General features: G+C 69.2%; 42 protein-coding genes and 4 pseudogenes. 20 read left to right on the top strand and 26 right to left on the bottom strand.

Annotated features, from left to right (window positions below; all coding sequences use genetic code 11):
- Positions 1 to 552, bottom strand: a 552-nt coding sequence (locus A4R44_RS10185) for a hypothetical protein (RefSeq protein WP_067578788.1), incomplete at its 3' end; no start/stop codon positions are given.
- 97 nt (positions 553 to 649) lie between these two features.
- On the opposite strand from A4R44_RS10185, the gene A4R44_RS10180 reads away from it, so the two are divergent.
- The 4 genes and pseudogenes from A4R44_RS10180 to A4R44_RS10165 all read left to right on the top strand — a co-directional run bounded on the left by A4R44_RS10180 (position 650) and on the right by A4R44_RS10165 (position 3910).
- Positions 650 to 1639, top strand: a complete 990-nt coding sequence (locus A4R44_RS10180) for a septum formation family protein (protein WP_067578584.1) — start codon at positions 650 to 652, stop codon at positions 1637 to 1639.
- A gap of 3 nt (positions 1640 to 1642) precedes the next feature.
- Positions 1643 to 2000 (top strand): annotated as a pseudogene (locus A4R44_RS10175) (metallopeptidase family protein).
- Between the two features lie 153 nt (positions 2001 to 2153).
- The gene (locus A4R44_RS10170) at positions 2154 to 3395 is read left to right on the top strand and encodes an MFS transporter (protein WP_198545235.1); all 1242 of its coding nucleotides are present in this window, start codon (positions 2154 to 2156) and stop codon (positions 3393 to 3395) included.
- Positions 3396 to 3451: 56 nt separating this feature from the next.
- Positions 3452 to 3910, top strand: coding sequence for a hypothetical protein (locus tag A4R44_RS10165; RefSeq protein WP_067578580.1), 459 nt, complete (start codon positions 3452 to 3454; stop codon positions 3908 to 3910).
- Between the two features lie 21 nt (positions 3911 to 3931).
- Here the strand turns inward: A4R44_RS10165 and A4R44_RS10160 are convergent, their stop codons facing one another.
- From A4R44_RS10160 to pheA, 3 genes are all read right to left on the bottom strand, one after another.
- On the bottom strand, positions 3932 to 4597 hold the full coding sequence (locus tag A4R44_RS10160) for a DUF4232 domain-containing protein (RefSeq protein ID WP_067578578.1): 666 nt from the start codon (positions 4595 to 4597) through the stop codon (positions 3932 to 3934).
- A gap of 150 nt (positions 4598 to 4747) precedes the next feature.
- Complete coding sequence (locus A4R44_RS10155; RefSeq protein ID WP_067578576.1) at positions 4748 to 5365, bottom strand: histidine phosphatase family protein; 618 nt, start codon at positions 5363 to 5365, stop codon at positions 4748 to 4750.
- Between the two features lie 82 nt (positions 5366 to 5447).
- Positions 5448 to 6353 (bottom strand): prephenate dehydratase, encoded by a 906-nt coding sequence (gene pheA / locus A4R44_RS10150; protein ID WP_067578785.1) that lies wholly within the window; start codon positions 6351 to 6353, stop codon positions 5448 to 5450.
- A gap of 98 nt (positions 6354 to 6451) precedes the next feature.
- Here pheA and A4R44_RS10145 point away from each other — a divergent pair, with 98 nt between their 5' ends.
- The 4 genes from A4R44_RS10145 (at position 6452) to A4R44_RS10135 (ending at position 10045) form a co-directional block, all read left to right on the top strand.
- Complete coding sequence (locus tag A4R44_RS10145; RefSeq protein ID WP_067578574.1) at positions 6452 to 7075, top strand: macro domain-containing protein; 624 nt, start codon at positions 6452 to 6454, stop codon at positions 7073 to 7075.
- A gap of 133 nt (positions 7076 to 7208) precedes the next feature.
- A complete protein-coding gene (gene coaA, locus A4R44_RS10140; RefSeq protein ID WP_067578572.1) occupies positions 7209 to 8144 on the top strand; it encodes a type I pantothenate kinase in 936 nt (311 codons plus the stop codon).
- Positions 8145 to 8307: 163 nt separating this feature from the next.
- On the top strand, positions 8308 to 8457 hold the full coding sequence (locus A4R44_RS48905) for a hypothetical protein (protein ID WP_009085794.1): 150 nt from the start codon (positions 8308 to 8310) through the stop codon (positions 8455 to 8457).
- A gap of 34 nt (positions 8458 to 8491) precedes the next feature.
- A complete protein-coding gene (locus tag A4R44_RS10135; protein ID WP_067578570.1) occupies positions 8492 to 10045 on the top strand; it encodes a hypothetical protein in 1554 nt (517 codons plus the stop codon).
- Here the strand turns inward: A4R44_RS10135 and A4R44_RS10130 are convergent.
- The gene (locus A4R44_RS10130) at positions 10042 to 10863 is read right to left on the bottom strand and encodes a hypothetical protein (protein WP_232791559.1); all 822 of its coding nucleotides are present in this window, start codon (positions 10861 to 10863) and stop codon (positions 10042 to 10044) included. The genes A4R44_RS10135 and A4R44_RS10130 overlap by 4 nt on opposite strands.
- A 106-nt stretch (positions 10864 to 10969) precedes the next feature.
- On the opposite strand from A4R44_RS10130, the gene A4R44_RS10125 reads away from it, so the two are divergent.
- Positions 10970 to 11290, top strand: a complete 321-nt coding sequence (locus A4R44_RS10125; RefSeq protein WP_067578566.1) for a nucleotide pyrophosphohydrolase — start codon at positions 10970 to 10972, stop codon at positions 11288 to 11290.
- Here the strand turns inward: A4R44_RS10125 and A4R44_RS10120 are convergent.
- Positions 11279 to 12691: a 3'-5' exonuclease gene (locus A4R44_RS10120; protein WP_232791558.1), complete on the bottom strand. Its 1413-nt coding sequence runs from the start codon at positions 12689 to 12691 to the stop codon at positions 11279 to 11281. The genes A4R44_RS10125 and A4R44_RS10120 overlap by 12 nt on opposite strands.
- A gap of 203 nt (positions 12692 to 12894) precedes the next feature.
- Here A4R44_RS10120 and A4R44_RS10115 point away from each other — a divergent pair, with 203 nt between their 5' ends.
- Entirely contained in the window at positions 12895 to 13710 is an 816-nt protein-coding gene (locus A4R44_RS10115; RefSeq protein WP_067578564.1) for an excalibur calcium-binding domain-containing protein, read from the top strand.
- Positions 13711 to 13771: 61 nt separating this feature from the next.
- Positions 13772 to 14398 carry a response regulator transcription factor gene (locus A4R44_RS10110; RefSeq protein WP_009085782.1) on the top strand — a complete coding sequence of 209 codons (627 nt, stop codon included), beginning with the start codon at positions 13772 to 13774 and terminating at the stop codon, positions 14396 to 14398.
- A gap of 1 nt (position 14399) precedes the next feature.
- On the opposite strand, the gene A4R44_RS10105 is transcribed toward A4R44_RS10110, so the two are convergent.
- Entirely contained in the window at positions 14400 to 15356 is a 957-nt protein-coding gene (locus A4R44_RS10105) for a YafY family protein (RefSeq protein WP_067578561.1), read from the bottom strand.
- Positions 15357 to 15415: 59 nt separating this feature from the next.
- Between A4R44_RS10105 and A4R44_RS10100 the strand changes: the two genes are divergently transcribed.
- Complete coding sequence (locus tag A4R44_RS10100) at positions 15416 to 16555, top strand: epoxide hydrolase family protein (protein ID WP_067578559.1); 1140 nt, start codon at positions 15416 to 15418, stop codon at positions 16553 to 16555.
- Positions 16556 to 17999: 1444 nt separating this feature from the next.
- Here the strand turns inward: A4R44_RS10100 and A4R44_RS10095 are convergent.
- From A4R44_RS10095 to cutA, 6 genes and pseudogenes are all read right to left on the bottom strand, one after another.
- Positions 18000 to 19181 (bottom strand): GAF domain-containing sensor histidine kinase, encoded by a 1182-nt coding sequence (locus A4R44_RS10095; protein ID WP_095213262.1) that lies wholly within the window; start codon positions 19179 to 19181, stop codon positions 18000 to 18002.
- 70 nt (positions 19182 to 19251) lie between these two features.
- A complete protein-coding gene (cydD, locus tag A4R44_RS10090) occupies positions 19252 to 22767 on the bottom strand; it encodes a thiol reductant ABC exporter subunit CydD (RefSeq protein ID WP_067578777.1) in 3516 nt (1171 codons plus the stop codon).
- A gap of 44 nt (positions 22768 to 22811) precedes the next feature.
- Positions 22812 to 23827: pseudogene (gene cydB, locus A4R44_RS10085) on the bottom strand (cytochrome d ubiquinol oxidase subunit II).
- Entirely contained in the window at positions 23824 to 24459 is a 636-nt protein-coding gene (locus A4R44_RS10080) for a hypothetical protein (RefSeq protein ID WP_157904845.1), read from the bottom strand. The pseudogene cydB and the gene A4R44_RS10080 overlap by 4 nt, the downstream one beginning before the upstream one ends.
- 118 nt (positions 24460 to 24577) lie before the next feature.
- Positions 24578 to 26080, bottom strand: a complete 1503-nt coding sequence (locus A4R44_RS10075) for a cytochrome ubiquinol oxidase subunit I (RefSeq protein WP_067578555.1) — start codon at positions 26078 to 26080, stop codon at positions 24578 to 24580.
- Between the two features lie 132 nt (positions 26081 to 26212).
- A complete protein-coding gene (cutA, locus tag A4R44_RS10070) occupies positions 26213 to 26533 on the bottom strand; it encodes a divalent-cation tolerance protein CutA (protein ID WP_037718964.1) in 321 nt (106 codons plus the stop codon).
- Between the two features lie 173 nt (positions 26534 to 26706).
- Here cutA and A4R44_RS10065 point away from each other — a divergent pair.
- Positions 26707 to 27316 (top strand): annotated as a pseudogene (locus A4R44_RS10065) (TMEM165/GDT1 family protein).
- 107 nt (positions 27317 to 27423) lie between these two features.
- Entirely contained in the window at positions 27424 to 28092 is a 669-nt protein-coding gene (locus A4R44_RS10060; RefSeq protein ID WP_067578553.1) for a DUF998 domain-containing protein, read from the top strand.
- Here the strand turns inward: A4R44_RS10060 and A4R44_RS10055 are convergent.
- Entirely contained in the window at positions 28089 to 28724 is a 636-nt protein-coding gene (locus A4R44_RS10055; protein ID WP_067578551.1) for a helix-turn-helix domain-containing protein, read from the bottom strand. The two genes, A4R44_RS10060 and A4R44_RS10055, sit on opposite strands and share 4 nt — an antisense overlap.
- A complete protein-coding gene (locus tag A4R44_RS10050) occupies positions 28721 to 29575 on the bottom strand; it encodes a hypothetical protein (RefSeq protein WP_280142717.1) in 855 nt (284 codons plus the stop codon). The genes A4R44_RS10055 and A4R44_RS10050 overlap by 4 nt, the downstream gene beginning before the upstream one ends.
- Positions 29576 to 29816: 241 nt before the next feature.
- Here A4R44_RS10050 and A4R44_RS10045 point away from each other — a divergent pair, with 241 nt between their 5' ends.
- Positions 29817 to 30617, top strand: coding sequence for a DUF2470 domain-containing protein (locus tag A4R44_RS10045; protein ID WP_067578549.1), 801 nt, complete (start codon positions 29817 to 29819; stop codon positions 30615 to 30617).
- A 16-nt stretch (positions 30618 to 30633) separates the two neighbouring features.
- Here A4R44_RS10045 and A4R44_RS10040 read toward each other — a convergent pair whose 3' ends face one another.
- On the bottom strand, positions 30634 to 31101 hold the full coding sequence (locus tag A4R44_RS10040; protein WP_067578547.1) for a PPOX class F420-dependent oxidoreductase: 468 nt from the start codon (positions 31099 to 31101) through the stop codon (positions 30634 to 30636).
- A 22-nt stretch (positions 31102 to 31123) separates the two neighbouring features.
- Between A4R44_RS10040 and A4R44_RS10035 the strand changes: the two genes are divergently transcribed.
- The 3 genes from A4R44_RS10035 to A4R44_RS10025 all read left to right on the top strand — a co-directional run bounded on the left by A4R44_RS10035 (position 31124) and on the right by A4R44_RS10025 (position 34080).
- On the top strand, positions 31124 to 31957 hold the full coding sequence (locus tag A4R44_RS10035; protein WP_067578545.1) for a CPBP family intramembrane glutamic endopeptidase: 834 nt from the start codon (positions 31124 to 31126) through the stop codon (positions 31955 to 31957).
- 61 nt (positions 31958 to 32018) lie between these two features.
- Positions 32019 to 33215 carry an arginine deiminase gene (locus tag A4R44_RS10030; RefSeq protein ID WP_198545240.1) on the top strand — a complete coding sequence of 399 codons (1197 nt, stop codon included), beginning with the start codon at positions 32019 to 32021 and terminating at the stop codon, positions 33213 to 33215.
- Between the two features lie 313 nt (positions 33216 to 33528).
- Complete coding sequence (locus tag A4R44_RS10025) at positions 33529 to 34080, top strand: ferritin (RefSeq protein ID WP_067578772.1); 552 nt, start codon at positions 33529 to 33531, stop codon at positions 34078 to 34080.
- A 69-nt stretch (positions 34081 to 34149) separates the two neighbouring features.
- Here the strand turns inward: A4R44_RS10025 and A4R44_RS10020 are convergent, their stop codons facing one another.
- The 5 genes from A4R44_RS10020 to A4R44_RS10000 all read right to left on the bottom strand — a co-directional run bounded on the left by A4R44_RS10020 (position 34150) and on the right by A4R44_RS10000 (position 37626).
- Positions 34150 to 34734 carry a dihydrofolate reductase family protein gene (locus tag A4R44_RS10020; protein ID WP_067578541.1) on the bottom strand — a complete coding sequence of 195 codons (585 nt, stop codon included), beginning with the start codon at positions 34732 to 34734 and terminating at the stop codon, positions 34150 to 34152.
- A 95-nt stretch (positions 34735 to 34829) separates the two neighbouring features.
- Positions 34830 to 35657: a hypothetical protein gene (locus tag A4R44_RS10015; RefSeq protein ID WP_067578539.1), complete on the bottom strand. Its 828-nt coding sequence runs from the start codon at positions 35655 to 35657 to the stop codon at positions 34830 to 34832.
- On the bottom strand, positions 35654 to 36217 hold the full coding sequence (locus A4R44_RS10010) for a SigE family RNA polymerase sigma factor (RefSeq protein ID WP_232791557.1): 564 nt from the start codon (positions 36215 to 36217) through the stop codon (positions 35654 to 35656). Before A4R44_RS10010 ends, A4R44_RS10015 begins: the two co-directional genes overlap by 4 nt.
- A gap of 124 nt (positions 36218 to 36341) precedes the next feature.
- Positions 36342 to 36695 carry a DUF952 domain-containing protein gene (locus A4R44_RS10005; protein ID WP_067578536.1) on the bottom strand — a complete coding sequence of 118 codons (354 nt, stop codon included), beginning with the start codon at positions 36693 to 36695 and terminating at the stop codon, positions 36342 to 36344.
- A gap of 55 nt (positions 36696 to 36750) precedes the next feature.
- Positions 36751 to 37626, bottom strand: a complete 876-nt coding sequence (locus tag A4R44_RS10000; protein ID WP_067578534.1) for a DUF5926 family protein — start codon at positions 37624 to 37626, stop codon at positions 36751 to 36753.
- A gap of 77 nt (positions 37627 to 37703) precedes the next feature.
- On the opposite strand from A4R44_RS10000, the gene A4R44_RS09995 reads away from it, so the two are divergent.
- The gene (locus tag A4R44_RS09995; protein ID WP_067578532.1) at positions 37704 to 38858 is read left to right on the top strand and encodes a cytochrome P450; all 1155 of its coding nucleotides are present in this window, start codon (positions 37704 to 37706) and stop codon (positions 38856 to 38858) included.
- A gap of 601 nt (positions 38859 to 39459) precedes the next feature.
- Here the strand turns inward: A4R44_RS09995 and mca are convergent.
- Both mca and A4R44_RS09985 read right to left on the bottom strand, forming a co-directional pair.
- The gene (gene mca, locus A4R44_RS09990) at positions 39460 to 40275 is read right to left on the bottom strand and encodes a mycothiol conjugate amidase Mca (protein ID WP_067578530.1); all 816 of its coding nucleotides are present in this window, start codon (positions 40273 to 40275) and stop codon (positions 39460 to 39462) included.
- Positions 40272 to 41621 carry a DHA2 family efflux MFS transporter permease subunit gene (locus A4R44_RS09985; RefSeq protein WP_067578528.1) on the bottom strand — a complete coding sequence of 450 codons (1350 nt, stop codon included), beginning with the start codon at positions 41619 to 41621 and terminating at the stop codon, positions 40272 to 40274. The genes mca and A4R44_RS09985 overlap by 4 nt, the downstream gene beginning before the upstream one ends.
- Positions 41622 to 41717: 96 nt before the next feature.
- Between A4R44_RS09985 and A4R44_RS09980 the strand changes: the two genes are divergently transcribed.
- Positions 41718 to 42320 (top strand): TetR/AcrR family transcriptional regulator, encoded by a 603-nt coding sequence (locus tag A4R44_RS09980; protein ID WP_067578526.1) that lies wholly within the window; start codon positions 41718 to 41720, stop codon positions 42318 to 42320.
- Here the strand turns inward: A4R44_RS09980 and A4R44_RS09975 are convergent.
- The 3 genes and pseudogenes from A4R44_RS09975 to A4R44_RS50145 all read right to left on the bottom strand — a co-directional run.
- Complete coding sequence (locus A4R44_RS09975) at positions 42317 to 43405, bottom strand: DUF4328 domain-containing protein (protein ID WP_067578524.1); 1089 nt, start codon at positions 43403 to 43405, stop codon at positions 42317 to 42319. The genes A4R44_RS09980 and A4R44_RS09975 overlap by 4 nt on opposite strands.
- 291 nt (positions 43406 to 43696) lie before the next feature.
- Complete coding sequence (locus A4R44_RS09970) at positions 43697 to 44053, bottom strand: rhodanese-like domain-containing protein (RefSeq protein ID WP_037806963.1); 357 nt, start codon at positions 44051 to 44053, stop codon at positions 43697 to 43699.
- A 44-nt stretch (positions 44054 to 44097) separates the two neighbouring features.
- A pseudogene (locus A4R44_RS50145) lies at positions 44098 to 44300 on the bottom strand (cation acetate symporter); the annotation flags it as partial.

Here is a 44300-nt window from a genome sequence, read left to right as displayed (position 1 = left end):
CCCGCCGCGCTGGACGCTGGTGCCCGACTTGGTCGAAACGTTGGTGTTGCCCGACGGCGCGGTGTAACTGCCGCCGGAGACGCGCTGCCCGAGCGTGCCGGTACCGCCGTAGTTGTAGCGGTACTGGGTGTACCCGCCACCCGGGATCGGGATGAACCAGAACCCGCCGCTGTAGTGCCCGCCGTGGCTGCTCGCGTAGCTCTCGTCGCAGTACTTGTCGTCCTGGATGACCCCGTCGGACGTGACGCAGGACGCGGTGACCTCGGCGGGCTTCGCGATCGTGTAGAACGTCGCGACCAGCCCGACGAGACCGACGGTGACCCCGCTGCCGATCAGGATCTTGCGTTTGGTGGCCGCTTTCGCATCCGCCGCCTCCCGTGCCGCGACCGCTGCCTGCCGTTCGCGTTCCTGGTCGGCGATGGCCTGCTTGCGGGCCCGTTGTTCGGCCACCGAGGGCTGCCGCGGTTGCGTGTTCGCGTCCTGGAACCGCATCGAACCCGGCTTCTTCGGCTCCTCGGGCGGCTGCACGCCGCTGTTGTCGTCCTGCGTCATGTGCGCTCCGTAATCCCCCAGCACTGCATACCCCGCGTTCCACCCTAATCGACCCGGCACACGCGCGGTTCATGCGGCGCGGGCATCATGGGTATTGATGTCCCCAGGCTCCGAGCGGTTCCCTTCGCGCATGCAGACCCTGACCACCCGCGTGGTGATGGCCGGGGTGTTCTTCGGCGCGGTCATCGCGCTGGCCTTGAGCGTCGCCTTCTCCTGGACCGACACGCTCGCCGGCGGCGCGGGCGGCGGCGAGGGCAAGCTCAGCGAAGCCGCCCAGCAGGCGTTCCACTCGCCGCCGGGCACCTGCCTGACCTGGAGCGCCAAGGACGCCTCCGACGCGCACCAGGTGCCGTGCACGCAGCCGCACCTGTTCGAGGTCACGACCGTGGTCGACATCGGCGCGAAGTACCCGCAGCAGGCTCCGTTCCCGAGCCTCGACCAGTGGCAGGACATCGCGCAGCAGCAGTGCAACGCCGATGTGCGGCCGTATCTCGGCCACCCGCTCGACCCGTACGGCAAGCTCACCACCAACCTGCTGCGGCCCACGTCGGCGCAGTGGTCAGACGGCGACCGCCAGCTGCGCTGCGGCCTGCAGTTCGCCGGTCCGGGCGGAACGCTGCAGCCCACCACCGGCGCGGCGAAGACTCAGGACCAGTCGATGGTGTGGGCCCCGGGCACCTGTCTCGCGCTCGCGGGCAAGGGCGTCGGCGACCCGATCGACTGCGGCAAGCCGCACTCGTACGAGATCATCGCGACGCTCGACCTCGCCGCGCACTTCAAGGACGGCTACCCCAAGCTGGACGACCAGAAGTCCTGGCTCGACACCGAATGCAACAAGGCCGCGAAGGACTACACCGGCAGCGCCGACCTTTCCGCGAAGAAGCTCACGCTGGGCTGGGACTCGCGCGAGCAGGAGAGCTGGGACGCCGGGTCCACCAAGGTCAACTGCAAGGTCGCGGCCACGCTGCAGGACGGCAGCGGATTCCAGGCCGTCACCGGAAGCGTGAAGAGCGGGGCGTCGAACTCTTCCGGCCAGCAGCAGAGCCCGCCGCCCAGTTCCAGCTCCGGTTCCGGCGGAGGCAACTGAGCCGTGCCCGTCGAGATGAGCCAGGCGCGGTTCGAGGAACTGGTCTCCGACGCGCTCGACCAGGTGCCCGCGGAGTTCGCCGCGGCGATGGACAACGTCGTGGTGCTGGTCGAGGACTTCAACGAGGAAGCACCGGACATCCTCGGGCTCTATCACGGCATCGCGCTCACCGAGCGCACCAGCCACTACAGCGGGGCGCTGCCGGACCGGATCTCGATCTACCGCGAGCCGATNGCCGATCCTCGACATCTGCGACACCGAGGACGACGTCGTCGAGGAAGTGCTGATCACGGTGATGCACGAACTCGGCCACCACTTCGGCATCGACGACGAGCGGCTGCACGAGCTCGGCTGGGGCTGATTCCGGCGGCACCCCGCCAACCCGTTGCTCTTCCCTGATCGACACCGCGCCGCAACTGCGGAAACCACCGAAGGTCACCGAAGCATCACAGAACGCGGCCGATCTCCCTAGACTGGCCTCACCAGGGCGTTTCCTTTCCTTGTGAGGTGGTTCGTGTCGCATCGCCAGACGGACAGCCGGCTTCGCTGGCTGCTCGCCTCAAGCGGCACGTCGAACCTCGCCGACGGCATCGCCAAGGTCGCTTTCCCGCTGTTGGCCACCACGCTGACCCGCGATCCGGTGGAGATCGCCGCGCTGTCGGCAGTGCAGTTCCTGCCGTGGCTGCTGTTCGCCATCCCGGCGGGCACGCTCGTCGACCGGATCGACCGCAAGAAGGCGATGATCGCCGCGAACGCGATGCGCGCGCTCGTGGTCGCCGCGGTCACCGCGCTGCTCGCGTTCGGTTCGGTGGAGATCTGGACGATCTACGTCGCGTCGCTGCTCGTCGGCATCGCGGAGACGGTCGCGGAGAGCGCGGCGAACGTGCTGCCGCCCGCGCTGGTCGAGGCGGACCGGCTGGAGAGCGCGAACAGCAAGCTGCAGGCGTGCGAGATCGTCGGCCAGACGTTCCTCGGCGGCCCGGTCGGCAGCGCTACCTTCGCGATGTTCGCGGTCTTCCCGTTCCTGCTCTCGTCGGCCGGGTTCGCGGTCGGCGCCGCGGTGCTGCTGGGCATGGCGGGCAGCTACCGGCCGCGGCAGGAAACCAAGTCGCACATCCGGGCGGATTTCGCGGACGGCTTCCGCTGGCTGCGACGGCATTCGCTGCTGCCGCGGCTGCTCGCGATCGCCGGTCTGCTCAGCCTGATCAGCGAGCTGGCCCAGGCGCAGCTGGTGCTGTACGCGCTGGAAGACCTGCATTTGTCCGACGCGACCTTCGGCGCTTTCGCGTTCGTCGGCGGTGCGGGCGGGTTGCTCGGTGCTGGGCTGACGCCGCGGCTGGTCCGGCGCGTCGGACGGCGGGCGGTTCTGGTCGGCGGGGTGCTGTTCTGCGCGCTCGGCTTCGGCGGCATGGGCCTGGTGCGCCAGCCGGCGGTGTCCGCGGTGCTGTTCGGCGTGTTCGCGGCGGCGGTGGTGGCGGTCAACGTCGTGCTCGCGACCGCGCGCCACACCCTCGTGCCGGGCGAACTGCTTGGCCGTGTGCTCGGGGTCTGGCGCACCGTCGTCTGGGGCGCGATCCCGCTCGGCGCGCTGCTCGGCGGATTGCTCACCAAGCTGCTCGGTTCGGCGGGCGGCACCTTCGCCGCGTCCGGCCTGCTGCTGCTGTTCGTGACCGGTTATGCACTGTTCGCGCTGCGCGGGCACCCGCTCGATGACAAAACGGCCTCGACCGGCGACGGAGTCCGTTCGCAGCAGTGATCCGGCACGGTTTTGGTGCTGAAATAACACCTCACCCCGGCCGCCGGAGGTACGTGATGACCGCGCTCGACACCCCGCCGCTGCCGGACGATGACCGCGACACCGAGCTGGACTCGCCCCCGCCCGCCTCCCGTCGGCCGCTCGTCCTCGCCGCGGTCGCCGGATTCGTGCTCGGCGGATGCGTGCTCGGGCTGTTGTGGGGGCTGTCCGGCCAGCGCGCCGGAGCGAATGTCGACGCCGCGGCCGCCTGCGCCGCGTTCGCCCGCGCCGGGCACATCCCGGACACCACCGGCGGCGTCGACGCCGCGCAGTTCACCCGCATGTCCGACGACGCGGTGCACCGGGTCACCGGCTCGATGGAGCTGGCCACAGCGGCGGCGACCTTCGACGGCAACTACCAGCCGCTGGCCAAAGCCCTCGACGCGGTGAACAAGATGGTGCTCAGCAGCCGTTTCGACAACCGCGACGGGCAGGCCGCCGTCGTCCAGGCGGAACAACTCTGCGCGCGGGGCTGACCCCACGCGCAGAGCACCCGGTCAGGCCTTGTGCACGGTCTTCACGCCGAGCTGCTTGCCCGGGATGCTCGTGCCCGCGCAGCCAAGGCCGTCGAGCGGCACGAACTTCGACGCGGTCTCCTGCGGCAGGTACACGCGAAGGCCCTTGACCTGCGTCGGCTTGCAGACGCCTGGGTCGAAATTGCGCACCTGCGCGAACTGCACGTCGGCCGCGGCGGTCTGGCCGGGAGCCAGTTTCACCGGCGCGCCCTTGGTGCCGTCGCGCTCGGCGGCCGGACCGATCTGGGTGCCGTTTTCGCCGCCGACGTAGGACACGCCCGGGAAGCCCTGGATGGTGCACGGCTTGCCGCTGGTGTTCTTGATCAGCAGCGACCGGTACTCCGAGCCCGCGCCGGCGTCGCCGCCGCCCAGCGACAGGGACACGTCCCCGGCCTTGCACAGGCCGTTGTCGGCTGGCGGCTTCTCCACGGGCGCCGTACCTCCGCTCGGGGCGGACGACGCGGAAGAAGGAGCGGACGACGCGGCGGACGGTGCCGACGACATCGGGGCGCTGGACGGGGTGTCCGAACTCGCCGGCCCGCTCGCGGCGGGGGAACCTTGGCCGCACGCGGAAAGCAGCAGCGCCCCCGACGCGCCCACTGCGGACAGGAAGACCAGGGAAAACCACGGTTTCTTCGTGTTTGCCATCTCACTCGCCTCGCTGTGCTGGTGAACGCCGAACTAGGTGGAACCTCATCCGGTGGACGTTTCACGTCCAGGTCAGGTTGCCCCGCCTCGGATGACTTCCCCGCCCGGCCCGGCTTCACTCAGCGTTTCCCCGCACGAGTGATCAAGCCCTCACGAGAGCCGCGTGTCCACCCAGCGACGGCACTCCCACCCGCTCTCCGTCGCCTCCAGCTCAACGAACTTCGTATTCGGTATCAAAGCCTCGTTCGCCAGCTCAACAGGCACATTCGAGGCCAGCCACTCCCCCGCGAGCCGGATCGCTCCACCGTGGCTGACCAGCACGATCACCCCATCCGGCGAAGTTTGCTCGTGCTTGGCCCGCAGCTCGTTCGCCGCGCCGAGCATCCGCTCGCGCACCTGCGTGCCGGTCTCCCCACCGGGGATCGGGACGTCGAAGTCGCCTTCGGTCCACGCCTTCACCACGCGCAGGTAGACGCCGATCGAGTCTGTATCGGTGTTGCCCTCTAGATCGCCGGCGTCGACCTCCTTGACACCTTCGATCACCTGCACCTCGAACCCGAACGCCTCGGCCAGCGGAGCCGCGGTCTGCTGCGCACGCACTGCTTCCGACGCGTACACCGCCACGATCGGCTCGGCTCGCAGCTGCTCAGCGAGCGCCGCAGCCTGCTCGCGGCCGAGTTCGGTGAGCGGCGGACCGGGCAACGCGGTGTCCAGCGCGCGGCGGACGTTGCCCTCGGTCTGTCCATGCCGGACCAGCAGCAGCCTCATGCCGTCGCCTTCTTGAGGAGTTTCACGCTGGCAAGCCTGGAGCCAACGGCATGAACAGCGATGATTCGCTGGCAAGCTGCGCTCATGCGCCCTCTCCCTTCAAAACCGCGTCGACCCACGCCTGCGCGTCGAGGAAATCCTGGTTCCCCGCGCCCTCCTCGATGGTGGCCGCGACCTCGTCCGCCCGCGGGTGCGAGCCAAGAAACCGCAGGTGACAGCGGCGGCGCAGGGCGGTCATCGCGTCGATGATCCGGGGTTCGGCGACGTGGCCCTCGAAGTCGATGAAGAACCGGTATTCGCCGAAGTTGCTGCGGGTCGGCCGGGCGTCGATCCGGGTCAGGTTGATCCCGCGGCCGGCCAGTTCGACCAGCAGATCCGACAGCGTCCCGGTGCGGTTGACCGCGGCCGCGACGATCGAGGTGCGGTCGGCGCCGGTGGGCGCGGGCAGTTCGCCGGGGCGGCGCACCATCAGGAACCGGGTCTGCGCGTCGCGGACGTCGGCGACGCCGGTCGCCAGCTCCTCCAGCGGGTAGTGCTCGATCGCGACCGGCGCGGACACCGCCGCGTCGAAATCGCCCTCGACCACGCCGACCGCCGCCGCCGCGGTGGACGACGAGGCGACCGGGGTGGCGTCCGGCAGGTTCGCCTCCAGCCACTCGCGCACCTGTGCGAGCGCGTGCGGATGGCTCGCGACGGTGCGGATTTCGCCGCTGCCCGGCCGTTTGAGCACACTGAAGTGGATGGGCAGGATCGTCTCGGCCGTGGCGACGAGCGGGTCCCCGTCGCTGAGCCCGTCGAGTGTCGTGGGCACCACGCCCTCGACGGAATTCTCGATGGGCACGCACGCGGCGTCCGCGGCTCCGTCGCGGACGGCCTGCAACGCCAGCCGGACGGTCTCGTAGGGGGTCAGGTCCTCGCCCGGCGCGAGCGCGCGGGCGGCCTGCTCGGTGAACGTGCCCTGAGGGCCGAAATACGCGATCCGCAACACGAAGGTCAGGCTAGCGACCGCGCGCGTGGCGCTTTTCACTCGGACAGCCGGTGGCTAAACCAGTTACGCCGGGTGGCGTTTTTTGCCATGCTGGAAGGGTGACCGCCGACTCAGGCACACACGCCGGGCACGGGGAAGCCGTTTCGCCGGGTTCTCCCCGAACGCCGGAATTAGTGCTGTGCGCCGTCGATGAACCGCTGGCCGCGGCGTGGACCTCCGCCGTGGCGGGTTTCGGCGGCTCCGTCCGGGTGCACCGCGGTTCGGTGCTCGACATCTCCGCCCAGGCGGTGGTCAGCCCGGCCAACTCCTACGGCTGGATGCGCGGCGGGATCGACGCCGTCTACGCGCGGGCGTTTCCCGGCATCGAGCAGAGCGTGCGCAGCGCGGTACTGGCTTCCTACGGCGGTGAGCTGCCGATCGGCGAGTCGGTGATCGTCCCGACCGGCGAATCCGAACCGGCGTGGCTGATCAGCGCGCCGACCATGCGCGAACCCGGCGAACGGCTGCCCGCCGACACCGTCCACCCGTATCTCGCGGCGCGCGCGGTGTTCCTGCAATGGCAGCGCGGACAGCTGGATTCCGGCCCGGTCGCCTCGGCCGTGCGGACGATCGCGATGCCCGGGCTCGGCACCGGCGTCGGCGGCGTGGCCCCGGCCACGTGCGCCCGGCAGGTCGCCGCCGCGTGGCAGGAGGTTTTCGGGGCCGACGGTCACCTTCGGTGACCGAATATCTGCCGGCTCAAGGGTGCGTGCATCACATCACAGCGCGTTCACGCGCGGTAAGCCCTACCGTTGATACGGCGTTACGGAAGTAGCGCAGACGGAGCCAGCGCAGGCGACGGCCGAGGAGTGTGCGATGCCCACACGGGTCCGTGAACTCAGCCCTTATGTAGAGCTGCATCGGGAACAGTGGCGGGAGCTGCGCAGCTCCACTCCGCTGCCGCTGACCGCGGACGAGCTGGTCCGGCTCCGCGGGCTCGGGGAGCAGATCGATCTCGCCGAGGTCGCCGACGTGTACCTGCCGCTTTCGCGGCTGATCAATCTCCAGGTGAAGGCCCGGCAGCAGCTGTACGAGGCCACCACGACATTTCTCGGCGAGGACTGCCGGGGCACCAAGGCGCCGTTCGTGATCGGCATCGCGGGCAGCGTCGCGGTCGGCAAATCGACCACCGCCCGGATCCTGCGCACCCTGCTCGCCCGCTGGCCCGACCACCCGCGCGTCGACCTCGTGACGACCGACGGGTTCCTCTACTCGCGTGCCGAGCTGACCCGGCGCGGGATCATGCACCGCAAGGGTTTCCCGGAAAGCTACGACCGGCGCGCGCTGCTGCGGTTCGTCACCGAGGTGAAGTCCGGGGCCGAGCGGGTGTCCGCGCCGGTGTACTCGCACCTGGCCTACGACATCCTCCCGGACCAGGAACAGGTCGTGGAGCGGCCGGACATCCTCATCATCGAGGGGCTGAACGTCCTGCAGCCCGGCCCGAGCCTGACCGTCTCGGATCTGTTCGACTTCTCGATTTACGTCGACGCGCACATCGACGACATCGAGCACTGGTACGTCGAGCGATTCCTGAAGCTGCGGCACACCGCGTTCGCCGATCCCGCCTCGCACTTCCACCACTTCGCCGGCCTGCCCGACGACGAGGCCCGCGAAGAGGCGCGGCACCTGTGGCGCACCATCAACGAGCCGAATCTGATGGAGAACATCAAGCCGACTCGGCCCCGTGCGACTCTCGTGCTCCGCAAGGACGCCGACCACGCCATCAACCGTGTTCGATTGCGGAAACTCTGACTTTCACCCACACGCGTCTCTCTGGCCTCGTTCTGCACAGCGGCCGGAGTAATTGACCAATCGGCCAGAGTCTTCGTAACCACTTGGCCGATACCAGCGCCTCGGTCCGCAAGCGACCCTGAAAGCAGCAGGAAGTCGCACTTGACCTGCAAAGGAGGCCACGATGTTGACTATCGTCCTGACCTGGGTCGGCGCGGTATTGGGATTGACGCTGCTGGTCGCGATGGCCGCGGGGGCGTTCGTCGTCGACTTCGACGACGCACTGCGCGAACGGCGTGTGAAGGCACGCGGCACGGCGGAGCCGACCAGCTGAGGCCCGAGCTTCGGGTCCAGGCAAGATGTGCGGCATGAGTCCGGTGAGCCGCGCGCGCAAGAAGAGTTCCCTACCCACCGCCCCCAGCGTCAACGGTCTGTTCAAGGACGTGCTGCGGGACTTCTCCGCGGTCGCGGCCGAGCCCGGTCCGTTCGACATCGACCTGCTCGGTTCCGAGGTCGTCGGGCAGTGGCGGGACGTCGTCGTGGAGGACGAACCGGAAAGCCAGCTCGGACTGGAGCTGATCGCGTTCGCGCAGCGCAAGATCACGCCCGGCGCGGCGGCGCTGCTGGCCGCGCTGAAGGTGCTGGCCGAGTCCGAAGAGGAGCGTTCGGCGGCGGCCGAGGCGCTCGGCGTCGTGCTCGGCCGGGGCATCCCGGAGCCGGAGTGGGCCGCCGAGGTCGGGCAGGTCAGCGTCGGGGAATGCTGGCGCACCGGGGATGTCTACGGCGACGAGTCGTCGCTGCTGTGCGTCTTTTCCCGCGGCGACCACGCGCTCGGCCTGCTCGCGCTGCTGGACTTCACCGAGGGCGGCCGGGTGCGCGACCTGGTGGTCATCGAGGAGCCGCACGAGGTGCTCGCCGAAATGCGCTCGCAGGTCGAGGATGACGGCGAACTGGTCGTACTGGAGAAAATCGAGCCCGCCGACGCGCACCGGCTGCTGGTGTCCGGGATCGCGGCCACGGACGCGCTGGACGAGCCGGACGTCGGCGAGGACTACCCGCGGTTCCACGCCATCGCCCTGACCTGGGCGCGTTCGCTGCCGGACCCGGCCGAGGTTCCGCCGGTCGCCGAATGGACTGCCGCGCAACGCGAGGAAGCGGTCACCCGGTTCCTCGCCGGCACGAACCTGCCCGACGCCGACGCCGCCCGCGAAATCACCAACCTGCTGGTCGAGCACGGCTGCCGCACCGAACCGGCGAACCCGCTGCGCGTCGGCCCGGAAAAGCTGGCGCGGTTCCTCGAATCCTTGCTGGAGGGCGAGTACGAGCTGGAAGACGAGGACGCCGTCGCCCCGGTCGTGCTGTCCTGGGCAGGCTGGGCCGCGGCTCGCGCCGGACTGTCCGAAGTCGCCACGGCCGCGCTGCTGGAAGAAGTCACCGAGTATCTTGGCGAGTACCTCTCGGACGACGACGAGGAAGAGGACTTCAGCGACTACCTCGACGGCACTGAATCCGCCGACGAGGCACTGGAAGTGGTGGCCCGCCGCCAGTTCGCGGTGCCCGAACTGTCCACAGTGATCGGTGACGAGGAACTGGCCGACCTCGACCCCGGCGACCCGGAACAGCGTCGGCTGCTGGTGATCGGCGCACACCCGGAGTACCACGAATCGCTGGCCGCGGAAGAATTCGACGGCGCGGACGGCCTCCGCCTCGCCCTTGAGACGTCCATTGTGGACCAGCTGTGGGACGACGAGCCCGCCGAAGTGTGGACCGCCGCGCAGAACCTGCTACAGCAGGACCTTTCCCGCACCGACGTCCTCGACCGCCTGGTGACCGTCCTCGAAGGACAGTTGACCGAAACCGAGGAAGAAAACCAGCTCGACTACGACCTGGACGCCTACCGTGCCGCCTTGGCCGAACTCTAGCCCTTCGGAAGCGCGATCCGGGCCGACCGGATCTCCGCGAGCAACCGGGTCTTGCGGCGGTGGACGTTCACCAGCTCGGCGACGTAGCCGGTGAACTCCTCCGCCGTGCCCGCTTGCTTGTGCAGGGTGCGCAGTTTTTTGAGGCACTGCGCCGCTTCCCGGTACGCGCTGGCTTCTTTGTGCGCGATCAGCTGCTCGATGCGGTCGCGGTATCCCGGAATGGACTCTTCTTCTCGCGGGGCCGCTGTCCGCTGTGGAGTCAACATCCGTGCCGCATACGCGATCGCCTCGCTGTGCCGCCCAGCCGCCCGCAACACCCGGACGATCCTGAGGCTGACGTCCACTCGCGGCGGTTTGGCCGCGAGAATGGCGACCAGCCCGTCCACGTCCCCGCTGGCCTCGGCGATCTCCTCCCGCAGCCGCTCCGCGATCTCAAGCTTTTCTCCCGGCGCGCCAGCTATTTCGTCCACCATGGACTTCATCCGCGCGAGCCCGGCGTCCCCGAGTGCCGCCGCGAAGTCGGCCACCGCGACCGCCCGCCCGCTGAACGCCGCCTCCAGCACCCAGTCCGCGAGCTGCTCCGGATCCGGCGGCCGAGCCGCACAAGCCCGCGCGTACAACGCGACAGCCTGGTCAAGCCGCACCTCGAGGTCCGCCGCGAGCGCACCGTGCTGCTCAAGCATGCCCACGATGTCATCCACCGCCCGCCGGGCGAGCGGCGCGAGATCAGCGCGGCTGCCGGAGTCGAGCAGCCGCCGCACAGTATCGAGAACCGCACCGATTTTGGCGGTGTACTCGACCGGGTCGGGGACGCTCACGCGAACAGTCTGCCGTATGGCCCGTAACCAGCGTGTGGGCCAACGGCGTACTCTTTTCGGCCCAACCCGGACACCCCAGGTGAGCACCGCGTGATAGTCAGGTCCAGTGACCCTAGACGAGCTCACCCAGCGCCTCCGCGACTTCGCCGCCGCCCGGGACTGGGAACCGTTCCACACCCCGAAAAACCTGACGATGGCCCTGTCCGGCGAAGCAGGCGAGCTGATCGCCCTGTTCCAGTGGCTGACCCCGGAGGAAGCCGCGGACTGGCGCGCGGACCCGGTCCGGGAGTTCAACGTCCAAGACGAAATCGCCGACGTAATGCTGTACCTGGTCCGGCTGGCGGATGTGCTGGGGATCGACCTGCTGGAAGCAGCGAACGCGAAGGTGGACCGGAACGAGAAGAGGTTCCCTCCGCTAGCCCGCTGACCCGGCCGTCGCTCGCTTCGTCTCGTCGAGGTACCACCCGCCGACCAGCGCACCGGCCGCGAGAACAGCCAGCACGATCCCCGGACCCACCCCGGTGCCGCCGAACATCGCGATCACCGTGATGATCATCAGGATCAGTCCGGCCCCCATCAGCAGCCGCCCGATCAGCCGGTCACGGCTCGACGGCGTTTTCGGGTGCCTCGGCTCCGGGGCCGGAACGAATCCCCACAGCGCCGCGGCCTGGTCCAGCCGGACGACGTGCGCACCGAGTTCGAGCGCCCGGGACAGCCGCGGCTCGGACTCGCGCACCCCCGCGTCGTACACCAGGTGTGTGACCGAACCCGTCAGCTTTTTCGCGAGCTGGAACCCTTCCGACAGCACCCGCGCGCGCAACTGGTCCGCGTCCGCCGTCGTGCCGAGCACCAGTACCCTCGTCGGCTTGTCTCCGGTCGCGGTGACCTTGAGGTCCACCACCACTTCCAGCGCCCCGAGCGCGTCCGCGACCTGACGCAGTTCGCGGTACTCGGCGGAGGTCACCACTCCGTCGGCCTCCGCGACCCGGCGCAGCTCGGCGACGAAGCCGGTGTGGATCCGCTGTACCTCTGCCGCGGCCATCCCGGCTTCGGCCGCGAGAGCAGCGAGCGCCCAGATCTCCTCGTCGGTCAGGAACTGATCGCCGACCGCTTCGGCGAGCAGGTCGAGGTAAGCCTGCGCGACCGGTCCGCCGTCTGCCGCGGGAACCCGGTCCACGGCCTCGGCCATCCAGCCCTTCTCTGCGCCGGCCGCCGACCGGCGCAGAGCTGCCGTTTGGGACGCGTACCGCGGCAGTTCCGGAAAACGCACCGGCTGCGCGAACCGCAGGCCGTGCGTACCGACGAGCGCGATCATCGCCTGCGCGCACGCCCGGGCGGCCGGTTCGGCGAGGTAACCGGGGAAGTCCTCGATGCCGAAGGCGCGGGCGACGGTGGCGAGACGGTAGTTGGGCAGCGGCAATACCGCCCTCGCCGTGTCCTTGAGCGAGATCCCCGGCAGCGGAGGCAGCCGGACGCCTGACTGGCTGATCTCGACCAGGAGTCCTTCCACCGAGGACAGGTCGAGCGCCACGACGACCGCGCCCCGGCACAGGTCGAACAGCTGGCTGAGGATGTCTCCCAAGGCCGGCGCGTCAGCCAGTTCCGCCGCGGTGATGCGGTGCGGGTTGCGCCGGTTCGCGTCCGCGGCGACGACCGTCGCGAACTCGCCGAGGAACGTCCCGTCCCCGCGGAACCGGATCGCGGCGACCTCCAGGACACGGCCGGTGTGCAGTCCGGTCGTCTTCACGTCGAGTGCGGTGAATTCCGTGTCGCGCGCGGGCACCTGCCCGGTCGAGGACAGGGACAGTCGTTCGATCAGCTCGGCCATCGTGGATGCGCTTTCTCCTGGACAGTTCCCCTGACCATCGCGAGAAGCCGGCGAATCGTCACAGGCCGGACGGAAAACGCTGTCTTTGTGACAGATCCGTGACTCTTTCTTGGCTCTGGACAATCTGGCCGCCCTGCCGCGTAACACTTGCCATCGTTTTTGCGAACACCATTCGGCACCCGCCTCAGGAAGAGGAATTCCGAATGCACTCCACGCCCGCGCCGCCGTCGCGGCCCAAGCTGAAGCCCCCGACCTGGCTGACGGTCGTCCTCAGCGTCTTCGCGGTTCTCTTCATTCTCGGCGCGGTTTTCGGAAAGCCGGCACCGACGCCGGAACCGGTCGCCGCACCAGTCACCTCGTTCCCGACCTCGGCTCCGGCAACCACGTCGGCCAGCCCGGCGCCGGTGACCTACACCGTGGACAAAATCACCGACGCGGCCAATGTCGAATTGACCGGTTCCGACGGCAGCCATCGCACCGTGCACATCCTCGGCATCGAGGTGGCGACCGGAAACAACTGCTACGCAAGTGAAACGACTGTCTGGGCCAACAACAAGCTTGCCAGTACGGCGGTGAAGATCACCACGGACACCACTGACGGCGTCGCATTGGCCTTGAGCGACGGCACCGACTACGCGACCGCGGCGCTCTCGGCCGGATACGCCCGGCTGTCCGGCAATGTCGTCTCCGATTCGCTGCGCAACGCGGCGGACACGGCCCAGCAAGCTGCGACCGGAGTGTGGGCGGAACCGTGCAAAGGCATGATCACTGCGCCGACGCCGGTGCCGACTTTTACTCCGCAGAAGGAAACGCCCGCTCCCCCGCCTCCGCCGCGCACGTCTGAACAAGCCGCCCCGCCACCGGTCGAGGACGAGCCGGAACCTGAGCAGCCGAGCAATGTGTATTACAAGAACTGTGCGGCAGCGAAAGCTGCACACGCGGCTCCGCTCCACCGCGGCGAACCGGGCTACCGTCCCGGACTGGACCGCGACGGCGACGGCGTGGCCTGCGAGCGGTAACTCCTGGTGTCCTGCGGCACCACCGGCAGACGAACCGCCGCACAGCCCGTAACCTGGAGATATGCCGATCCAGGTGCTGCTAGTAGACGACCACGAACTCGTCCGGCGGGGCCTGCGCGACCTGCTCAGCGACGAGGCCGACCTGGAAGTGGTCGCCGAGGCCGGGAGCGTCGAGGAGGCGCTCGCGGTAGCCATGCACGTCGAGCCGGACGTCGCGGTCGTCGATGTTCGGCTCGGGGACGGCGACGGCATCACGCTCTGCCGCGAGCTGCGGTCCAAACCGAATCCGCCGGCCTGCCTCATGCTCACCGCGTTCGACGACGAGGAAGCCATGGTCGGCGCGATCATGGCGGGTGCTTCGGGCTATCTGCTCAAGCAGGTTCGCGGCCAGGACGTAGTGAACGCGGTCCGCGAGGTCGCCGCCGGCCGGTCGCTGCTCGACCCGGTCAGCACCGCTCGTGTGCTCGACAAACTGCGCCATCCACCGACCGACGAGCTGGCCGCCCTCACCGACCGCGAGCGCGACGTCCTGGAGCTGATCGGACAGGGACTGTCGAACCGCGAAATCGCCGAACGTCTTTTCCTCGCCGAGAAAACGGTGAAGAACTACGTGACGTCCGTGCTCGCGAAGCTCGGCATGCAGCGCCGCACCCAGGCAGCGGCGTGGATTGCCCGGCGCGGCAAGTGAATCAGCTGCCCGCGACGGCGCGGCCGTAGCGTTCGGACAGCTGTTGCAGCCGCGAGATCAGCTCCGGCGGCGATTCGACGGTGAAGTCCATCATCAGCATTCCAATGTAGACAGCCACGGTGTCCAAACTGTCCGCGCCGGTGACGAGCACGCAGTGGTGTTCGTCGATGGGTTCGACGACGCCGACCGTCGGATTGATCCGAGCCAGCACCTGGTCCGCCGGGGCGTCGATGCGCAGGCGCGCGTGCACGAGCCAGCCGCTCGCCGCGATCGTGCGCATCGCGAAGGCGGTGTAATCCCCGCCGGGCAGGGGATTCGGCTCGAACCGGCGACGGGTCGGCATCCGCGGCTGCATCAGGTCGACGCGGTAAGTCGCCCAGTCGCCGTCCCGCGGGTCGCGAGCGACCAGGTACCACCGCCGTTGCCAGCTCAGCAACCGGTACGGCTCGACCAGCCGCAACTCGTCCGCGTAGGCGAACCGGAGCCATTCGACGTGCCGGATCGCCCGCGCGACCTCCTGCAGCACGCCACCGTCGACCTCCGGATCGGGCGCGTCGGTGCCAGTGTTCTCCGGACCGCGGTCGATGGTCGAGCGCAGCGCGTCGACCGTCGGACGCAGTCTCGACGGCAGGACCTGTTCGAGCTTCGCGAGCGCTCGCGTGCCGGCCTCCTCGATCCCGGAGACGCCCGCCGCGGCCCGCAGCCCGACGGCGACCGCCACCGCCTCCTCGTCGTCCAGCAGGAGCGGCGGCAGCTTCCCGCCCGAGCCGAGCCGGTAGCCGCCGACGTTCCCGCGCGTCGCCTCGACGGGATAACCCAGGTCACGCAGCCGTTCGACGTCGTTCCGGATCGTGCGGGCCGAGACGCCCAGGCGCTCCGACAGTTCCCTGCCGCTCCGCCCAGCGGCGGTCTGCAGGAGAGCGAGAAGCGCCAGCAACCGCGCCGTCGGATCGGCCATCGAAACTCCCTGTTCTATTAGGAACTTAGCCTACCTAATAGCCTCCTAGTGTTCTTCTCATGACGAACGCGACCGCCTCCCTCGCCCTCCGCCCCTTCACCGTCGAGATCACCGACGCCGAACTCGCGGACCTGCACGACCGCCTCGCCCGCACCCGCCTGCCGCAGCCGTCGCCGACCGACGACTGGGACGCCGGCACCCCGAACGCCTACCTGCGGACAGCGCTCGAAGCGTGGCGGGCCTTCGACTGGCGCGCCGCCGAAGCGCGGATCAACTCCGTCCCGCACTTCACCACCGAGATCGACGGCCAGACGTTCCACTTCATCCACCTCCGCTCCGCCCACCCCGGCGCGACGCCGCTGCTGCTCGCGCACACCTACCCCGGCTCGTCGGTCGATTACTTAGACCTGATCGACCGCCTCGTCGACCCGGTCGCGCACGGCGGCCGCGCCGAGGACGCCTTCGACGTCGTCATCCCCGACGCGCCCGGCTACGGCTTCTCCCAGCCCGTCGCCGAGCCGGGCTGGACAGTCGCCCGCGTCGCCGCCGCGTACGACCGATTGATGCGCGGCCTCGGGTACGGCAGCTACGGGATCCACGGCTCGGACAACGGCGCGATGGTCGCCAGGGAACTAGGCCTGCTGAACCCGGACGGTTTCCTCGGCCTGCACGTTCTGCAGCTGTTCTCGTTCCCCTCCGGCGACCCGGCGGAGTTCGAACGCCTCGAACCGGCCGACCACGCCGGCCTCGCGCACATGCAATGGTTTCAATCAGTCGGTGGCTACAACACGATGAACGCCTCGCGCCCGCAGACGGTTTCCGTTGGCCTCAGCGACTCCCCGATCGGATTACTCGCCTACAGCGAGCTGTTCAACTCCTTCGGCAACGGGACCTCGCTCGTGCCGCTGGAAACGATCCTGCTGGAGGTGAGCGTGAACTGGTTCGCCAACGCCGCTTCCGGGATGAGCCGCAGCTACCTGGAGAACGCCCGCGCGCAGGCCGAGCCGCGGGTGAGCGACGCGCGCACCGGGGTGGCGGTGTTCAAGGACGACTTCCAGACCATCAGAACCTTCGCCGAACGCGACAACACCACCATCGTGCACTGGAGCCGCTTCGAGGAAGGCGGACACTTCGCGGCGATGGAACGCCCCGGCCTCCTCGCCGGCGATATTCGCGCTTTCTTCGCTAACCGCGACTGACCCCTGCTGAATCCGCGTCCCAACCCCGCCCGCGTTGCTGCGGACGAGGTTCTCGGCATCCAGGACAGAGCTGTGGGTAGCCGACTTGCGTGGATTGGTTCACCCAATTGAGTGCCGAATGGATGTTCGATTCTTCGCTACCATGGGGAACAGCTCGGTGGCAGACGAGAGAATTCGAGGAAGGAGCGTGTTCGATGACTCGTGAAGGCTGAATCTCTTGGTGCGCAGTGTGTTCACAGCGGCGGGTTCACAGCGGCGGGGTTACAGCGGGGCGGGGNCGGGTTCACAGCGGCGGGTTCACAGCGGCGCGAGGTTGATGCAGCGTGTTTGCTGCGAGCGATTCGGGACGAACGCGATTCAGGGCAACGATTCAGGGCAACGCAGAGGCAGCACGTTCGCTGCGATCCGAGGCGGCGGGTTCGAGACGACGGTGGCGTAGCGACGGGTTCGAGGCGGCAAGCCCGAAATGACACAAGGCCAACGTGGCGCTGTTTCACGACACTAGGTCGCCGCAACGCGGGGTCGACGACACAGTGCAGAACGAAGCAATGCCACGCGGCTGACGTGACGAGTCCGATGCAATGTCAGCTTGATGCGATGCGGTTACCGCGACGTGCGCGCGGCACGGTAACTGCCGCTTCGGGCTCGCGGCTGAGTGGGCTATTGCCTTGCATGCCATGGCAATGCGGTTACCGCGGTCGGTGTAACGCGAAGCGTCGCGGTGCGGCGGCGTTGCGACGGTGCGGCGGCGTTGCGACGGTGCGGCACGGCGGCGTCGCGGCACGGCGGCACGGCGGCGTTGCGACGTTGCGGCACGGCGGCGTTGCGGCGGCGTTGCGACCTAGCGGCAGCGTTTAGACGTTGCGGCGGTGCGGCGGCGGCATCGGCGATGCGGTTTCGCGATGCGGCATCGGCGCAGCGTCGTCGCAAACGTGGCGGTGTCGCAGTGCGGTCGCGTGGCGGAGGCGCGCCGCAATGCGGCGGCATCGCGCTGTGGCTGTGGTGTGGCGACGGCGCGGGGCGACGGCGCAGCTCAGTGTGGCGTGGCCGCGGCGTCGTGGTGTGGTGTTACGGCGTCGCAGCACAGTGCGGCGTCGCGGCGGCACAGTGCGGCGACGTCGGCAGTGCGGTCGCATCCCGCTGCAGCGGCGCGGCACAGTCGCGTCGGCGATGATGCGGCGACGTCGCCGTGGCGCAGTGCGGTGCGGCGGCGTGCGCCACTGCGCAATGTGGTCGCGTCGCGGCGCGGCATCATCGCACTACCACTGCGGCGTCGTCGTGGCGGACGTCCCGTCACCACTGCAATGAGAGCCGCCGCGCCGCAGTATCAACGTTGCGGCATGGCCGTCTTACCGTCGCTCACCGCGACGCGCTTGGACTGCATCACTCGCCACCACAACGCAGCTACCGAAACCCTTGCGCAGCACCACGACCACCGAAACGCTCACTCAAGCGGCAGATCAAACGCGACCAAAGTCCCCAAACTCGGCGAAGAATTGAGGAAAAACCGGCCACCAGCAGCATCAGCACGTTCGGCCAGATGCCGCAGCCCCCGGGTCGCGACCCCTTGCGGCACCCCGGATCCGTTATCGCGCACGCGAAGCTTCACTCCCTCGGCGTCGCGGGTCAGCGTCACGCGGGTCTCGCTCGCGCCGGAGTGGCGGACCACATTGGACAGTGCCTCGCGCAGTGCGGCGCGGATGTGGTCGGCCCGCTCGGCCGGGATGTCGGCGAACTCGCCCGACAGCTCCAGGGTCGGCGGATACCCGAGCAGCTCGCCTGCGATGCGCACTTCGCCGCGCGCGGATTCGGCGAGGTCGGTCGGGGCTCCCGGGTCGTGGCGTGGCTCCGGCGAGCGCAGTGCGCGCACGGTGCCGCGGATTTCCTCGATGGTCTGGTCCAGCTGGTCGATCGCGTCGGACAGCCGGGCCCCATCGGCCTGGGCGAAGCGTTTGCGCATGTTGCGGCGGACCCGGTCCAGCTGCATGCCGGTGCCGTAGAGCCGTTGCACGATCACGTCGTGCAGCTCGCGGGCGATGCGTTCGCGCTCTTGGTAGAGGGTCACGCGATGCCGCGCGTTCGCGCCCTCCGCCAGCGCGAGCACCACCCCGGCCTGCGCCGCGAACGCCGCGAGCATCTCGACCGTGCCCGCGGAAAACGGCTCGCGACCTTGCCGTCGATACACCGTGAGCGCGCCAAGCACTCGCCCGCCGGAGCCGAACGGCGCGGCCGCGAACGGTCCGTACCCGCGCAGTTCGTCCGGCACATACGGTGCCGTGCGCGGATCGACGATGAAGTCCTCCGCCGCGATCGGCTCACTGCCGCGCGCGACCTGGCCTGCCGCGGAATCCATTTCGAGCGTCAGCCCGCGCAGCTCGCCGACCGGGCCGCCTTCACCGTCGCCCGTCTGCACCTCGGCGAGAAAGCCGTCGACCCCATACGCCGCCTCGACCACGACGCGTCCGTCATCGGCACTGACCATCGCCAGGCCGAGGTCGGCGTCCGCCAGTTCGACAGCTCTGGCCACGACTGTTTCCAGCACCCCCTCCGGTTCGTCCCCGGACAGCGCGGTGCTGGTGATCTCCGTGGCCGCGGAAAGGGCACGCGCGGCGAGTGTCGGGTCCATGAGCAACTCCGACCTTAGCGCGGAGCCCTGCCCCAGACCCGAAATCGTGACCGTCACCAACAACCCCCCGTCACGCCGCCACCCGCGGCAACGCCCGCCGCACGACGTGCCCGTCCCGGACCTCGAAAACGATGTCCGCTTGCAGCTCTTCATCCGCATTGTGCGTGACGTGCACAACCGTCCGTCCAGCGAGTTCTGTATGCAACATCGCGCGCAGCGCCCGCGCCGTCGGCTCGTCGAGATGCGACGTCGGCTCGTCAAGCAACACCAACTCCGCCGAGGGAGCCGCCAGCAACGCCCGTGCCAACGCCACCCGCTGCGCCTGTCCGCCGGACAATCCGGCCCCGGCGCTGTCGAGCACCGTCGCCAAATCCAGCTCCGGCAACTGCGCCTGATCAAGCGCCCACCGCAAATCGGACGTCTCCGCCAGCGGATCCGCGAGCCGCAAATTCTCCGCCACAGTGGTCGACACGAGCATCGGCTCCTGCGGCGCCCAAGCCACCTTCCCCGGCACGACGATCTCCCCGCGGCGAGGCTGAAGGAACCCCAGCAAGGCCGCCACCAACGTCGACTTCCCAGCCCCACTCGGCCCGACGACCGCCACGTAAGCCCCGGTCGGCACGCTCAACTCGACGTCCTTCAGCACCGCCTCGCCGCCGGGCCACCCCAGCTCGGCACCCCGCAACCGGACCGCGTCCGCGCGATTGCGGTCCGGCTCGCCCGCGGACCGAGCGACAACGTGGCCCGCCTCGTCCACCGGTTCAGCACTCGCGCGGCGTACTGCTTCGTACGCGCCCCCGACGGAACCAGCCGCACCACGCGGACGCCCCACCACCGGTTTAGCAATCACGCGGCCAGCTGCTTCATGCACACCGCGCGAACGCCCCGCTTCCGACTCAACAATCACACTGCCAGCTGCTTCATACACACCGCGCGAACGCCCCGCTTCCGACTCAACAAGCACGCTGCCAGCTGCTTCGTACGAGCCCCCGGCAGAACCAGCCGCACCCTGCGAGTTCTCCGCCGTCGACTCGCCGACCACCGCGCCGAGCCGAACCCGAGCCGCTCGCAGCGTGTCCCCATGCACCGCCGCCTGCGGCAACAGCGCCAACACCTCGGCCAGAGCCAACGGCACCAACGCCAGCAGCGGAGCCATCACTCCCGCCAGCTCCCCACGGCCGACCGCGCTCGCAGCCAGCATCGTGCTGACCACCGCGGCTGCCCCGGTCGCCAGCGTGATCAGCGCATCCGCCGCGCCCGCTCCGAAGGCCTGCCGTCGAGTGTCGGCAGCCAGTTGCGTGTCCGTCGAGGCCAGGTCACGGCGACGCGAAGCCGCCCGGCCATAAGCGAGCAGTTCCGCCGCCGACGAGAACAGCACCAGCACCTGAGCCGCGACGTCACGCCGTCCAGCCGCGAGGGCCGAAGTCGCCCGGCGCTCCAAACGCAACGCGACCGCCGGCGCTGCCAAGCCGACCAGCACAGTCAAGGCCAGCACCAAACCGGCCGACTGCAGCACTAACGTCTGTACCGCGATAGCCCCGGCCGCGACCAACCCGACCACGATCGGCGGCGACACGACCCGCGGCAACAGATCCCGCACCGTGTCGACGTCCGTCACCAACCGGCGCTGGCTCTCTCCGGCTTCGAGGCTTCGTGCTGGACCCAAGCGCACCAACGCATTCCACAGCCGGACCCGCAACCGTCCGGCGATCCGGAAGGCGGCGTCGTGCGTCACGAGCCGTTCGACATACCGGAGTCCGGCCCGGCCAAGCCCGAACGCGCGCACCCCGACGACCGCGACCGTCAAGGTCAGAATCGGCGGCTGCGACGACGCTTTGGCGATCAGCCAGCCAGAGGTCGCGGTGAGCGCAATCCCTGCCAAGAGCGCCAATGCGCCTAGCAGGGCACCGGAGAACAGCCGTCGGTCGAGCAACATCCGCCAGGGAAGCGGCCGGGCATCGACAGTGTCTGAGGTGGACTCAACTACCGCCGCGGGAGACGAGTCCGAAACAGTAACTGCGGCAGAACGTTCGTGCGCAGCGATTACCGCCGCCGCACCGTTTTCGACGGCCCGCTCGACGGCGTCGATGACCCGCCGCGCGTTGACGTCGTCCAGGTGCGCGGTCGGCTCGTCCAGCAGCAGCAACCACGCGTCCGACTGAACGCGCAGCAACGCGCGAGCCACGGCCACGCGCTGGCGTTGTCCCTGGGAAAGCCGGTCGACCGGACGGTCGGCGAGGCCGTGCAGGCCCAGTTCGCCGAGCACGGTGTCGATGTCCGATCCAGCGACGGCGAGCTCTTCCCGCACTGTGCCGCCGCTGAAAACCGGCGACTGCGGGACCCATGCGATACCAGCGCGCCACCGTTCGAGGTCGGCTTCGGCGAGCGGCACGTCACCGGCCCGCACCGACCCGTCGTAGGACGGCACGAAGCCCAGCAGAGTCGCGAGCGTGGTCGATTTGCCGCCACCGCTCGGCGCGCGCAGCCATACGATCTGGCCGCGCCGGACGGAGAAACTCTCGCCGTCGGGAGCGAATCCGCCGCGTCGGGCGACTTTTAGGTCAGACACAACCAACGATCCACAAGGCGCGGTCCGCGTTCCTTCGGCCGGGACTGGCTCCGCGAGCACCGCGGTCACCCGGCGGACCGCTTCCACGCCGTCCTCGCTCGCGTGGAATGCCGCGCCGACCGCGCGAATCGGCTGGTAGCACTCGGGAGCGAGGATCAGCACGCCAAGCCCGATCGCCAGCGGGAGCGATCCCGACACCAGCCGGACGCCGATGACGACAGCCACCAAGGCGACCGACAGCGTCGCCGCGAGTTCGAGCACGAACGCCGAGGAGAACGCGACTCGCAACGTCTTGAGTGTCGCGCGACGATGCCGGTCCGACAGTTTCCGCACGGTTTCGGCCTGTGCCTCAGCCCGCCGGAACGCGGTGAGCACTGGCAACGCCCGCACCAGTTCAAGCAGCAGGCCGGACATCCGGTGCACCGCGTCCGTGGCGCCGGAAACGCGGTCGGCGGTGAATTTTCCGACCAGGACCGCGAACATCGGCAGCAACGGGACCGTCGCGGCGATGATCACCGCCGACGGCCAATCTGTCCACAGGATCGCCGCGCCTGCCGCGACCGGGACGACCGCGGCAGTGACAAGCGCGGGCAGGTACTCGCGGAAATAGGAATCGAGTGCGTCGAGGCCACGTGTCACGAGGGTCGTGAGTTCGCCGTGGCCGCGGCGGGCGAGCCATTCCGGGCCGAGGCGCAACGCGTGGTCGACGACGCGGGCGCGCAGGTCGCGTTGCGCGGTCGCGGCGGCGCGGGCGGAGACCACCCGCACCGCCCAGCTGGTGCCTGCGCGGCCCACGACGAGCGCGAACAGAACAGTCAGCTGGACGGTGCGGCCCCCTTCCCCCAGCCCCCGGGAGACTACGTCCGCGAGGATGTCCGCCAGCAGAAAAGCTTGTCCGACAAGGAAAACCGCGTTCCCGAACGACAACACCGCGACCAGGATCAGCGCTCGGCGCGCGGCTGGCCCCAAGGCCGAGAGCGCGCCGAGCGGACCCTTGCCCGGCCGCACAGGGTCCATGGGGGACCCGGTGGCGGAAAGGGGTGCGCGGCCGGGAAGCTCGGTCATGATGCGTGCACCGCCGGGATGTGCTGGACGCCGATCCGCTTGCGGAACACCCAGTAGGTCCAGCCTTGATAGATCAGCACAGCTGGCGCCCCGAACGCGCCGACCCAGGTCATCACCGTCAGCGTGTAGTGGCTGACCGCGCTGTTCATGATGGTCAGCGAGTGCGCCGGGTCGAGGGTGGAGGGCAGGACGTTCGGGTAGAGCGCGCCGAAGAAGGTCACCGCCGCGGCCGTGATGACTACCGCGAGCGCGGCGAACGCCTGCCCGTCGCGGTCGACGTAGAGCCGCAGCCACGCCACCGCCGCGGCGAGGACGACGATCGCCAGCGAGATGAGCGTCCACAGTTTGCCTTCGCGGACCTGGACGACCACCAGGAACGCGACCAACGGCAGCAGCCCGACCGGGAGGAAGCGCAGCGCGATGGTGCGCGCACGTTCCCGCAGGTCACCGGTCGTTTTCAGGGCAAGGAACGCCGCGCCGTGCACGAGCGAGAACCCGACGATCGCCACCGCGCCCAGCAACGTGTCCCACCGGACCGATTCGAACGGCGNAACGGCGATCCGACGCGGTCGCCTTGTGCGTCGAGCGGCAGGCCGAGCACGGTGGTCGCGAGCAGCAGCCCGACGCCCAGCGGCGGGATCCAGGAACCGATGATGATCACGCGGTCCCAGACGCGCCGCCAGCGTTCGGAGTCGACTTTGCCGCGGTACTCGAACGCGACGCCGCGTCCGATGAGCGCGATGAGGACGAGCAGCAACGGGAGGTACGCGCCGGAGAAAAGCGACGCGTACCAGCCGGGGAACGCCGCGAAGGTCGCACCGGCCGCGACGATCAGCCAGACCTCGTTGCCGTCCCAGACCGGCCCGATCGTGTTGACGAGGACGCGCCGCTCGGTGTTCGTCTTCCCGAGCACCGGCAGCAGCATCCCGACGCCGAAGTCGAATCCTTCGAGGAAGAGGTACCCCAGCCAGAACAACGCGACGATCGCGAACCACAGCGTTTCGAGTGTCATGCCCACTCACCTCGTCCGGCGCCTGCCTGCGTCATCCGGTCGGCCACCGGGTTGTCCCCACGATGGCCCTGAGTTATCCACAACCCGTCGAGTTGTCCACAGATTTGCTGTGGGTAACCCGCGAGAGCCACCACACGATTACGCTGGGTACGGGGCGTCCCCCCGGTGAGGGTGGGGGCTGCGTACGCGCGGGAGGGGGTTGGGGCAAAGCTTCGCGTCGGCTGGTGCGGCGGGTTCGGGTGAGCTGGGGTGAGGTCGCTCGCAGCCGAGGACGTGAGGTTGTTCGTCGCGGCGGAGCGATCCGGGGCGGTGGCCCGCCCGCCCAGCACAACCAAGGACGTCAGAGCGTGCGCCACCACGGAACGATCCGGCACGACGGCCCGCCCGCCCAGCACAACCAAGGACGTGAGGCTGTTCGTCGCGGCGGAGCGATCCGGGGCGACGGCCCGCCCGCCCAGCACAACCAAGGACGTCAGAGCGTGCGCCACCGCGGAACGATCCAGCACGACGGCCCGCCCGCCCAGCACAACCAGAGACGCGAGGTCCCGCACCGCGCCGGCGGAACGATCCAGCACGACGGCTCCGTCCGACTCCGCCGGGGCCGCGCCGGGCCTGCTCAGCGTCGCGTTCATCTCCACCTCCGTCATGGCCATCGCAGCGGGAGCACCGGCGGTCCAGGCCAGTGGAGCGGGCCGCGCCCAGACCCGGCCCTCCGGGTCCTCTGGCGGCACCCCGGCCCGCTCCACCGGGTCAGTAGGCGAACGAAAGCGCCTGGTCATCGGAATCATCCGAACCGTCCGAATCCTTGGCTGAAGAGGCAGCGGGCGGCAGCACCGCGTCCACCCCGCCTCGGATGTACTTGCGCATCAGATACAGCTCCACCACGCCCAGCACCGCGTACAGCACTGTCAACGAGATCAGCGACGTCAGCACCTCGCCGACCGTCAGCTTCGACACCGCCTGCGCTGTGAACATCCACATGCCCTCGACGCCGGTCGGGTTGGGGGCCACCACGAACGGCTGCCGGCCCATCTCGGTGAAGATCCAGCCCGCGCTGTTGCCGATGAACGGGGTCGCGATGCCGCCGAGCACCATCAGCGGGAACCAGCGTCCGCCGGGAATCCGGCCGCGCCGGGTGAGCCACAGGGCCAGCAGGCCGATGCCCGCGGAAATCGCGCCGAAGCCGATCATGATCCGGAAGCCCCAGTACGTCACCGGCAGGCTGGGCACGTAGTCGATCGGTTTGCCGGCAAGCGAACCGAGCGCCGGATCGTCCGGGTAGTTCGTGCCGTATTTCGCCTGGTATTCCGAAACCAGGTTCTCCACGCCCTTAACCTCAGTGGAGAAGTCGTTGTGCGCCAGGAAGGACAGCAGCGCGGGCACGTTGAACGTCTTGACGTCCTCGCAGTTCGCGTTGGCCACGTCGCCGACCGCGATGATCGAGAAGCTCGCCGGCTTTTCCGTGTGGCACAACGCTTCCGCCGACGCCATCTTCATCGGCTGCTGCTCGAACATCAGCTTGCCCTGCAGGTCGCCGGTGATCGCCAGTACCGCGAACGCCACCACGCCGACCCAGCCGCCGAGGCGCAGCGACGAGCGCCAGACCTCGCGGTGTTCGTCCGACGACGACCGCCGCCGCCACAGGTGCCATCCGGCCACGCCGACCAGGAACGCCGCCGCCACCGAGAACGCGCCGGCGAGCGTGTGCGGGATCGCGGCGAGCGCCGTGTTGTTCGTGAGCACCGCGCCGATCGAGTTCATCGTCGGCTTGCCGTTCACGAACTCGACGCCCACCGGGTGCTGCATCCACGAGTTCGCGGCGAGAATGAAATACGCCGAGGCCATCGTGGCCAGCGAAAACGCCCACGCACACGCCAGGTGGATCTTCTTGGGCAGCCGGTCCCAGCCGAAGATCCACAGGCCGAGGAAGACCGACTCGACGAAGAACGCGAGGAGGCCTTCCATCGCGAGCGGCGCGCCGAACACGTCGCCGACGAACCGGGAGTAGGCGCTCCAGCTCATCCCGAACTGGAACTCCTGCACGATCCCGGTCACCACGCCCATGGCGAAGTTGACGAGCAGCAGCTTGCCCCAGAACTTCGTCATCTTGAGGTGCCGCAGCTTGCCGGTGCGCACCCATGCCGTCTGCATGGCCGCGACCAGCACCGAAAGTCCGATGGTCAGCGGGACCATCAGGAAGTGGTAGACGGTGGTGATGCCGAACTGCCACCGCGCGAGCTCAAGGACATCCACGGGTTCGATCCTCCGCGCGCGCCCCGGCTCCGGCTAGTTCAACACGTCCTGAACCAGCCGGGACCAACGTCCCGCCGACCTGCTGAAACCCGGTGCCGCACGACGCCGGAGCTACCCCCGATCAGGTGGCGGCTAGCGGGTCTCCTCCACGAGCCACGACAGGTACCGCGGGCTGCCGCCGACGATCGGCGTGACGATGACCTCGGGCAGGTCGTAGGGATGCCGCACGTTCAGGAACTCCTCCAGCGCGCCGGACCGGTCCGCGGCCGTCTTGCACTCGACCCGCCATTCGGCCGCCGTCTGCACCTCGTCCTCCCACCGGAAAACGCTGGTGATCGGCCCGACGATCTGGGCGCACGCGGCGAGCCGGGCCTCGATGGCGCTCGCGGCGATGGTGCGCGCGGCGGCCTCGGAGTCGACGGTGGTGGTCACGACGACATGGTCAGCAGACATGACCCGAACCGTACCGCAGCCGGAAAACAGAATTCGGCGCACCGAAAAAAATTATCCGGCACACCGGCGACAAGCATTCTGTCGCCCTTATCAGGCAATTCGCGAAACCCATCAGCTTGCGATTTTCTGAATCTCCCCTTTATCGTTGCAGCGAAAGGGGTGAGCACGAACCCATGTCTCCCGCATTGATCGCTCTGTTCAGCGCGTTCGGCCTGGTACTGGCCGTTGAACTGCCGGACAAGACGCTCGTCGCGACCCTCGTGCTCACCACCCGTTTCCGCGCCTGGCCGGTATTCGCCGGAGTATGCGTGGCGTTCGCCGTGCAATGCGTGATTGCGGTCGCTTTCGGAAGCCTGCTCACCCTCTTGCCGGAAACCCTTGTTTCGGTGCTCGTCGCCGCGATGTTCGGCGTCGGCGCGTTCCTGCTGCTGCGCGAGGGCTTCANAGGGCTTCAGCGAAGGCAGCGAGGCGGGCGAGGACGCGTCGCGGTCCGGTCCCACGCCGGTTTCGTTCCTGCGCTCCGCGCTCACATCGTTCGGCGTGCTCTTCGCCGCGGAGTGGGGCGACGCCTCGCAGCTGGCGACCGCTGGTCTCGTCGCGCGCCTCGGCAACCCGTTCGCGGTCGGGGTCGGCGCGTTCGTCGCGCTGGTGTCGGTCGCCGGGCTGGCGGTGTTCATCGGCGCGAAGATCCGCGACCGGATCCGGCCGAAGCTGATCCAGCGGGTCGCCGGGTTCGTGTTCGCCGGGTTCGCCGCGTTCGCGCTGGCCCAGCTGCTCTGGTAACCGCCGCTTCACAGGAACGCCGGGTAACCTCTTCGGAACCCCCGAACGAGGACCAGGTGAACCCCCGGTGACGCCATGGCCTCCGCCATGACCGCCGAGGAGCGCCCGTGCCGACCACCTCCCGCGCCGCCGTGTCTCCGGTGTCGCCGGTGCACGGCAGGCTCGCGCTGGTCGGCATCGGGGCGGCCGTGCTCATCGCCACGGACCTGCATCTGCGGCTCTCCGCGCAAATCAGCCCGATCTGGCAGACGCTGTCGGAGTACGTCTACGGCAGACTCGGCGACCACTCGGCCGCGCGGCTGTTCACCGTCATGTGCCTCGCGCTCGCGCTGGGCTCGCTGGCGTTGCTGGCCGGGCTCGTCAAAGCCCGCCGCTCGCCCGCGGTCGTCATCCTGCTCGGCGGGTGGTGCGCCGGCCTCACGATCTGCGCGACGGTCCCGGTCGACCCCCATGGCGAAGCCCGGTCCTTCGACGGCCAGCTGCACAACGCCGCCGCCCTCACCGCTTTCCTCGCGCTCCCCACAGCCGCTTGGCTGCTGACCCGCCGCGGCGGCCGATCGTGCCCGTGGGAGCCGCGCCGCACGACCATCCGCTGGCTGGCCGTCGCGAGCTTTGCCAGCGTGGCGGTAGTTCTGGGCGGCTTCGTGTTCACCTTGGTCACCGGGCCCGCGCAGCAGGAAGTGACGCTCGGGCTGTTCGAGCGGCTGCTGTTCACGGTCGACCTGGCGCTGCTGCTGACCATGGTCCGGCCGCTGGTCGCCGCGTCCCGCCGCTAGGTCCGCAGCACCTCGGCAAGTTTTAAAGCCGCCGCCACTGTCAACGGCCCGGCTTCGTCCGAAACCAACGGCTCCAACGAGATCACCCCGACGCTCGCCTTGAGCCCAGGAACCCCGCGCACCGGCGCAGCGACGCCTGAAGCACCAGCCTCGATCTCACCGGTCGAGACGACCCACCGGTCAGTGCCGCCCGGCCGCAACGCCATCGCCCGCCCAGCGGCACCCGCGGCGAGCGCGTGCCTGCTGCCGACCCGGTACGCCACGTGGTAGCTCGTCCACGACGGCTCCGCCACCGCGACCGCCTGCGCGTGATCGCCCTGCGCCACCGTCAGATGCGCCGTAGCGCCGACCTTCTCGGCCAGTTCGCGCAGCACCGGCCGCGCGGCCTCGCGCAGCTGTGGCAGCACCTGACCGGCCAGCCGCAGCACTCCGACGCCGAGCCGCACCTTCGTGCCGTCTCGCCAGACCAGGCCGCGTTCGGCCAACGGCACCAGCAGCCGGTAGACCGCCGCGCGGCTGGCACCGATGGTCACCGCGAGTTCGGAGATGGTCGCCGCCTGCTCGCCCGAATCGGCCACCGCTTGCAGCAGCGCCAGACCGCGGTCGAGGGTCAGTGACCCCTCCGTGCTCACAGCAACTCGAGTTCACCCAGGTCGGCCACCGGCTCGGCGAACGACGCCGCCGCGTACGAACCGAAAAGCTCCCGGACCGCTTTCGCGGCAGGCTCCGGCAACGCGCGTGCTTCGTCCGCGAGCGCCTTGCCGTCGGTCGATTCCAGCGCCGCACGGACGTCTCCGCCGGAGAGGCAGCGCGCCGACGCGACGAGCAGGTTCAGGAAGCCGTGATGCGTGAAGCCGGTCTCCGGGTCGACGTGCCGGACCGCGCGGTGCAGGCTGTTCGTCGCCTTGAACGACGCCCCCGGCGAGCCGCTGACCACGGACAGGAAGTCGGCCACCTCGTCCACGCTGGGGAAGTTCTCCCCCGCCTTGCCGCCGCAGCGGATCTTCGGCCAGCTGCCGTGCTCGATCACGTTGCGGACGCCGTCCAGCCAGCCGACGCCGCGGCGCGGTTCGACGACCCGGATGACGTCCTCGGGCACGAACTCCGAGACGCGTTCCAGCCACACCTCGTCGACGTCGGACGGGGCAGGCATCTCCACCATCCGCAGCGACAGCAGCTCGCTGCGCGATTCGACGATCGAGATCGCCTTCGGAACGCCGCCGAGCCCGGTGTCGATGATCAGCGACAGCGGCAGCGGCTCCTTGGGCTTGATCTTGATCAGCTCGGTGATCAGCTCCGGCAGCCGCGAGGCCTGGCACAGGAAAACCCCGAGCACCCCGGCGTGTTCCCCGCCGCGCGATTCGAAGTGCGCGCGCAGCGCCTCCGGCATCGCGACGTCCGCGGGCGGGAAGAGCGCCGAGTCGTCGACGAGCCGCGCGAACAGGGGAGGAATTCCACGGGGGCCGGGGGGCGTGAGTTCCACAGCGCTTGACACGACTGACACGCTAGTAGCGTACGGCAAGGGGACAAAATCGTTCGCTCTGCGGACGCCTTTCGCGGCCCTCCCCGGAGGAGATCACCCGGCCCCATGGACCGAATCCACCCGGTCCCGCCCTTCGGCCGATCCGTTGACCAGCAGTTTCCCGCCCCATGGGTGATCTTCCCGCGCGCTCTTCCCTTAGCGTGCCAATTCAGGTTAGGCTCACCTAAGTAGGAGGTGAGCCGTGACCGAGGCACCCGTATCCGTGCGCCGCCCGCCCGCGCCGAACCCCGCCGAACGCGCCAAGACGATCGCGACGCGCGGCGGCCCGGCGACGATCATGCCGACCGTCGAGAGCGCCGGCTGCGAAGCCGAACGCGTCGAGCCAGTCCTGCATCACGTGCACCACAGCGGAAGCGTCAGCATTCTTCTGCCGGACGAGCACCCGATGGTGCGCGCGTCCCGGCAGGCTCAACGCGGCGAGCTCGCCGTTATGGTCGAGCTCGCCGACCACGCCCCAGTGGCGCTGCGGGAACCGGTCCGCGGCCTGCTGTGGATCACCGGATGGCTCCGGCCGCTGACCGAGGTGTCGGCCCGCGCCCGCGCGGTGTCGATCGCCGAACATCGGCCGGACCACCGGCTCCTCGACGTCGGCCACGGCCTCACGCTGCTCCGGCTGACCCCGGCGTCGCTGGTGCTGGCCGACGCGGAGGGCACGCATTCGCTCCGGCCGCACATGTTCAGCGCGGCCCCGCCGGACCCGTTCCACGACTACGAGGCCGAATGGCTGCGGCACCTGGAAAGCGACCATCCGGACGTGGTGGAACAGCTGGCCCGGCACCTGCCCGCGGACCTGCGCGGCGGCCGGATCCGCCCGCTCGGCCTCGACCGGTACGGCCTGCGACTGCGCGTCGAATCAACGGCGGGCGACCACGACGTCCGCCTCGCCTTCTCCCGCACCGTCGACAGCCCGCCGCAGCTGGCCGCGGAACTGCGCCGTTTGCTCGGCTGCCCGTTCCTGCGCCACCAGCATGGCGAGGACTGACCGGCCGCGAAGGACCTCAGTCCTCGGCCAGCTCCGGAGGAAAGCCGCCGGTCGCGATCGGGCCCCACCGGTCGATCGTGATCCGGATCAGGCTCTTGCCCTGCTTGCGCATCGCCGCGCGGTACTCGTCCCAGTCCGGGTGCTCGCCGGAGATGCTGCGGAAGTAGTCGACCAGCGGCTCGACCGAGTCCGGCAGGTCGATCACCTCCGCGGTCCCGTCGACCTGCACCCACGGGCCGTTCCACTCGTCCGACAGCACGCACACCGACACCTTCGGGTCGCGCCGGAGGTTGACCGCCTTCGCGCGCTTCGGGTAGGTCGCGATGACGATGCGGCCCTCGTCGTCGACACCGCAGCTGTTCGGGGACAGCTGCGGCCGCCCGTCGGCGCGGGTGGTCACCAGGATCGCGCGGTGACGTGGCTTCAGGAACGCGACCAGTTCGGCGCGCTCGACCTTCGTGTTGGTGGCGATAGTCCTCGGCATACCCCGACGGTAGCGTGCGTTCATGCGCACCACAGAGCGTTCCGGGAGGCCCTCGGGCCTGCGATCCTGGCTCAACCCGGCACTTCCGGCGTTCCCGGCTCAGCTCACCGATCCCGTGCGGCGGCGAGCGGTCAAGATCGAACTGGTCCTCGTTTTCGGCATCACGCTCGGGTTGTCCGGCGCGCGCAGCCTGTTGTCCCTTGTGGACTCTCTGCTGCGCCCGACTCCGTTGGCGCAGCAGCAGGTGCAGCTCAACGTTCCGCAGGCCGCCGCGAGCCTGCTGGACCTGCTCCAGCAGTTGCTGAGCGCCGCGCAGCTGATCGGCTGGGGCGGGCTCGGACTGTACCTGCTGTGGCGGGCCGGGATGAAACTGCGCGAAATCGGACTCAGCCGGCGCATCCGTTCCGACGCGCTCGTCACCATCGGACTCGCCGCGCTGATCGGCGTTCCCGGGCTCGCGCTGTATTTCCTCTCGTATCACCTCGGGTTCAGCCTCGCGGTGCAACCGTCCGCTCTGGGCGACACCTGGTGGCGGCCGATCGCACTGACGCTTTCCGCGTTCGGCAACGCTTTCGCCGAGGAAGTGCTCGTGATCGGCTATCTGCTCACGCGGCTGCGGCAACTCGGCGTGCGCGAGAACGCATCGCTGTTCGGCGCCGCGGTGCTTCGCGGTTCCTATCACCTGTACCAAGGGTTCGGCGGGTTCGTCGGCAACTTCGTGATGGGGCTGGTGTTCGGCCGCGTGTGGCAGCGGACCAACCGGCTGTGGCCGCTCATCGCCGCGCATACTTTGTTCGATGTGGTGTCCTTCGTCGGCTATTCGTTGCTGAAAGGCCGTCTTTCCTGGCTCCCGTGATGCCCGCTCATTAGGCTCGCACTTCGTGAGCGAGACGAGCGAGATGACCGCACCTCCCAGGGTGGACAGCGAAGTCGGGCCGCTTCGGGCAGTACTGCTGCACCGGCCGGGAAACGAGCTGAAACGGCTCACGCCCCGCAACAACGACAAGCTTCTTTTCGACTCCGTCCCGTGGGTGAGCCGGGCGCAGCAGGAACACGACGCGTTCGCCGACGTTCTGCGCGGCCGCGGCGTCGAAGTGCTGCTGCTGGCCGACGTTCTCCGCGCCGCGCTGGAAGATCAGCGCGCGCACGCCGCCGGGGTCCACGCCGCCGTCGACGACCGGCGGCTCGGCAGCGACCTCGCGGATTCGCTGAGGTCGCACCTGACGAGCGTCGACGCGCCCACGCTCGCCGAGGTGCTGATGGCGGGCATGACGTTCGAGGAGCTGCCGTCCGCCGAGGGCGCGTCTCTGGTGCGGATGATGCACCATCCGCGCGACTTCGCCGTCGATCCGTTGCCCAATCTGCTCTTCACCCGCGATTCGTCGGCGTGGATCGGCGACCGCGTCGCGATCTCGTCGCTGACCATGCCCGCACGGCGGCGGGAAACGGCGCTGCTCGACCTCGTTTACGCCTACCATCCGCGATTCCGCCACGCCGCCCGCGCTTACGGCGCGCATTCCGCGCCGATCGAAGGCGGCGACGTGATGCTGCTGGCTCCCGGCGTCGTCGCGATCGGCGTCGGCGAACGGACGACTCCGGCCGGTGCCGAATCGCTCGCGCGTTCCGTATTCGCCGACGGGCTCGCGCATACCGTCGTCGCGGTGCCGATCGAACAATCACGCGCGACCATGCATCTCGACACCGTATGCACGATGGTCGATGTCGATGCAGTCGTGATGTATCCGCTCGCCCGCGATTCCCTGACCGCGTTCACCCTCAAGCCGACCGGCGACGGCGGCGTGAAAGTGGCCGGTCCGACGCCTTTCCTCGAAGCGGCCGCGGAAGCGATGGAGATCGACCGGCTGCGGGTGATCGACACCGGTCTCGACCCGGTCACCGCGGAGCGCGAGCAATGGGACGACGGCAACAACACGCTGGCACTGGCCCCGGGCGTGGTCGTGGGGTACGAACGGAACGCGGAGACCAACGAGCGGCTCGCCGCGGCGGGCATCGAGGTGCTGGCGATCACCGGGTCCGAACTGGGGTCCGGCCGCGGCGGCCCGCGCTGCATGTCGTGCCCCGTGCGCCGCGATCCGCCGGCCAGGCGGCACTGACCCGCTGAGCTTTTCTCAAGAGCGGGCCGGGGTTCTCACCCCCTCGCCGCGCGATGCCGCAGTCGTGCGGGGAACCCTGACAAGTCTGATTCCCTCGGGGTTGTCCACACGGACTTCCGCAGGAACCCGCCGCACACCGCGCTGCCGAGAAACCCCACCGAGGTGAAGTTAGCCTTCCCTTAATAAGGGTAAACACATTAAGGGAAGGCTAACCGAAATAAGTGTTTCCTTCTTAAGGAATGGTAACCCTAATGGGGTGGAGATCACCAGCTAAAAGTGGAAAACAATCCGATATTGACGTACCGTGATGAACATGGCCGCTACGAAGAAAGAACCGCGCTCCAAGTTCTACGAACTGCTGCAGGCGCAGATCCACAACGAGTTCAACGCCTCCCAGCAGTACATCGCGCTCGCGGTCTGGTTCGACAACGAGGACCTGCCGCAGCTCGCGAAGCACTTCTACAAGCAGTCCGTCGAGGAGCGCAATCACGCGATGGCGCTTCTCCAATACATGCTCGACCGGGACCACCACGTCGAGGTCCCCGGCACCGGCGAAGTCCGCAACGAGTTCTCCGCCCCGCTTGAGCTGCTTGAGCTCGCGCTGGAGCAGGAGAAGGAGGTCGCTGCCGACATCTCCGCGATGGCGAAGGCCGCGCGGGCCGAGGAGGACTACATCAGCGAGCAGTTCACGCAGTGGTTCCTCAAGGAGCAGGTCGAGGAGATCTCCCAGATGTCGACGCTCGTCACGGTCGCGCGCCGGGCAGGCGACAGCGTTTACGAGATCGAGAAGTTCCTGCACCGCGAGTCCGTCGGCGACGCCGGCGCGGACTCCGGCATGCCCCCGGTCGCGGGTGGCGCGCTGTAACGCTCGAAGCAGGCCCGGAAGCCCGGTTGTCCCCACTGTGGACAACCGGGCTTCCCCCTGTGGATAACTTCAGCGCCGCTCGTACTGCGCGATGAGCACGCCGGTGGTGGTCGCGACGCTGCTGACGAGCAAAAACTCGGTCAGCGGAGCCGGTCCCTCGAACAGCCGCGCGCCGCGGCCGAGCGTCAGCGGGTGGATCAGCAAGGTATAGCTGTCGACCAGCCCGGCGGCGTGCAGCGCACGCACGAGCGAAACGCTGCCGATAATCGCAAGATCCTTGCCCGGCAAGGCTTTCAGCTCAGCCACGGTCTCCACCGCGGAGCCGCGCAGCAACACCGAATTCTGCCAGGCGTCCGCGTTGTCCAGCGTGGTGGAGACGACGTACTTCGTGGCCGCGTTCAGGTGCGCGGTGTAGGGATTCCCGTCCGTCTGAGGCCCCCAGACAGCGGCGAAGTCCTCCCAGGTGCGCCGGCCGAACAGCATGTCCCCCGGCCGGCTCAGGCCCTTGCCCATCTCGCGCGTCATGACTTCGTCGGAGTATCCGATCGCCCATCCGCCTAGGTCGAACCCACCGAGGGGGTCCTCGTCCTTGCGGCCGGGGCCTTGGGTGACGCCGTCGAGGGTGACGCTCAGGGTGACGCTGATCGAACGCATCGGGGAGGTCCTTCCGCTTCCGCGGGCCGCCGGCCGGCCCGTCACCCGCTACACGAGCGGCGCGGCGCCAGATCGACATCGGCTCGCGAAATTTTTCAGCCGGCGCAGTCCTGTGTCTTCGCCCGGACCTCGATGTCCTGGACCGCGCCGTCCGAGTTCAGCGTGAAGTGATACGCGCCCTGGTCACCGGTCGGCGACACGAGCGCGCTCCCCGACTCCGACGTGCCCGGATAGGTCGCGGTGACCTGGGCCTTCGGCGACCCGTCGCCCACGCCTTCCGGGGTGTGCGCGGCACCGTCGGGTTTCACCGCGACCACGCCGTTCTCCGCCGACACGACAGCCGTCGCGGCGGGCACCCCGGCACCGCTGACGTCGTAGTAAGTGCAGCCCGCCGACTCTTTCACCGTCGTGAGCTTCATGCCCTGGTCCGTGAGCTGCTGCTCGGTCATGCCGAGCTTCACCGCGCCCAGGCCGTCCGCGGTCACCAACGCTCCGGACGCGGCTTTCGCCGGTGACGTCCGCGGCGGCGCAGGCTTCGTGTGGTGCGGATGCGCGGGCGGCACCGGCGGGTCGGCCACGCTGGTCTCCATCGGCACGGACGGTGCCTGCGCCTGCGTCGATTCGGCGCTCGACGGGGGCTCGGGCACCGCAGAAGGCGGCGTGGGCCGAGCCGAAGCGACCTGCCGGGCGGCGACATCGGTCGCGGCGGGCTGGGCGCGCAGCTGGATCGCCACCAGTCCGGCCGACGCCACCGCGAGGACGCACGCCGCCCCGGCCCCGGACGTCAGGATCCGTTGCCGACGCCGCCGCCTGCGCGCGCCCGCCACGATGGCCGACGTGGCATCCTCGGCTGGTTCGACGGCTAGCCGATCGTCGGCGAGGAGGGCGCGGAGCCGCTGTTCCAGATCGTCGGGCTGACTCACCCGGCGTCGCCTCCTTCCTGGTTCCTCAGTTTCGCCCGCAGGGACGCGATCGCCTTGCTCGCTTGGCTTTTCACCGTCCCCTGGCTGATGTCCAGCGCCTTGGCGATCTCCGCTTCGGAAAGTCCTTCGTAGTACCGCAGCACCATCACCGTGCGCTGCCGCGGCGGGAGGTCGCGCAGCGCCTGCCACAGCGGCTCGTGCTCGAACGGATCCTTCGCCGGACTCGGGCTGGTGTCGGGCAGGTCCGCGACCAAATTCTCCCGGCGCGTCCGGCGCCAGCGGCTGACGTGCGCGTTCGCCATCGAACGCCGCACGTACGCCAGCGGGTCGCCGGTCTTCTGCCGCACATACGACCAGCGTGCGCCGATCTTTTCGAGCACGGTCTGGACGAGGTCCGCGGCGTCGTGCGGGTTTCCGGTGAGCACGTGGCCGTAACGGAGCAGCCCGGGCAGGGCCTCGCGTACGAAGTCGCCGAAGTCCGTGCTGGTGGTGACGGCTTCTGCCTGCTGGCCGGCCCAGGACGGATCCCCGCTCGTCAGGGGCAATGCGGCTGCCGTCACCGTATCGCCCCCTCCCCGGATGACCGCGTCCAGCGACGGTTCCTCGTCATCCCCACCACGCATGAGCGCCCCCGAGGGTTGTCCCGTCTCCATCGCTACTTTCCGTAGCTGTGGACAACTGAGGTCAGCGCACGGAAAGCGACTCGGGCAGCTTCAAGGCGCCATCCGCGTCAGTGGGGAAATCGTGTACCGCGACCACGGCGTTTCGCGGGAGCGGGCCGTAGATGTGCGGGAACTGGATTCCGCGCGGGTCCGGCGGGTCGCCGTCCTCCCAGCGAACGGGCGCGTCGACCAGCTTGGGGTCGATTTCGAGCAGAACCAGGCCGGGTTGGCCGCGGTAGAGCGCGTTGGCGGGCAGGGCGACCGTGCCCGGGTCCGAGCAGTGGATGAATCCGGCGTCGTCGAGCGAGGACGCGCGGTATTCGCCGTCGGCGGGCACCGCGGCCCACTCGTCGCGGGTGCAGATGTGGAGGATCACCCGGTGATCATCCACCTGTGGACAACTCAGGTCGACTTGTCCACAGGTGGACAACTCAGCGGATGGTGAGCTGACGTCCGATCAGCCCGTCGCGGGCACGCCGCTCGGTGGCGTTGAGCGGCTCGGAGTCGAGCGACTTGAGCGCGTCGTCCAGCCGGGAGCCGAGCTGGTCCTTGGGCTCGGCCCACTCCCGCGCGTGCGCCTCGGGGTCGAGGTCCCACACCGGGACGAGCAGGCCGTGCGCACGGAACGACCCGGCGTACCGGGTGCCCTCGCCGAGCCCGAGCGTGCCAGCTGCGGACAGTCGCGCAAGCGCTTGCAGCAGCAGGTTCTCCGGTTCCGGGCGGACCCAGCGCAGGTGCGCCTTCTCGCCGGCGAGCACCCAGTACGCGCCGGAGCCGAGCCGGTCGGTGGGCATGATCGCGGCGTTCGCGCGCTCGAGGGAGACCGCGACGTCGCCGGTCGCGTCCGCGTCCTCGGGCAGCCACCACGCGAAGTCGGTGTGGAGGGCGACCTCCAGCTCCGCGCTCGGCACGAGCAGATCCTGGAGCCGGTTGTGCTCGTCCGGGTCGGTGGGCGACGTCGTGTCCGGCACCGACAGCACGTCGCCCGGTTCGGCGTCGAGCAGCCAGCGCAGCGCGCGGCCGAGGTCGCGGCTGATGTCGGAAGACCGCGTCTGCACCTGAAGGCCGAGGAAGCGCTCGCCGTCCGAGCGGACGAACGCCGCGGCGGCCATGGGCAGCACCGTGCCGAGCGTGACGTCGCCGCCGTCGGCGAGCGTCAGTTTCGCCGTGGCGGACGGGACGAACTCGCGCAGCGCGATCAGCTCCGGCTCCGCCGCCAGCCCCTCGAACGGCTGCCCGACGAAGACGTCGCGCACCTTCGGCTTGCGGTCCGGCTTGGGACCCTTCTTACGCGCGCCCTTACCCATTTCAGCCTCCTAGCGAAATCAAGGTCAGACGCTATCGAAGGGACTGGCCGTCCGGGCTCGCGGGTTAGAGTCGGCTCGTGTTCGACCCTCGCGATCCCGCCTTCCTCGCCGACCCGTATCCCGCGTTCGCCGCGCTGCGCGCCGAAGGCGAGGTGCACCAGCACGACGACCTAGGCATCGCGATCACGGTTTCGCACGCCGCGTCCGCCGCCGTGCTCCGGCACCGCGGACTCGGCCGCATCTGGACCGACGCGCAGCCGCTCGAACGGTTCGCGTCGTTCAACCTGCTGCACCGCAACTCGTTGCTGGAGAACGAGCCGCCCGCGCACACCCGCCTGCGCCGCGTCATCGCGGGCGAATTCGGCCGGGGCCACGTGCAGCGGCTGCGTCCGATGGTCGCGGAACTCGCGGAGTCCATGGTGGACACGCTGGCCGCGAAGATCGCCGCCGACGGCAGCGCGGACCTGCTCGAACACCTCGCGCAACCGCTGCCGGTCGCGGTCATCGCCGAACTGCTCGGCGTCCCGACGTCGGACGGCGCGCAGCTGGTGACGTGGAGCAACGCGATCGTGAAGATGTACGAATACGGCCTGTCCGAGGACGGCCGCGACGCCGCCGAACAGGCCGCGGCCGATTTCGTGGCGTACCTGCGCGAGGTCGTCGCGGGCTCGCCGCGCGGGATCGTCCGGGACCTGACCGCGAGCGAACTGACTCCCGACGAGGTCGTCGCCACCGCGGTGCTGTTGTTGATGGCCGGCCACGAGGCGACGGTGAACGTGCTCGGCAACGGGGTGACCGCGCTGCTCACCCACCGCACGGAATGGGAGCGGCTTAGGTCCGACCCAACGTTGCTGGACTCGGCTGTGGAAGAACTGATCCGCTTCGACTCCCCGTTGCAGTTGTTCGAACGCACGGCGACTGAGGAGGTGGAAATCGCTGGTCACCGGGTAGCGAAGGGCTCGAAGATCGGTGCGCTGCTGGGTGCCGCGGCACGCGACCCGAAGGTGTTCGACGCCCCGGACACCCTGGACGTGGGCCGCTCGCCGAACGCGCACCTCGGGTTCGGGATGGGGATCCATTACTGCGTCGGGGCACCGCTGGCCCGAGTGGAGATCGCGGCCGCTTTGACGGCGTTGACGAACCGGCTCCCGGCGTTGCGGCTGGCCGCGCAGCCGGAGCGGAGGCCGGAGTTCGTGATCCGGGGATTGCGGACTCTGCCGGTGACTGCCTGAGTCCTGCGGGGTCGGGTGGTGAGTGCTGCATAATCGCGCGGTCGCGGGCAGGGGCGGCGTTGGTCGGGGGGAAGCGCCGATGCCCGGAGCCAAGCCGGGTGGCAAGCGCCCCACAATCACACACGGCCGAGAACAGGGCGGCGCTGGCCGGCCGGAAGGGCCGATACCCGGAACCAAACCAGGTGGCAAGCGCCCCACAATCACACACGGCCGAGAACAGGGCGGCGCTGGCCGGCCGGAAGGGCCGACGCCCGGAACCAAGCGGGGTGCCTGGCTGGTTCGCAGGATCGCCCGCCGTGTCGCGTGGGAGTGCGCTGCGGTTTCACTGGAATTCCGCGAATAGCCCGAGGAACCACCGGGGAGCTAGCCGCTGGGGGACGAACGGCAGCCCGTCGCACATCTGCGACCGCCGCCCAGGAACGAGCCGCAACCCCGCGCATCGCCCGCAACCCGCCCGGGGACTCGTGAGTGGTGTTGCCGGTTCTCACCGGCAACACCACTCACGACGTTAGGAGCACTGGCCGCCGTGCCCGCACCGCAACTCCGCCGCTAGCCCACCTCACCGCGAAACCCGCGCACCGCCCAGCAGCGAGCCGCCGCATCAGCGCAACCCCGCGAACAAGTCGTCCTCCACTCCAGCACCTGGCGCGACGGGACCGTTCGTGCGGGCCAGCTGGTAGTCCTCCCATGGCCAGGCCTTTCGCTCGATCTCGCGCGAGTGGGCGAAGAACGGATGCCCCGGGTCCATCTGCGTGGCATGCGCGCGCAACGCCGCATCCCGGGTCGCGAAGTGTTCCTCGCAGCGGATGCGGGCGGTGACGGTGAGCACGTCGGCAGGCGGCAATTCCTCCAAAACCGGACCCATCAACGACTCTTCACCAGCGGCGATGGTCGCCTCGTGCATGGCTTCGAACCAGGATCGGCTGAGGGTGGCCAGGTAGTAGAGCTTGCGCGGGCTGCCGTCGTCGGATTCGTCGAACGCCGCGGTGGTGACCTCATGTGTGCGGATGTGGTCGGGGTGTGGATAACCGCCGGTCTCGTCATAGGTGACCACCACCTGTGGACGGAATTCCCGCATCAGCTCCAGCAACGGCTTTGCCGCTTCAGCCAACGGAATCTCCGCGAAGCTGCCAGCAGGCGAAGGCGTCGCCAAACCCGAGTCGACGTGGCCGAGGAACGTCTGCCGGATGCCGAGAATCCTTGCCGCGTCGGCCATTTCCCGGCGACGGATGGCAGGCAGATCCCGTCGGACGTCCTCTCGGTCCAAAGTGGGGTTGAGCACATCGCCGCGTTCGCCGCCGGTGCAGGTGGCCACCAGGACGTCGACGCCCTCGGCTGCGTAGCGGGCCAGAGTCGCGGTGCCCTTGCTCGATTCGTCGTCGGGATGGGCGTGTACGGCCAAGAGGCGGAGCGTCATGCGCGGCTTCCTTTCGGGAAGAAGAGAGCGGGGACAAAGCTCAGCAGGGAAAGGCCGAGTGCCCAGGTGAACGTAGTGCCGAACGCAGCTGCACCCGGAGGTTGCGCGTGCAGGACAGCCACCAGAAGCGCCGTACCCAGTGAGCCGCCGATGCGGTTGACGACGTTGATCGCGCTCGCCGCACGCGGGATTTGGCTGCGCTCCAACGAGGTGTAGAGCATCGTCATACCGGGCGTGGTGGTCGCGCCTAGGCCGAACCCACGGATCAGCAGCGAAACTGTCAACAGGGTCGGGCTGGGGGAATCGCCGAGTTGGGTGAAGGCGATCGTGCCTCCGAGCGACAACGCGATGCCGGTGAGCATGACTGTTCGCGAGCCGAAGCGGTCCAGCAGTTTTCCGCCTGCGATGAGGACGACGGCGGACCCGAGGGCCTGTGGCGCGAGCAGAAGTCCGGCGGCGAGAGCGGACGTGTGCTGAATCTGCTGGTAGTAAAGCGGAAGCAACAGCATCGAACTGTACAGCGACGCGCCCAGCAAGAAAGTACTCGCGCTCGCGACAGTGAAAGCCTTGTGCGCGAACAATTTCAGGTCAAGCAGCGGCGCTTGCGCGCGACGAGCGTGCCAGGCGTACGCGATCAGCAGCACGGCACCGGCGATGGCGAACGTGTTGGAACCTTCGCCTAGGCCGTAGCCGAGCGCGCCGAGCCCCGGCGGGAGCAGCAGCAGGCCGCAGACGTCGAGCGGATCGCGCGTGCCAGCGGGTTCCTCGCGCGGCAGCACCCGGACGGCGAGCAGCAAAGTGGCGACGCCGAACGGCACGATCCCGAAGAACAGCCAGCGCCAGCCGAGGTCCTGGACGAGCGCGCCGCCGAGCATCGGGCCGAGTACCGGCGCGACGGTCGCGGGCAGCGTGACGACACCGATCATCCGGCCGAGCCGAGGACCGGCCGCCTGCGCGAAAATCGCCTGGCCGATCGGTTGCATGAGACCGCCGCCGAGGCCGTGCAGCACGCGGAACGCGATCAACGCCGGAGCTGACCAGGCGAACCCGCACAACACCGTCCCCAGCGTGAACAGCCCGACGGCCGCGATCCACACCTGAGCGCCGCCGAACCGGTCGGCAAGCCAGCCGGACAGCGGAATGGTGAGCGACGCGGCCAGCAGGTACGCGCTGGCCACCCACTGCACGGTCGGCAGCGAACTGTCCAGGTCACGCGCCATCACGCCGATCCCGACCGACACGATCGTCGCGTCGAGGATCGACAGCACCGCGCCCAGGATCAGCACTCCGCCGAGCCGGCGAAGCCCGGAATCGGAGACCGGAACCTCGGGAAGCCGCGTGGTCATCGCATCACCCCCTTCGTTAGGTCGGACCTTAGATTAGGTCGAACCTAGTTAATGGGTCAAGCACAAATTTAGGTCGGACCTAGTACACTGGCCGGGGTGAGCCTCAGGGAGCAGAAGAAGCTGGAGACGCGGCAGACGATCTCGGCGGTGGCGACGCGGCTGTTCATCCAGCGCGGGTTCGACCAGGTGACGATCGCCGAGGTCGCGGAGGCGGCGCGGGTCGCCAAGATGACCGTCACGAATCACTTCAGCCGGAAGGAAGACCTGGTCTTCGACATCCGGAATGACTTCGTGGACTGGCCGGCCAACCTCGTCCGGGCCAATCCGGAGACTCCGGCGCTGGTCGCCGTGCGGGACGGGTGCTTCGCGGAGCTGGACAAGGCGAGCGCGATGCTCGGGTTCGCGGACGTGTCCTTCGTGCGGATGGTGCGCCAAAGCGAACGCCTCACGTCCGCGCTCCGGGACATGCACGTCGACCGGGAATTCGAGCTCGTCGCCGCGCTGCTCGACCGGCATCCGGACCGGGAAATGCTGTCGCGGACGGCCGGGGCGCACCTCACGTCAGTACTGCGGCTGCTTCTCGACGACGTCTGGCAGCTGACCTGGCGGGACGTCAAGCTGGCCGATCTGGTGGAGCAGATCCGGGATTCCGCGGCAGTCGCGTTCGGCCAGCTGGAACCGGCGCTCGGCGACCTTTAGCGCGCGGCGCCGACCGGACGCGCGGTCCGCAGCTCCGGCTCCGGCGCACCCTCGATCCTGAGCACGCGGAAGTCGCGCAGGCGTCCCGGAGCGATCGGCATCAGCAGATGCGAGAACCGCCGGATCACCAGTGCGGTAACGATCGCGAGCGCGGCCGCGGCGAGGTCGGTGAGCGCGACCAGCAGGACGCTGTCCGCCATCGCCTGCACGCCCGGCCGGATCCGCCAGATGATCGTGACGTTCAGCAGGACCCAGTTCGCCACCCACGCGCCCCACCAGCCGAGCACGAGTCGCGACGGCTTCGGCCGCTCGTCCCGGGGACGGCGAAGCACGGCGTGCTCCAGCTCGCTGACCACGGACAACGCGAGCGGCAGATTCGCGATCGGCACCAGCACGCCCACGAGCACCTGCCAGACCGGCCGCGGCGGCGCTACCTCGGCTTCGTCGGCGGCCGCTTGCCGCGCGACCAGCAGCCACCAGATCGAGAGTCCGGCGGGCAGCAGCGAAAAGATCGTGGTGAGCAGGCCGGCGAGCATGACGAACGCGTCGGAGAACCCGACGACGCTGCTGTTCAGCGCGGAATCGCGGCTCTCCACGAGGAGCGCGTACCGCCAGCTCTCCGCCCCCGCCGCGATCACGGCGAGGACGGCGAACGTCCAGAGGATGGTGGTGAGACTCCGCGCGAGCACCGGGATCCGGTCGATCGGCCGGATTTCTCCGGACGCGGTGCCGGGCACGTTCGTCGGCCGGCGCCAGGTCAGATTCGGGAAGCCCCAGCGCGGCGGCACCGGATAGGACGGCGGGCCGGAGTAGGGCGTCGCGGGCACGGCACGACGACGGCGGACGGCGCTCGGCGGCGGGGACGCGACCCAGCGCAGCTTGGCCGCTCGCTTCGGCGGACTCGGCTGCGGTTGCTGGGGAGCGGGCCGATGGATCGCGCCTTGCGGAGCGGCAGTGAACGGACGCGCGTACGCCGGGTGCGGGTAGGCCTGCGCCGGATACTGCGGCTGGTTCGGATTGGCGAACTGCTGGTCAGGATGTACCGGCCCGGCTTGCGGCGGTGCCCAGTGGCCAGGCGGCGGCATGCCCGGCTGCGCGGGATAGGGCTGCGCGCCAGGCTGTGGCCCGGCATACGGCTGCGCTCCAGTCTGCGGAGCCCAGCCTGGAACAGGCCCATTCACCGGCGGCACCCCAGCCGATCCGGGGTGGCCCGGACCGGACGCCCCGGTCCCGGCATCAGCAGGCCCCGGCCCACTCGAATCCCGCTCAGCGCCGACCGGCCGGGAACCGTCCCCTTCGCCCCGGCCGAAGCCAGGAACGAACGACGCCGGATCCGAGGATTCCGGCGGCTCGGGAACAGACTGGGCAGGCATCCGTCAGAGAACCTCGGGTTCAGCGTCGGGGTTTTCGCTCACCATGCGGCGGCCTTCGCGAGCCCAGGCTCCCATTCCGCCCGCGACGTTGACCGCGTCCCAGCCGCTCGCGTTCAGCCAGGCCGCGGCGCGCGCCGAGCGGCCGCCGGAGCGGCAGATGACGTAGACCGGGTTGTCCTCGGGGAATTCGGCGAGTTCGCCGACCCGCGCGGGCAGTTCGCCGAGCGGGATGTGCACCGCGGCGGGGGCGTGCCCGGCGGCCCACTCGTCGTCCTCGCGGACGTCGAGCAGTGCGACGTCCGCAGGCAGGTCGCGGACTTCAGCGGTCGGAATTTCAGCAGGGCTCACCACAGGTTCCATGCTCCCATGTCATGACGTTGTACGCGTGTGAGGAACGCTAACCGCTAGGCCTTGCGGTGGCGTCCCCGGCCGGCCCGCAGCTTCTCGTCGGCCTGGCCGAACCGGGCGACCGCGCGGTCGCGCATCAGGCCGAGCGGGTCGGGGGCGTGCAGGCGCAGCATGATGTCGTTCACCAGGTCCGGGCGGCCGGACCTGGTCAGCCGGCTCACCACATAGGTCGCCAGGAACGCCGAGGGCACCGAGATCA

Source organism: Amycolatopsis sp. M39, assembly GCF_001651785.1.
In the GTDB taxonomy this organism is placed as follows: Bacteria; Actinomycetota; Actinomycetes; order Mycobacteriales; family Pseudonocardiaceae; genus Amycolatopsis; species Amycolatopsis rubida.
The sequence above is the reverse complement of the archived record's forward strand: the minus strand, read 5'-3'. Positions and strand labels throughout refer to the sequence as shown.

Bases quoted from the DNA above. Each gene is read 5' to 3' on its own strand.
- A4R44_RS10120 (WP_232791558.1), bottom strand. From the start codon at position 12,691: ATGGCCGAGCTGATCGAACGACTGTCCCTGTCCTCGACCGGGCAGGTG.
- A4R44_RS10080 (WP_157904845.1), bottom strand. From the start codon at position 24,459: ATGAACGCGACGCTGAGCAGGCCCGGCGCGGCCCCGGCGGAGTCGGAC.
- A4R44_RS10095 (WP_095213262.1), bottom strand. From the start codon at position 19,181: ATGGACCCGACACTCGCCGCGCGTGCCCTTTCCGCGGCCACGGAGATC.
- A4R44_RS10100 (WP_067578559.1), top strand. From the start codon at position 15,416: ATGACGAACGCGACCGCCTCCCTCGCCCTCCGCCCCTTCACCGTCGAG.
- A4R44_RS10115 (WP_067578564.1), top strand. From the start codon at position 12,895: ATGCACTCCACGCCCGCGCCGCCGTCGCGGCCCAAGCTGAAGCCCCCG.
- A4R44_RS09970 (WP_037806963.1), bottom strand. From the start codon at position 44,053: ATGGAACCTGTGGTGAGCCCTGCTGAAATTCCGACCGCTGAAGTCCGC.
- A4R44_RS10105 (WP_067578561.1), bottom strand. From the start codon at position 15,356: ATGGCCGATCCGACGGCGCGGTTGCTGGCGCTTCTCGCTCTCCTGCAG.
- mca (WP_067578530.1), bottom strand. From the start codon at position 40,275: ATGACGCTCCGCCTCTTGGCCGTACACGCCCATCCCGACGACGAATCG.
- A4R44_RS10035 (WP_067578545.1), top strand. From the start codon at position 31,124: ATGCGCACCACAGAGCGTTCCGGGAGGCCCTCGGGCCTGCGATCCTGG.
- A4R44_RS10135 (WP_067578570.1), top strand. From the start codon at position 8,492: ATGAGTCCGGTGAGCCGCGCGCGCAAGAAGAGTTCCCTACCCACCGCC.
- A4R44_RS10180 (WP_067578584.1), top strand. From the start codon at position 650: ATGTCCCCAGGCTCCGAGCGGTTCCCTTCGCGCATGCAGACCCTGACC.
- A4R44_RS10040 (WP_067578547.1), bottom strand. From the start codon at position 31,101: ATGCCGAGGACTATCGCCACCAACACGAAGGTCGAGCGCGCCGAACTG.
- A4R44_RS48905 (WP_009085794.1), top strand. From the start codon at position 8,308: ATGTTGACTATCGTCCTGACCTGGGTCGGCGCGGTATTGGGATTGACG.
- cutA (WP_037718964.1), bottom strand. From the start codon at position 26,533: ATGTCTGCTGACCATGTCGTCGTGACCACCACCGTCGACTCCGAGGCC.
- A4R44_RS10000 (WP_067578534.1), bottom strand. From the start codon at position 37,626: ATGGGTAAGGGCGCGCGTAAGAAGGGTCCCAAGCCGGACCGCAAGCCG.
- A4R44_RS10110 (WP_009085782.1), top strand. From the start codon at position 13,772: ATGCCGATCCAGGTGCTGCTAGTAGACGACCACGAACTCGTCCGGCGG.
- A4R44_RS09975 (WP_067578524.1), bottom strand. From the start codon at position 43,405: ATGCCGCCGCCTGGCCACTGGGCACCGCCGCAAGCCGGGCCGGTACAT.
- A4R44_RS10025 (WP_067578772.1), top strand. From the start codon at position 33,529: ATGGCCGCTACGAAGAAAGAACCGCGCTCCAAGTTCTACGAACTGCTG.
- A4R44_RS10165 (WP_067578580.1), top strand. From the start codon at position 3,452: ATGACCGCGCTCGACACCCCGCCGCTGCCGGACGATGACCGCGACACC.
- coaA (WP_067578572.1), top strand. From the start codon at position 7,209: ATGCCCACACGGGTCCGTGAACTCAGCCCTTATGTAGAGCTGCATCGG.
- A4R44_RS09985 (WP_067578528.1), bottom strand. From the start codon at position 41,621: ATGACCACGCGGCTTCCCGAGGTTCCGGTCTCCGATTCCGGGCTTCGC.
- A4R44_RS10020 (WP_067578541.1), bottom strand. From the start codon at position 34,734: ATGCGTTCGATCAGCGTCACCCTGAGCGTCACCCTCGACGGCGTCACC.
- A4R44_RS10160 (WP_067578578.1), bottom strand. From the start codon at position 4,597: ATGGCAAACACGAAGAAACCGTGGTTTTCCCTGGTCTTCCTGTCCGCA.
- cydD (WP_067578777.1), bottom strand. From the start codon at position 22,767: ATGGACCCTGTGCGGCCGGGCAAGGGTCCGCTCGGCGCGCTCTCGGCC.
- A4R44_RS10155 (WP_067578576.1), bottom strand. From the start codon at position 5,365: ATGAGGCTGCTGCTGGTCCGGCATGGACAGACCGAGGGCAACGTCCGC.